Source organism: Bradyrhizobium sp. CCGUVB4N (assembly GCF_024199945.1).
Taxonomy (GTDB): Bacteria; Pseudomonadota; Alphaproteobacteria; order Rhizobiales; family Xanthobacteraceae; genus Bradyrhizobium.
Window position 1 is genome coordinate 3309025 of the sequence record NZ_JANADP010000001.1, and the last position, 57671, is coordinate 3366695.

Annotated in this window: 48 protein-coding genes (1 of these 48 running past the window's edge); 22 read left to right on the top strand and 26 right to left on the bottom strand. The window is 64.6% G+C overall.

From position 1 onward, the window contains the following. From NLM31_RS14935 to NLM31_RS14950, 4 genes are all read left to right on the top strand, one after another. A protein-coding gene (locus NLM31_RS14935; protein WP_254192715.1) for an ethanolamine ammonia-lyase subunit EutB crosses the window boundary here: on the top strand, positions 1–1262 show its 3' portion. It extends 121 nt beyond the left edge of the window; only the last 1262 of its 1383 coding nucleotides appear in the window; its start codon lies beyond the left edge, outside the window; the stop codon is at positions 1260–1262. Between the two features lie 171 nt (positions 1263–1433). Next, entirely contained in the window at positions 1434–3020 is a 1587-nt protein-coding gene (locus tag NLM31_RS14940) for a B12-binding domain-containing radical SAM protein (protein WP_254130095.1), read from the top strand. Then, a complete protein-coding gene (eutC, locus tag NLM31_RS14945) occupies positions 3017–3802 on the top strand; it encodes an ethanolamine ammonia-lyase subunit EutC (RefSeq protein ID WP_254192716.1) in 786 nt (261 codons plus the stop codon). Before NLM31_RS14940 ends, eutC begins: the two co-directional genes overlap by 4 nt. A 205-nt stretch (positions 3803–4007) precedes the next feature. After that, positions 4008–6374: an RND family transporter gene (locus NLM31_RS14950; protein WP_254130097.1), complete on the top strand. Its 2367-nt coding sequence runs from the start codon at positions 4008–4010 to the stop codon at positions 6372–6374. A 26-nt stretch (positions 6375–6400) separates the two neighbouring features. Here the strand turns inward: NLM31_RS14950 and NLM31_RS14955 are convergent, their stop codons facing one another. Together NLM31_RS14955 and NLM31_RS14960 are read right to left on the bottom strand one after the other, a co-directional pair. Continuing rightward, the gene (locus tag NLM31_RS14955; RefSeq protein ID WP_375167486.1) at positions 6401–7258 is read right to left on the bottom strand and encodes a hypothetical protein; all 858 of its coding nucleotides are present in this window, start codon (positions 7256–7258) and stop codon (positions 6401–6403) included. Positions 7259–7322: 64 nt separating this feature from the next. Continuing rightward, entirely contained in the window at positions 7323–7820 is a 498-nt protein-coding gene (locus NLM31_RS14960; protein ID WP_254135329.1) for a hypothetical protein, read from the bottom strand. A 478-nt stretch (positions 7821–8298) separates the two neighbouring features. Between NLM31_RS14960 and NLM31_RS14965 the strand changes: the two genes are divergently transcribed. From NLM31_RS14965 to NLM31_RS14990, 6 genes are all read left to right on the top strand, one after another. After that, positions 8299–8532, top strand: a complete 234-nt coding sequence (locus NLM31_RS14965; protein WP_188101991.1) for a hypothetical protein — start codon at positions 8299–8301, stop codon at positions 8530–8532. Positions 8533–8723: 191 nt separating this feature from the next. Next, positions 8724–9608 carry a squalene synthase HpnC gene (hpnC, locus tag NLM31_RS14970; protein WP_254192718.1) on the top strand — a complete coding sequence of 295 codons (885 nt, stop codon included), beginning with the start codon at positions 8724–8726 and terminating at the stop codon, positions 9606–9608. Next, a complete protein-coding gene (gene hpnD / locus NLM31_RS14975) occupies positions 9598–10437 on the top strand; it encodes a presqualene diphosphate synthase HpnD (protein ID WP_254192719.1) in 840 nt (279 codons plus the stop codon). Before hpnC ends, hpnD begins: the two co-directional genes overlap by 11 nt. After that, positions 10437–11693 (top strand): hydroxysqualene dehydroxylase HpnE, encoded by a 1257-nt coding sequence (hpnE, locus tag NLM31_RS14980; protein WP_254192720.1) that lies wholly within the window; start codon positions 10437–10439, stop codon positions 11691–11693. The genes hpnD and hpnE overlap by 1 nt, the downstream gene beginning before the upstream one ends. 50 nt (positions 11694–11743) lie before the next feature. After that, positions 11744–13696: a squalene--hopene cyclase gene (gene shc, locus NLM31_RS14985; RefSeq protein WP_254192721.1), complete on the top strand. Its 1953-nt coding sequence runs from the start codon at positions 11744–11746 to the stop codon at positions 13694–13696. Continuing rightward, complete coding sequence (locus tag NLM31_RS14990; RefSeq protein ID WP_254130103.1) at positions 13693–14442, top strand: phosphorylase; 750 nt, start codon at positions 13693–13695, stop codon at positions 14440–14442. The genes shc and NLM31_RS14990 overlap by 4 nt, the downstream gene beginning before the upstream one ends. Positions 14443–14520: 78 nt before the next feature. On the opposite strand, the gene hpnH is transcribed toward NLM31_RS14990, so the two are convergent. Continuing rightward, complete coding sequence (gene hpnH / locus NLM31_RS14995; protein WP_254192722.1) at positions 14521–15681, bottom strand: adenosyl-hopene transferase HpnH; 1161 nt, start codon at positions 15679–15681, stop codon at positions 14521–14523. A 35-nt stretch (positions 15682–15716) separates the two neighbouring features. After that, entirely contained in the window at positions 15717–16643 is a 927-nt protein-coding gene (gene ispH / locus NLM31_RS15000; RefSeq protein ID WP_254135330.1) for a 4-hydroxy-3-methylbut-2-enyl diphosphate reductase, read from the bottom strand. Between the two features lie 459 nt (positions 16644–17102). On the opposite strand from ispH, the gene NLM31_RS15005 reads away from it, so the two are divergent. Continuing rightward, positions 17103–19691: an MMPL family transporter gene (locus NLM31_RS15005; RefSeq protein ID WP_254192723.1), complete on the top strand. Its 2589-nt coding sequence runs from the start codon at positions 17103–17105 to the stop codon at positions 19689–19691. Here NLM31_RS15005 and NLM31_RS15010 read toward each other — a convergent pair. Continuing rightward, positions 19659–20303 (bottom strand): DUF2147 domain-containing protein, encoded by a 645-nt coding sequence (locus NLM31_RS15010; RefSeq protein ID WP_254192724.1) that lies wholly within the window; start codon positions 20301–20303, stop codon positions 19659–19661. The genes NLM31_RS15005 and NLM31_RS15010 overlap by 33 nt on opposite strands. Positions 20304–20445: 142 nt before the next feature. Between NLM31_RS15010 and hpnO the strand changes: the two genes are divergently transcribed. Together hpnO and NLM31_RS15020 are read left to right on the top strand one after the other, a co-directional pair. After that, positions 20446–21837, top strand: coding sequence for an aminobacteriohopanetriol synthase HpnO (gene hpnO, locus NLM31_RS15015; RefSeq protein ID WP_254130107.1), 1392 nt, complete (start codon positions 20446–20448; stop codon positions 21835–21837). A gap of 172 nt (positions 21838–22009) precedes the next feature. Next, the gene (locus tag NLM31_RS15020; protein WP_254196187.1) at positions 22010–22354 is read left to right on the top strand and encodes a GFA family protein; all 345 of its coding nucleotides are present in this window, start codon (positions 22010–22012) and stop codon (positions 22352–22354) included. Positions 22355–22380: 26 nt separating this feature from the next. Here the strand turns inward: NLM31_RS15020 and NLM31_RS15025 are convergent, their stop codons facing one another. The 7 genes from NLM31_RS15025 to NLM31_RS15055 form a co-directional block, all read right to left on the bottom strand. Continuing rightward, positions 22381–22560, bottom strand: coding sequence for a hypothetical protein (locus tag NLM31_RS15025; RefSeq protein ID WP_254130108.1), 180 nt, complete (start codon positions 22558–22560; stop codon positions 22381–22383). Positions 22561–22659: 99 nt separating this feature from the next. Beyond that, complete coding sequence (locus tag NLM31_RS15030; RefSeq protein ID WP_254130109.1) at positions 22660–23424, bottom strand: anti-sigma factor; 765 nt, start codon at positions 23422–23424, stop codon at positions 22660–22662. Next, positions 23421–23969, bottom strand: a complete 549-nt coding sequence (locus NLM31_RS15035; RefSeq protein WP_187437320.1) for a sigma-70 family RNA polymerase sigma factor — start codon at positions 23967–23969, stop codon at positions 23421–23423. Before NLM31_RS15035 ends, NLM31_RS15030 begins: the two co-directional genes overlap by 4 nt. A 136-nt stretch (positions 23970–24105) precedes the next feature. Further along, positions 24106–24435, bottom strand: a complete 330-nt coding sequence (locus tag NLM31_RS15040; protein ID WP_254130110.1) for a cupredoxin family copper-binding protein — start codon at positions 24433–24435, stop codon at positions 24106–24108. A 24-nt stretch (positions 24436–24459) separates the two neighbouring features. Beyond that, positions 24460–25401: a metallophosphoesterase gene (locus tag NLM31_RS15045; protein ID WP_254192725.1), complete on the bottom strand. Its 942-nt coding sequence runs from the start codon at positions 25399–25401 to the stop codon at positions 24460–24462. Positions 25402–25573: 172 nt separating this feature from the next. Then, complete coding sequence (locus NLM31_RS15050; protein WP_254192726.1) at positions 25574–26458, bottom strand: alpha/beta fold hydrolase; 885 nt, start codon at positions 26456–26458, stop codon at positions 25574–25576. Positions 26459–26470: 12 nt separating this feature from the next. After that, complete coding sequence (locus NLM31_RS15055) at positions 26471–28090, bottom strand: GMC family oxidoreductase (protein ID WP_254192727.1); 1620 nt, start codon at positions 28088–28090, stop codon at positions 26471–26473. 185 nt (positions 28091–28275) lie between these two features. Between NLM31_RS15055 and NLM31_RS15060 the strand changes: the two genes are divergently transcribed. Continuing rightward, entirely contained in the window at positions 28276–29448 is a 1173-nt protein-coding gene (locus NLM31_RS15060; RefSeq protein WP_254130114.1) for a M20 aminoacylase family protein, read from the top strand. Positions 29449–29521: 73 nt separating this feature from the next. On the opposite strand, the gene NLM31_RS15065 is transcribed toward NLM31_RS15060, so the two are convergent. The 3 genes from NLM31_RS15065 to NLM31_RS15075 all read right to left on the bottom strand — a co-directional run bounded on the left by NLM31_RS15065 (position 29522) and on the right by NLM31_RS15075 (position 33946). Continuing rightward, positions 29522–31144: an inorganic phosphate transporter gene (locus NLM31_RS15065; RefSeq protein WP_254192728.1), complete on the bottom strand. Its 1623-nt coding sequence runs from the start codon at positions 31142–31144 to the stop codon at positions 29522–29524. Between the two features lie 124 nt (positions 31145–31268). Beyond that, positions 31269–32711: a UdgX family uracil-DNA binding protein gene (locus NLM31_RS15070; RefSeq protein ID WP_254192729.1), complete on the bottom strand. Its 1443-nt coding sequence runs from the start codon at positions 32709–32711 to the stop codon at positions 31269–31271. After that, positions 32711–33946 carry a putative DNA modification/repair radical SAM protein gene (locus tag NLM31_RS15075; protein WP_254192730.1) on the bottom strand — a complete coding sequence of 412 codons (1236 nt, stop codon included), beginning with the start codon at positions 33944–33946 and terminating at the stop codon, positions 32711–32713. The genes NLM31_RS15070 and NLM31_RS15075 overlap by 1 nt, the downstream gene beginning before the upstream one ends. A 163-nt stretch (positions 33947–34109) precedes the next feature. Here NLM31_RS15075 and NLM31_RS15080 point away from each other — a divergent pair, with 163 nt between their 5' ends. From NLM31_RS15080 to NLM31_RS15095, 4 genes are all read left to right on the top strand, one after another. Beyond that, positions 34110–34910 carry an ImuA family protein gene (locus NLM31_RS15080; protein ID WP_254130118.1) on the top strand — a complete coding sequence of 267 codons (801 nt, stop codon included), beginning with the start codon at positions 34110–34112 and terminating at the stop codon, positions 34908–34910. Then, positions 34813–36399, top strand: coding sequence for a DNA polymerase Y family protein (locus tag NLM31_RS15085; protein ID WP_254130119.1), 1587 nt, complete (start codon positions 34813–34815; stop codon positions 36397–36399). The genes NLM31_RS15080 and NLM31_RS15085 overlap by 98 nt, the downstream gene beginning before the upstream one ends. Continuing rightward, positions 36396–39770 carry an error-prone DNA polymerase gene (locus NLM31_RS15090; RefSeq protein ID WP_254192731.1) on the top strand — a complete coding sequence of 1125 codons (3375 nt, stop codon included), beginning with the start codon at positions 36396–36398 and terminating at the stop codon, positions 39768–39770. Before NLM31_RS15085 ends, NLM31_RS15090 begins: the two co-directional genes overlap by 4 nt. A gap of 136 nt (positions 39771–39906) precedes the next feature. Beyond that, positions 39907–40611 carry a hypothetical protein gene (locus tag NLM31_RS15095; RefSeq protein ID WP_254192732.1) on the top strand — a complete coding sequence of 235 codons (705 nt, stop codon included), beginning with the start codon at positions 39907–39909 and terminating at the stop codon, positions 40609–40611. A gap of 68 nt (positions 40612–40679) precedes the next feature. Here the strand turns inward: NLM31_RS15095 and NLM31_RS15100 are convergent, their stop codons facing one another. The 3 genes from NLM31_RS15100 to NLM31_RS15110 form a co-directional block, all read right to left on the bottom strand. Beyond that, positions 40680–41450 (bottom strand): SDR family NAD(P)-dependent oxidoreductase, encoded by a 771-nt coding sequence (locus tag NLM31_RS15100; protein ID WP_254192733.1) that lies wholly within the window; start codon positions 41448–41450, stop codon positions 40680–40682. Positions 41451–41516: 66 nt separating this feature from the next. Continuing rightward, positions 41517–41804, bottom strand: coding sequence for a hypothetical protein (locus NLM31_RS15105; RefSeq protein ID WP_254192734.1), 288 nt, complete (start codon positions 41802–41804; stop codon positions 41517–41519). 91 nt (positions 41805–41895) lie between these two features. Then, on the bottom strand, positions 41896–43236 hold the full coding sequence (locus NLM31_RS15110) for an IS1182 family transposase (protein ID WP_254191428.1): 1341 nt from the start codon (positions 43234–43236) through the stop codon (positions 41896–41898). Between the two features lie 76 nt (positions 43237–43312). On the opposite strand from NLM31_RS15110, the gene NLM31_RS15115 reads away from it, so the two are divergent. The 3 genes from NLM31_RS15115 (at position 43313) to NLM31_RS15125 (ending at position 49254) form a co-directional block, all read left to right on the top strand. Then, complete coding sequence (locus tag NLM31_RS15115) at positions 43313–44707, top strand: CoA transferase (RefSeq protein WP_254192735.1); 1395 nt, start codon at positions 43313–43315, stop codon at positions 44705–44707. Between the two features lie 151 nt (positions 44708–44858). Beyond that, positions 44859–46103 (top strand): efflux RND transporter periplasmic adaptor subunit, encoded by a 1245-nt coding sequence (locus NLM31_RS15120; protein WP_254130125.1) that lies wholly within the window; start codon positions 44859–44861, stop codon positions 46101–46103. A gap of 34 nt (positions 46104–46137) precedes the next feature. Continuing rightward, positions 46138–49254 (top strand): efflux RND transporter permease subunit, encoded by a 3117-nt coding sequence (locus NLM31_RS15125; protein ID WP_254130126.1) that lies wholly within the window; start codon positions 46138–46140, stop codon positions 49252–49254. An 8-nt stretch (positions 49255–49262) separates the two neighbouring features. Here NLM31_RS15125 and NLM31_RS15130 read toward each other — a convergent pair whose 3' ends face one another. From NLM31_RS15130 to NLM31_RS15155, 6 genes are all read right to left on the bottom strand, one after another. Then, positions 49263–49892 carry a LysE family translocator gene (locus NLM31_RS15130; RefSeq protein WP_254130127.1) on the bottom strand — a complete coding sequence of 210 codons (630 nt, stop codon included), beginning with the start codon at positions 49890–49892 and terminating at the stop codon, positions 49263–49265. 201 nt (positions 49893–50093) lie between these two features. Further along, positions 50094–51005 carry an amidohydrolase family protein gene (locus NLM31_RS15135; protein WP_254192736.1) on the bottom strand — a complete coding sequence of 304 codons (912 nt, stop codon included), beginning with the start codon at positions 51003–51005 and terminating at the stop codon, positions 50094–50096. Positions 51006–51046: 41 nt separating this feature from the next. After that, a complete protein-coding gene (locus NLM31_RS15140; protein WP_254192737.1) occupies positions 51047–51604 on the bottom strand; it encodes a hypothetical protein in 558 nt (185 codons plus the stop codon). 28 nt (positions 51605–51632) lie between these two features. Continuing rightward, positions 51633–51986 carry an addiction module antidote protein gene (locus NLM31_RS15145; protein ID WP_254192738.1) on the bottom strand — a complete coding sequence of 118 codons (354 nt, stop codon included), beginning with the start codon at positions 51984–51986 and terminating at the stop codon, positions 51633–51635. After that, positions 51986–52276: a type II toxin-antitoxin system RelE/ParE family toxin gene (locus tag NLM31_RS15150; RefSeq protein WP_254192739.1), complete on the bottom strand. Its 291-nt coding sequence runs from the start codon at positions 52274–52276 to the stop codon at positions 51986–51988. Before NLM31_RS15150 ends, NLM31_RS15145 begins: the two co-directional genes overlap by 1 nt. Before the next feature lie 108 nt (positions 52277–52384). Next, on the bottom strand, positions 52385–53815 hold the full coding sequence (locus NLM31_RS15155) for a TolC family outer membrane protein (RefSeq protein WP_375167487.1): 1431 nt from the start codon (positions 53813–53815) through the stop codon (positions 52385–52387). 226 nt (positions 53816–54041) lie between these two features. Here NLM31_RS15155 and NLM31_RS15160 point away from each other — a divergent pair, with 226 nt between their 5' ends. Then, positions 54042–55901, top strand: coding sequence for an acetyl-CoA hydrolase/transferase C-terminal domain-containing protein (locus NLM31_RS15160; protein ID WP_254196188.1), 1860 nt, complete (start codon positions 54042–54044; stop codon positions 55899–55901). A 3-nt stretch (positions 55902–55904) separates the two neighbouring features. On the opposite strand, the gene NLM31_RS15165 is transcribed toward NLM31_RS15160, so the two are convergent. After that, positions 55905–56684, bottom strand: coding sequence for an enoyl-CoA hydratase (locus NLM31_RS15165; protein WP_254192741.1), 780 nt, complete (start codon positions 56682–56684; stop codon positions 55905–55907). A gap of 121 nt (positions 56685–56805) precedes the next feature. Continuing rightward, the gene (locus NLM31_RS15170; protein ID WP_254192742.1) at positions 56806–57477 is read right to left on the bottom strand and encodes a hypothetical protein; all 672 of its coding nucleotides are present in this window, start codon (positions 57475–57477) and stop codon (positions 56806–56808) included. Between the last annotated feature and the right edge of the window lie 194 nt (positions 57478–57671).

The following is a 57671-nucleotide window of genomic DNA, read 5'->3' on the forward strand; positions in this document are numbered from 1 at the left end:
CCGAGCAGATGATTGCCGCGCGGATGGCGCTGGCGGACGTTCCCTTAAGTCAATTCCTCAACGAGGCCGTCATCCCCTACGAGGCCGACGAGGTCACCCGCCTCGTCATCGACAGCCATGACGCCAGGGCGTTTGCCCCCGTGGCCTCGCTGACGGTCGGCGCCTTCCGCGACTGGCTGCTGTCTGACGCCGCCACGCCGGAGGTCCTGCGCAAGCTCGCGCCCGGCATCACGCCGGAGATGGCGGCCGCGGTCTCGAAACTGATGCGCAACCAGGACCTGATCCTGGCGGCGCGGAAATGCGAGGTCGTTACCGCCTTCCGCAACACCATCGGCCTGAAGGGCCGGATGAGCACGCGGCTGCAGCCCAACCATCCCTTCGACGATGCCAGGGGGATCACCGCCTCGATCCTCGACGGGCTGCTGCTCGGGGCCGGCGATGCCTGCATCGGCATCAATCCGGCGAGCGACGATCCGGCCGTCATCGCGCAATTGCTGCGGCTCCTGGACGAGATCATCGCGCGGCTGAAGATCCCGACCCAAAGCTGCGTGCTGACCCATGTCACCACGACGCTTTCGCTGATCGGGCAGGGCGTGCCGGTCGACCTCGTCTTCCAGTCGGTCGCCGGCACCGAGGCCGCCAACCGCAGCTTCGGCATCGACCTCGCATTGCTGAAGGAGGCGCACGAGGCCGGGCTGTCGCAAAAGCGCGGCACAGTCGGCGAGAACGTGATGTATTTCGAGACCGGGCAGGGCTCGGCGCTGTCGGCCAATGCCCACCACGGCGTCGACCAGCAGACCTGCGAGGCGCGCGCCTATGCGGTCGCCCGTGCCTATGCGCCGTTGCTGGTCAACAGCGTGGTCGGCTTCATCGGCCCGGAATATCTCTATGACGGCAAGGAGATCATCCGGGCGGGACTGGAGGATCATTTCTGCGGCAAGCTGCTCGGCCTGCCGCTCGGCATCGACATCTGCTACACCAACCATGCCGAGGCGGACCAGGACGACATGGACAACCTCCTGACGCTGCTCGCGGCTGCCGGCGTCACCTTCATCATGGGGGTGCCCGGCGCCGACGACGTCATGCTGAACTACCAGTCCACCTCCTTCCACGATGCGCTCTATGTCCGCGATGTCTTCGGCGCGGCCCGTGCGCCCGAGTTCGACGACTGGCTGGTCCAGACCGGGATCGCGGGTCCCGACTTCCGGCTTGCCCGCGACGCAGGCCTGTTGCCCGATTTCGCCTCCCGGTTGATCGCATGACCAAAAATCGCGCGAAAAACTTCCATCTGCCGCCGTGAACCGGGGAAACCATTGGTGCGTCTCACGAATTAGTTCGATGCCACAATATTGAGGAATTCCGGTTGCAGCGTTACGCTATGTGTCTGGAGACCTCGTCAGTACCGTTCGTGGAACGTGGTTGGGGGAAGTTCGATGCGCGCTGAAAGCAACGGAACGAGCCGGCATATTCTCTGCGTCTTCCCGCGTTACACCTCATCTTTCGGCACCTTCGAGCATTCCTATCCGCTGACCGACGGCGTCCGCGCTTTCATGCCGCCGCAGGGCCTGCTGCTGCTCGCGGCCTATCTGCCGAAGGAGTGGCAGGTCAAATTCGTCGACGAGAATCTTCGCCGCGCGACGAAGGAAGAGTTCGAATGGGCGGAGGCCGTCTTCGTCAGTGGCATGCACATCCAGCGCCAGCAGATGAACGACATCTGCCGCCGCGCCCATGAGTTCGACCTGCCGGTTGCGCTCGGCGGTCCGTCGGTCAGCGCGTGCCCGGATTATTACCCGTCGTTCGACTATCTCCATGTCGGCGAGCTCGGCGACGCCACCAATCAGCTGTTCGAGATTTTGGCGCGCGATACGTCGCGCCCCGAGAGCCAAGTCGTGCTGACGACCAAGGACCGCGTGCCGATGACGGAGTTTCCGATCCCGGCCTATGAGCTCGCCGATGTGAAACGCTATTTCCTCGGCAGCATCCAGTATTCCAGCGGCTGTCCCTATGAATGCGAGTTCTGCGACATCCCGGGCCTTTACGGTCGCAATCCGCGCATCAAGTCGCCTGAGCAGATCATCGCCGAGCTCGATCGCTTGCGCGAATGCGGCATGACCGACACTGTCTACTTCGTCGATGACAATTTCATCGGCAACCGCAAGGCAGCGTTGGATCTCTTACCGCACCTCATCGAATGGCAGAAGAAGACCGGTTACGTCGTGCGGCTTGCCTGCGAGGCGACGCTCAACATCGCCAAGCGTCCCGAGATCCTCAAGAAGATGCGTGAGGCCTATTTCATCACCATCTTCTGCGGCATCGAGACGCCGGACCCCGACGCGCTGAAGGCGATGCACAAGGACCACAACATGATGGTCCCGATCCTGGAGGGCGTGCGCACCATCAACTCCTACGGGATGGAGGTGGTGTCCGGCATCATCATGGGGCTCGACACCGACAAGCCGAACACGTCGGAGGCTCTGCTCGCCTTCGTCGAGGAGTCCCGGATTCCGTTGCTCACGATCAACCTGCTTCAGGCGCTGCCGAAGACGCCGCTATGGGACCGATTGGAGAAGGAAGGACGACTGGTCGATGACGAGGGGCGCGATTCCAACGTCAACTTCCTGCTGCCTTATGACGATGTCGTCGCATCCTGGAAGCACGCCATGAGCGTCGCTTACGAGCCCGAGAAGGTCTATGCGCGCTTCCAGTATCAATGCGACGAGGTTTATCCCCATCGCCTCAAGATGCCGGTGCCGGACGAGATGAAGACCTGGCCGAACATCAGGCGCGGGCTCGTCATGCTGCGCAATATCTTCTGGAAGGTCGGCGTGCTCGGCGACTACCGGCGGGTGTTCTGGAAGTTCGCGCTGGGGCGGATCCGCCGCGGTGACATCGAAGGCCTGATCGGCTGCACCTTGATCGCGCATCACCTCATCACCTTTGCGCGCGCGGCATCGAGCGGCAAGCAGAACGCGTCGAACTATTCGATCCGGCTGCGCGAAGCGTCCGTTCCCGCCGAATGAGCGACAAGCCCGTCCCGGCGCGCCCGACCGTCGACCTGCGATCGTTCACGCCCGCGCGCGTCGCGCTCGGGCGCAGTGGCGCGAGCCTGCCGACCAAACCGCTGCTCGACTTCACGCTGGCCCATGCCCGTGCCCGCGATGCCGTGCACGCCGCCTTCGACGCGCCGGGTCTGGTCGCCGGGGTGAGGGCGCTCGGCCTTGGTGTCACCGAGGTCACGAGCCGGGCGGCCGATCGCGGGGACTATCTGCGCCGGCCGGATCTCGGACGGCAGCTCGATGCCGGCTCCGCCGCGGCGCTGGCGGATGGCGCCATCGCGCCGTGCCAGCTTGCGATTGTCATCGGCGACGGACTGTCTGCGGCGGCGGTCCATGCCCATGCAGTCGCGCTGCTGCAAAGCCTGCTGCCGCTGCTCGGCGAAGGCGACGCTGTCGCGATCGGCCATGTCGTCGTCGCCTTAGGCGCGCGGGTTGCGCTCGGCGACGAGATCGGGGCCATTCTCGGGGCGCGCATGGTTTTGATGCTGATCGGCGAGCGGCCGGGCCTGTCCGCGCCCGACAGCCTTGGTGCCTATCTGACCTTCGCGCCGAAGCCCGGACTGACCGATGCGGAGCGCAACTGCGTGTCGAACATCCACAAGGCTGGGTTGAGCCATCATGAGGCCGCGCTCAAGATCGCCTGGCTGGTCCGCGAGGGACTGGCGCGGGAGGTCACGGGCGTGGCGCTCAAGGACGAGAGCGGGGACCGCGCGCCGCGTCGAATCGGCACGGCTTTGCCCGAATGACGGGCAATTCGGCAAAATCGCCGCATCTTGATCGATTTGGAGACCCTTGGCGTGCTTGCGAGTCGGGCTCATCACCTGCTAAACCGCTGCCGGCGATTTTCCGCGCATTTTCAACGGGCAAGCCTCCCATTGGTATGGCGTTTTCAAGCCGTTCGCGGGGCGCAATAAGCTCACTGACCGAACCGATTTAGGAACTGGACAAGGCATGCTCGAAAAGCACCGCGAGAATGAGGTTCATGTCGACAAGGTCGAGCAGGGGCCTACGTCCTCCATCGCCTTCGGGCTGGAGCGCATCGGGCTGATTGCAGTCCGCGCGCCGATCGTCTCCTGCATCATCCTGCTCGCGCTGATCGTTGCCGCGGTGTTCGGCATCTATCGGATCAAGATCGACGATTCGCTGTCGCAGCTGTTCCGCTCCAACACACCGGAATTCCGCCAGTATGAAGCGGTGACCAAGAAGTTCCCGGCAGAGGAATTCGACGTCCTCGTCGTGGTCGAAGGCCAGAAACTCCTGGCACGGAAGAACCTCGAGAAGCTGCGCGACTTCGTCACCGACATGCAGCTGGTCGAAGGCACCCGCGGCCTGGTCTCGCTGTTCTCGGCGCGCCAGGCGCCGGCGCCGGGCAAGTTGCCGGCCGCGTTGTTCCCGGCCGAGCTGCCCGAAGGCGCGGCCTATGACCAGTTCATCGAGACCGTCAAAAACAACGAGATCATCCGCGGCAAGCTCTTGTCCGAGGACGGTACGCTCGCGCTGATCGTGCTGTCGCTCGATCCGGCAGTGGTCGCCTCCAACAAGCTCACCAAGACCGTTGGCGACATCCGCGCATTGATGAAGGAGGATCTCGGCGACACCGGGCTCAGCGTGCAGCTCTCCGGCGTGCCGGTGATGCAGCTCGAGATCCGCAACGCGGTCGAGCGCGACGGCCTCACCTACAACATCCTCGGCATTCTCGCCGGCTGCGTCATCGCCATCATCTTCTTCCGCAAGATCTCGTTCATGGTGGTGGCGGCGTTCCCCCCGATGATCGCGATCCTGATTGCACTCGGCGCGCTCGGCTGGGCGAATTTCAATCTCAACATGTTCCTGAACGTGATGACGCCGCTCATCATGGTGATCTCGTTCTCGGACTCGATGCAGCTCACCTTTGCCGCGCGTGACCGGCTGATCGCGGGCCAGGACAAGTTCACCGCGTTCAAGAATGCGGTGCTGGTGGTGGGCCCGGCCTGCGTGCTGACGCATGGCACCGCCGGCATTTCCTTCATCGCGCTCCAGTTCTCCGATTCCGACCTGATCCGCAAATTCGGTGAAGCAGGCCTCGCCGCGACCATCATCGCGCTGGTTACGGTGCTGTCGCTGGTGCCGGTGTTCGGCGTGCTGTTCGTACGCAACGAGAAGCTCTTTGCGGTCAAGTTCCAGAGCGCGGATGCCGGCGTGCAGGCGCTGCGCAATTTCTGCTACTGGATCGCGGTGCGCATGGTCGGCCGGCCCGGCCTGTTCAGCCTGATCGCGCTGGTGTTCGTCGCTGGCCTCGGCGTCGTCTACGCCAATCTTCAGCCGCGCTACCGGCTCGCCGACCAGGTGCCCGACAAGCGCCAGGCGGTCGCCGCCAGCAACCGGCTCGACGCCAAGCTCACCGGCGCGAATCCGGTCAACGTCCTGATCCAGCTTCCCAAGGGCGAAACGCTCTACTCGCCGGAAACGCTGCAAACCATCGCCGACGTGCATGCGACCGTGGAGAAGGCGGCCGGCGTGGGCAATGTCTGGTCGCTGGAGACGCTGCGCCGCTGGCTGGCGGAAAAGGCCGGCAGCGACGATGTCGCAACTCTCAAGGAATATGTGAACGTCATTCCCGAGCATCTGGTGCGACGCTTCATCGATGCCGAGCAGGATGCGGTGGTCGTGGCCGGCCGCGTGCCGGACAAGGATTCCAGCCAGCTCCTGCCGATCGTCGACAAGCTCGACTCCGAGCTCGACGCCGTCCGCAAGAAGCACCCCGGCTACGAGGTTGCCGTCACCGGTCTCGCCGCCATCGCCGCACGCAATTCGGCCGGCATGATCGAGAAGCTGAACCGCGGCCTCACCGTCGAATTCGCGTTGGTCGCGATCTTCATTGGCCTCGCCTTCCGTTCCTGGGTGGTGATGTTTGCCTGCATCCTGCCGGGCATCTTCCCGGTGGTGATGTCGGGAACGGTGCTGTGGGCGATGGGCGAGGGGTTGCAATTCGCCAGCGTCGTCGCGCTCACCGTCTCGTTCGGCTTGGGCCTGAGCGCCACCATCCACTTCCTCAATCGCCTGCGATTGGAGAGCAAGCCGGGCGTCGGTTCGGCGCTGGCGGTCGAACGGGCGACCGTGCTGGTCGGCCCGGCGCTGATCCTGACCACGGTGGTCCTGGCCAGTGGCCTCGTCGTCACCGTGTTCTCGGACCTGCCATCGCTTCGGCTGTTCGGCTGGCTCAGCGCCTTCTCGATGGTGGCGGCGCTGGTGGCCGACCTCTTCATCCTGCGGCCGACCGCGATGTGGCTGATCAACCTGCACGCCAAGCTTCACGGCCCCGACAAGCCGGCGATCTGAGCGGGGCGGCAGACGCCGCCTCACGCTCACGCGTCGATGCGAACGATCCCGTACGGGTTGAACTTGAAATCGTCCTGGGCGTAATCCTGTTCTCGTGAGAGCGTGAGCTTGCGATCGCGCAGCGTCGCGTCGATGCCACGTTCAGCCATCGCGTCGGCGATCTCGTCCATGAGCTTCACCGCGTCGCGATCGCTGCCGCGCGCTTTCGGCACATAGATCTCCGGCAGCCCGACGAGATGGAAGCCAACGCTTTCGTTGTAGGCCGCGCCTCCGAGCGGGCGCTTGGCGAAGGCGAGGCGACAGGTCCGCCCCATCGCGGCCGTGAGGGCGAGGCCCTGGTTCGTCTTCGCCGCCGCCTTGCACTCGCCGGCCAACTGCATCCACCGCTTGATCCCGTGGGCGACGCCCGCGCTCTCCCCCTTCACGGCGGTGGCTCCGGCCTCGATCAGCTCTTCGACGATACGCAAGGCCGCGGCCGAATAGGCGACCGCCTTCTGCTGCTCCATCGGCGGGCTCAGCACGTAGAGCACGGATTTGTGGTTGGCGACGGCGGCCTCGTCGGCGGCGGACCACGCATTGGGAAAGACGCGGTCCCAGCAGACCCCGAACGATCGCGTCATATGCGGATCGGACTGCGCCTGCGAATAGGTGCGGTCGATCTCGAAACCGAAATCGGTGATCGTCTTTGCGACCGCTTTCGGCGGATGCAGCAGGCTTTCATCCTTGCCGAGGAAACAAAGCACGTGACGCGGTTTCACTGACGAAGCCGACATATCCGCTCCTCCCTGGGGTGGCGGTTGATCGTTGGCCCGGGCACGGTGAGTTGCGAGGAGCCCAACTCCCCAACCAAGTCCCCAAAGCAGCTGTCTGCGAAATCGGTCCATGTCAGTAAAAAGCCCCCGGCTCGCGAAAACCGGGGGCGTGTTCTCTTGAAAGCGGGAAGGGCGATCAGCCCTTCGTCATCGTGATGTTGACGCCGCGGATCTCACCCTTCGACGAGATCTGCACGGTCTGTTTGGAGCCGTTGGTGCGCAGCGACAGATTGGCGGCGAAACCATTGGCCTCGACGAACACGTCGATCTGACCGCCGCCGGCGGTGCCCTGCAAATTGCCGAATATGTTGCGGTTGGACTCGCTCCAGTTGCCGGAGATCCGCTCGCCCTGGCTCGTCACGTCGCTGGTGAGGTCGAACTTGTAGCTGTCGGACGCGCAGTGCAGCGCCTGCTTGAGGTTGAGGCCCGTGCCGGCAACCTTGTAATCCGCCTTGCATCGGATGCGCTCGGTCGAGCCGTCCGACAGATTCACGGTGCCGGTCCCGGTCCACGCCCCGTCGAAGCCGGCGAACGGCCCGGACGACTGAGCGTGGCTTGCCGCAACTGAGAAGAGCAGCGCCGCACCAATGCCGGCCGCCTTGATTGCCAGTTCAGATCGCCCAAAGAATTTCATCATCAATATCCCGTTTTGGAACCACGTCCGTTCATGACAGGACGTCTCGCCACATCGAAAGTTTAGTGTTGTGAGCCCGTGTCAGGTTCAAGAGCCTGCGTCGGGTTCAAGGCCTGGCCGCCCACAATGTCGGGCTCGCGGAGCGGTCTTGCCACGAGCTGTCCCCGGATTTCCTCTGTTTCCATGTATTTCTGGCCGAAATGGCCGCTCGGACAGATGCAGCTCTGCAACAGGTATGCAGTAAAACGCCGCTTGCCCGAATTATGACGTAGTATCAAACCCTTACATCTGCCAATGAAGACCGAGGGAAGACCTGATTTGGTAGGCGCGGCGCCAATTTGGCCGCATTTACCAGCGCTTGTGCCTTCTCCGGTGCCGCTCTTTCCGCGGCAACTTGCCATCAGAACAATCCGTTCCCGTCGTCCGCCCTGTGCTGTCCGGGATTGGTGAGATTCTGCCGTCAGAATGAAGGAATACAATGCGTAAGCTTCTCGTCGCCCTCACCGTGCTGTCGGCAACCCTGTCCACGGCTGCGTTCGCCCAGCAGGGGCGTGGCACGGACGCCGAGCAGAAGGCCTGCACGCGCGACGTGCAGAAGTTCTGCCGTCCGGTCATCGACCAGGGCGATTTCACCATCCTGGCCTGCCTCAAGGAGAACCGGGCCAAGATCTCGCAGGCCTGCGACCAGGTCCTGAAGAACCACAACCAGTAAGCTCGGCCACTGGCCCACAAAGGCGGCCGTGGGGCCGCCTTTTTCAGGCCGGATCCGCAGGGCTGCCATCGAGAGACAGGATTGGTTTTGCGGCCGTATTCCCCTATATGGGGGCCGCGGCGGCGTCGCTGGCATGAGCCCGCGCGAGCGCAAAAGCCCTTCCTGTCCAAACGATTGTTGATCAGCCCTCGATGACCTCTGCGAGCGAATTGCGATCCGGCAAGGGTGACCGCGACGAGAATTTTCCCGTCGCGTCCTGGATCATTCATCCGCGTCATCGCGCGCTGATTCTGGCGTATTACAATTTCGTCCGCACGGCCGACGACATCGCCGACCACGCAACCTTGCCGGCGGACGAAAAGCTTCGCTATCTCGACCTGCTCGAGGCGGAACTGCTCGGCAAGGGCGACACCCAGGCTGAAGCCGTTGCGCTGCGGCGTGCGCTCGCCGAACGTGGCATGGCGCCCCGCCACGCGCTCGACGTGCTCATCGCGTTCCGCATGGACGTGACGAAACTGCGCTACGAGAACTGGGACGAGGTCATCCACTATTGCCGCTATTCGGCGATGCCGGTCGGCCGATTCATGCTCGACGTCCATGGCGAGAGCACCTCGACCTGGGCCGCGTCGGATGCGCTCTGCGCGGGCCTTCAGATCAACAACCACCTCCAGGATTGCGGTAAGGATTTCCGCGAGCTCAATCGCGTCTATCTGCCGCGCGATGCCCTGGCCGCAAGCGGCGCCTCGGTCGAGCAGCTCGGACTTGCGCAGTCGCCGCCGGCGATGCTGGCCTGCCTCCAGGGGCTCGCCGTGCGCAACGAAGCGCTGCTGGGCGAGGGCAGGTCGTTAGCTGCGGAGATCCGGGATGTCCGCCTCGGCGTCGACGTTGCGGTGATCCAGGCCTATGCCGACCGCATCGTGCGCCTGCTCAAGGTGCGCGATCCCTTGCGCGAGCGCGTGCATCTGAACAAGTTTGAACTGCTCACCTTCAGCCTCGCCGGCATGATCGGCGAAGTCGGCCGCCGTGCGATCGGCCGCAAGGCCATCTCTAGTCCGGGGACTGCCCATGACGCTTGAGGCGACCGCGCCCAGCGCCAATTATGGATCGTCCGCATCGAACAGCTCCTTCTACGCTGCGATGCGCATCCTGCCGCGCGACCAGCGCGAGGCGATGTTCCAGATCTACAGCTTCTGCCGCCAGGTCGACGACATCGCCGATTCCGACGGCCCGCGCGACGAGCGGCTCGCCGCGCTCCAGGAATGGCGCAACGACATCGACGCGCTCTACCAGGGCAATCCGCCGCCGCGGTTGAAGGACTACGTCACCTCGGTGAAGACCTTCGGGCTGAAGCGCGAGGATTTTCTCGCCATCGTCGACGGCATGGAGATGGACGTGCCGCAGGACATCCGCGCACCCGACATGGCGACGCTGGATCTCTATTGCGATCGCGTTGCCAGCGCCGTCGGACGGCTGTCGGTGCGGGTGTTCGGCCTGCCGGAAGAGGACGGCATCCAGCTCGCTTATCACCTGGGGCGCGCGCTGCAGCTCACCAACATCCTGCGCGACATCGACGAAGATGCCACGCTCGGCCGGCTCTATCTGCCGCGCGAGGCGCTGCTGCATGCCGGCATCACCTCCAACGATCCGAACCGCGTGATCGCCGAGCGCGGGCTGCCGAAAGTCTGCCTGCCGCTGACGCAGCGCGCCAAGGCACATTTCGAGAAGTCGGACGAGATCATGAATCGCAACAGGCGCCGCGCGGTGCGCGCGCCGCGGATCATGTCGAAGTACTATCACGCCATCCTGGACCTCCTGATCGCGCGCGGCTTCAACGCGCCGCGCGAGCCGGTGCGTGTGTCGAAGGTCACACGCTTCGCGATCCTGTTCCGCTACGCTTTCATCTGATGCAAAACACAGCTCACATCATCGGCGCTGGAATTTCCGGCCTCTCCGCCGCTGTGCGGCTCGCCAATGCCGGCTTCAAGATCGCCGTGCACGAGGCGACGCACCAGGCCGGCGGCCGCTGCCGCTCTTATTTCGACGGCGCCACCAATCTCACCATCGACAACGGCAACCATCTGCTGCTGTCGGGCAACAGCCACGCGCGCGCCTATGCGCGGTCGATCGGCACCGAGGCGGGGCTGGTCGGTCCTGAAAGCGCGCAGTTTCCATTCGTCGACATCAAGACCGGGCAGCGCTGGCAGATCGATCTTGGTTCGGGCCGGCTACCGACCTGGGTGCTCGACGAGAGCCGCCGCGTGCCCGATACCGGACTCACCGATTATCTCAAGCTGGCTCCGCTGATCTGGGCGTCGGAACAGACGCTGGTCGGCAAGTCCATTCCTACCGAGGGCACGCTCTATCATCGCCTGGTGCAGCCGCTGCTGCTCGCCGCACTCAATGTCGATCCGCCCGAAGGTTCGGCCGGGCTGGCCGGTGCCATCGTGCGTGAGACGCTGCTTGCGGGCGGGCAGGCCTGCCGCCCGCTGATCGCGCGCGACGGCCTCAGCGCCGTGCTGATCGAGCCTGCCGTGAAATTCTTGGACGAGCGCGGCCACACCGTTCAGCTCGGCCATGAGCTGCGGTCCTTCATCACCAGCGACGGCAAGGTCAGCGCGCTGAATTTCGGCGGCGAGGATGTGGTCCAGCTTGCTGCGGGCGACGTGATCGTGATGGCGGTGCCGCCACGCGCGGCGACGAGCCTGCTGCCGGGCCTGACGGCGCCGACCGAATTCCGCGCCATTGTGAATGCGCATTTCCGCTTCGAGCCGCCGCCGGGCGCGGCGCCGATCCTGGGCGTCATCGGCGGCGTCGTCGAATGGCTGTTTGCGTTCCCGAACCGGCTCTCCGTCACCATCAGCAACGGCGACCGCCTCGTCGACATGCCGCGCGAGGAGCTCGCGCAGACGATCTGGAACGACGTCTGCGCGGCCGGCGGTGTCTCCGGCGAATTGCCGCCGTGGCAGATCGTGCGCGAGCGCCGTGCCACATTTGCGGCAACGCCGGCGCAGAATGCCCTGCGTCCGGGGCCGGTCACCGCGCTGAAAAACCTGTTCCTTGCCGGCGACTGGACTGCTACGGGATTGCCGGCAACGATCGAGGGATCGGTCCGGTCCGGTGATCGCGCCGCCGATCTGGTTTTGGCCGCAAAGCGGCCCTGACGGGCAATGTCCCCGTCACTTTCAATCGACACTCGGAGCAATCGAGCGACATGGATTCCGTGACCGCGACCAACCGCGAAGCTTTGGAATCGAGCATTGCGTCGGCCACGCAAGGCGTGCTCGGCCTTCAGCAATCCGACGGCCATTGGGTCTTCGAGCTCGAGGCCGACTGCACGATCCCGGCCGAATACGTCCTGCTGCGCCATTACCTCGCGGAGCCGGTCGACATCGCGCTCGAGGCCAAGATCGGCAACTATCTGCGTCGCATCCAGGGCGCCCATGGTGGCTGGCCGCTGGTGCATGACGGCGAGTTCGACATGAGCGCCAGCGTGAAGGCTTACTTCGCGCTGAAGATGATCGGCGATTCCGTGGACGCGCCACACATGGTGCGCGCGCGCGAGGCGATCCATTCCCGCGGTGGCGCCATCAACAGCAACGTCTTCACGCGCTTTCTGCTTGCGACGTTCGGCGTGGTGACCTGGCGCGCGGTGCCGGTGTTGCCGATCGAGATCGTGCTGCTGCCGTTCTGGTCGCCGTTCCACCTCAACAAGATCTCCTACTGGGCGCGCACCACCATGGTGCCGCTGATGGTCATCGCCGCGCTCAAGCCGCTGGCGCGGAATCCGAAGGGCGTCGGCATCGACGAATTGTTCCTGCAGGATCCGCGCTCGATCGGCATGACCGCCAAGGCGCCGCATCAGAGCATGGCCTGGTTCCTGCTGTTTCGTTCGCTCGATGCGATCCTGCGCGTCATCGAGCCGATGTTTCCGAAGAGCCTGCGCAAGCGCGCGATCGATGCCGCGCTCGCGTTCACCGAAGAGCGGCTCAATGGCGAGGACGGTATGGGCGCGATCTATCCGCCCATGGCCAACATCGTCATGATGTATGACGCGCTCGGCAAGGACGAGAACTTCCCGCCGCGCGCGATCACGCGGCGCGGCATCGACAAGCTGCTCGTGATCAAGGGCGACGAGGCCTACTGTCAGCCCTGCGTCTCGCCGGTGTGGGACACGACGCTCACCGCACATGCACTGCTCGAGGCCGGCGGTGACAAGGCGGTGCCTGCGGCGAAGCAGGGGCTCGACTGGCTGATCCCGAAGCAGGAACTCGAGGTGAAGGGCGACTGGGCGGTAAAGCGGCCCGACGTGCGTCCGGGCGGCTGGGCGTTCCAGTACAACAATGCCCATTACCCCGATCTCGACGACACCGCCGTCGTGGTGATGTCGATGGACCGCATGCGCCGCGAGCACGGAGCGACCGGCTATGACGCCGCGATCGACCGCGGCCGGGAGTGGATCGAGGGCATGCAGAGCGACGATGGCGGCTGGGCCGCCTTCGACGTCAACAACCTCGAATATTACCTGAACAACATCCCGTTCTCGGACCATGGCGCGCTGCTCGATCCGCCGACCGAGGACGTCACGGCGCGCTGCATCTCGATGCTGGCCCAGCTTGGCGAGACCGAGAAGACCAGCAAGCACGTCGCCGATGGTGTCGCCTATCTGCGCAAGACCCAGCACCCGGAAGGCTCCTGGTATGGCCGCTGGGGCATGAACTTCATCTATGGAACCTGGTCGGTGCTCTGCGCCCTCAACATGGCTGGAGTTCCCCGCAACGATCCCATGATGCGTAAGGCGTCCGACTGGCTGGCCTCGATCCAGAACGAGGACGGCGGCTGGGGCGAGGACGCCGTCAGCTACCGGCTGGACTACAAGGGTTGGGAACCCGCCCCGTCGACCGCCTCGCAAACGGCATGGGCCTTGCTTGCCCTGATGGCTGCTGGCGAGGTTGATCACCCGGCCGTCGCCCGCGGGGTGGAGTACTTGATTGCAACACAGAACGAAAAAGGACTGTGGGACGAGCAGCGGTACACCGCCACAGGCTTTCCCCGCGTGTTCTATCTGCGGTATCATGGTTACCCGAAGTTCTTCCCACTATGGGCGCTGGCGCGGTATCGGAACTTGCGGAACACCAACAGCAGGGTGGTAGGGGTCGGGATGTGACTTTGGGGACGGGGGACTATATTACCGCGGGTAATGCCATTGATCCGCGGCCGATTCTGATCGTGACCGGATTGGTTCAGGAGGCCCGCATTGCTGCCGGGCCCGGAATGGCGGTTATTTGCTCGTCGAGCAGCCCGACCCAGTTGCGTGCGCTGCTGACGGTGGTGGATCCCCAGACGATTCGTGGCGTGATCTCGTTCGGGGTGGCCGGTGGGCTCGACCCGACGCTGCGTTCCGGTGACGTCGTGGTGGCGACCGAGGTGCTCTCGGGCGACGCCCGCTGGGGTGCCGGCCTGTCGCTCAGCGACGACCTCATCGACAAGCTGACCTCCGGCCGCCGCCGGGTCGTGCGCGGTTCCCTGGCCGGTGCCGAGGAAGTGGTCACCGGGAGCTCCTGCAAGGCCGCGCTGCATTCGGAAACCGGTGCCTCCGCCGTCGACATGGAAAGCCACATAGCGGCCGCCTATGCCGCCGAAGCCGGCCTGCCGTTCGCCGCGGTCCGCGTCATCAGCGATCCCGCCCACCGCGCGCTGCCGGCACTGGCCCGCGCCGCCATCAAGCCGAACGGCCAGATCGACCTCGCGGCCGTCCTGCGCGGCATCGTCCGCAACCCGGCAACGCTCCACGCCCTGGTCTCGACCGGCATCGACTTCAATCGCGCGCTGCGCTCGCTTCGTGGCTGCCGCGACTTCCTGATCGGGACGGAGCTCGTGGAGAGCGAGGCCGCGGTTTCCGAGGCGGCCTGAGCGGTGTCTTCAAGCTGACAAAAGAAAAGGCCCGGTCGCACGACCGGGCCTTTTTGTTGTTCGTGCTGACTCGCCCGCTTACGCAGCAGTCGAAGCCTTCCGTGCGGCCTTGGCCTGAGCTGCCTCGGCTTCGTCCTTGCGGATCTCGGAGAGCTTCTTCTGGACCTGTTCCGAGAAGATGTACTGCGCCGGGCGCTGCTTCGACATGTCGATCTCCGGCACCATCGGGCCAGTGGTCTTGATGCCGCGCAGCGACACCCACATCGCCTTGATCGGGTTGTTGAGGGCTGCGGTCGCGGCCGTCGGCTCGTAGCCGCAATGGGCCATACAGTCGGCGCACTTCTCGTACTTGCCGGTGCCGTAGGTTTCCCAGTCGGTGGTGTCCATCAGCTCCTTGAAGGTTTTGGCGTAGCCTTCACCGAGGAGATAGCAGGGTTTCTGCCAACCGAAGATGTTGCGCGCGGGCATGCCCCACGGCGTGCACTCGTATTCCTGGTTGCCGGCGAGGAAGTCCAGGAACAGGCCGGAATGCATGAAATTCCACTTCTTGCCCTTGCCCATCGCAAAGACGTCGCGGAACAGCTTCTTGGTCTTGGTGCGGTTGAGGAAGTGCTCCTGGTCCGGCGCGCGCTCATAGGCGTAGCCGGGCGACATCGAGACGCCGACACCGAGCTCGACGGTGAGGTCGAGGAACTTTGCGATCTCCTCGGCCGGGTGGCCGTCGAAGATGGTGGCGTTGACGTTGACGGTGAAGCCGCGGGCCTTCGCCGCCTTGATCGCGGAGACGGCGCGGTCGAACACGCCCTTCTGCGACACCGCCTTGTCGTGATGGTCCTTCAGGCCGTCGAGATGCACGGAGAAGAACAGGTACGGGGAGGGCTCGAACAGGTCGAGCTTCTTCTCGAGCAGCAGCGCGTTGGTGCAGAGCGAGACGAACTTCTTGCGCGCGACCAGGCCGCGCACGATCTCGCCGATCTCCTTGTGGATCAGCGGCTCGCCGCCGGGGATCGCCACCATCGGCGCGCCGCACTCGTCGGCCGCGTCCCAGCACTCCTGTGCGGTCATGCGACGGTTGAGGATCGCATCCGGATAATCGATCTTGCCGCAGCCGACGCAGGCGAGGTTGCAGCGGAACAGCGGCTCCAGCATCAGCACGAGCGGATAGCGTTTGCGGCCAAGCAGTTTCTGCTTGAGCAAATAGCCGCCGATACGCATTTCCTTGAAGAAGGGGATTGCCATTACACGTTTCTTTCTGGGCTTGAAATTCGGGTAGGTCAGCTTGCAGCCAGTTGGGCCGGAAGCCTGAATTCGATGTTTTCCTCGCGGCCGGGGAGCACCGAGACCGTCACCGGTCCGATCCGCCGCAGCGCTTCGATCACGTCATCCACCAGCACCTCAGGCGCCGAGGCGCCGGCCGTGAGGCCGACGGTCCTGGCACCATTCAACCACTCCGGATTGAGCTCGCGGCCATCAGCGATCAGATAACTCGCGACGCCGGCTTCAGTGCCGATTTCGCGGAGCCGGTTCGAGTTCGAGCTATTGGCAGCACCCACCACCAAAATCACGTCAACCAGCTTGCTCAAGTCCCTTACCGCAGATTGGCGGTTCTGTGTCGCATAGCAGATATCCCGGATGTCTGGGCCTTGAATATCTGTAAATTTAGCTTGAAGGGCCTCGATAATGCCCTTGGTGTCGTCGACCGACAGCGTGGTCTGGGTGATGTAGGCCACTGGCGTATCCGCCGGCAGCGCCAGGGCCTTGGCCTCCTCGACGCTCTGGACCAGCAAAACGGGCCCGGGAACCTGGCCCATCGTGCCCTCGACCTCGGGGTGGCCGGCATGGCCGATCAGGACCAGGGTACGGCCCTTGGTGATGTAACGCTTCCCCTGATTGTGAACTTTCGTGACCAGGGGGCAGGTGGCGTTCAGCACCGGAAGGTCGCGGGCGGCGGCTTCTTCCTCGACGCTGCGGGCGACGCCATGGGCACTGAAAACGGTGACAGCCTTCGGTGGAACTTCGGACAGTTCCTCGACGAAGATCGCGCCCTTGTTCTTCAGGCTCTCGACGACGTATTTGTTGTGCACGATCTCATGGCGCACGTAGACCGGCGGCCCGTACTTCTGCAGGGCCTTTTCCACGATCTCGATCGCGCGCACCACGCCTGCGCAAAAGCCGCGCGGCTGCGCTAGATAAACTTCCATTGGACGCCCATCACGCAATTTGCACCAATCCGCTCAATTGTCCCGGCGGCACCCCGATAGGGCCAATGTTGCAATATCCGCACCATTGGTATCGCGACCGCGGTAACCGCCCACCCCATCTGGGCCCAGGCGCATGCAGGCACAGCACTTTGTGTCAAAAAATCGGCGGCAAGGAAAGGTGGAACAAGTCCAGCGGTTCCCGGCGACAACGATCTGAGGCATTATAATACCTCATTTCGACTGAGCAAGATGGCGACATTTGTGCTCACCCCTTCGTCACTTTACCGCCTCATCTCCCCGGCTATACCGGCGCTCCCGCATGATTTTGCCACGGTCTCCCGGCGTTTACTTCGAACCTTGTTCCCGCGAGAGCTACCCAAAACAGCAATAGGTTTCGCCCGGGAACTCCGTTAAACAGCGGGCGTTTTCGGCAGGCTGTTAACACTAGAAAGAAAATACGTGCTGCAAAGCGTAGTCGTTGCCATCGTCAGGGCCTGTACCCGGTTTGCTACCCTTGTCGTCGTTCTCGGGCTCCTGCTGGCGGTGGGGGCGGGCTATTACACGTCCCAACACTTCGCCATCAACACCGACATCAATTCTCTGATTGCCCAGAATCTGGACTGGCGCCAACGCGACCAGCAGTTTGACCGCGCCTTCGACCGCGACGCGACGATCCTCGCGGTCGTCGAGGCCAGGACGCCGGAGATGGCGACCGCAGCCGCGGACGCGCTGTTTGCCAAGCTGAAGGACAACAAGACCGACTTCCAGTCGATGCAGCAGCTCGGCACCGGTGAGTTCTTCGAGAAGAACGGCCTGCTGTTTCTGCCGACCGAGGAAGTCGGCAAGATCACCAGCCAGTTCGAATCCGCAGCGCCCCTGATCGAGATCATGGCCGGCGATCCGTCGATCCGCGGTCTGACCGGTGCGCTGGAGACCGGGCTCGCCGGCGTCAAGCGAGGGCAGGTCAAGCTCGACAGCACCGCGCGGCCGTTCAACCAGATCGCGGGGACGGTCGAGACCGTGCTCAACAAGGGCAATGCGAGCTTCTCCTGGCGCGAACTCGTCAGCGACCAGCCGCTGTCGGATTCCGACAAGCGCGCCTTCATCGAGTTCAAGCCGATCCTCGACTACAACGCGCTCGAGCCCGGCAAGGGCGCCACCGACGCGATCCGCAAGGCCGCGGCTGATCTCGATTTTGCGACCAAATATCAGGCGCGGGTACGCCTGACAGGTCCGGTCCCGATCGCCAACGAGGAATATGCCACCGTCCAGGAAGGTGCTGTCGTCAACGGCGTCGGCACGGTGCTCGTCGTGCTCCTGATCCTGTGGCTTGCGCTGCACTCCTCGAAGATCATCTTCGCGGTGTTCGTCAATCTGTTCGTCGGCCTTGCGCTGACGACCGCCGCCGGCCTGATGATGGTCGGCTCGTTCAACCTGCTGTCGATCGCGTTCGCCGTGCTGTTCGTCGGACTGGGCGTCGATTTCGGCATCCAGTACAGCGTTCGCTACCGCTCGGAGCGCTACAAGCACGACGATCTCACCGCCGCGCTGGTGCGTGCCGCGAAGCGCTCCGCGGTGCCGCTGTCGCTGGCGGCCATGGCGACGGCCGCCGGCTTCCTCTGTTTCCTGCCGACCGATTACAAGGGCATCTCCGAGCTCGGCCAGATTGCCGGCGTCGGCATGCTGGTGGCGTTCCTCTCCAGCATCACGATATTGCCCGCGATGCTGAAGCTGCTGAACCCGCCGGGCGAAAAGGAGCCGGTGGGCTATGCCTTCCTGGCGCCGCTCGATTACTTCCTGGAGAAGCACCGCGTCCTAGTCGTGGGCGGCACGTTGCTGCTGGCGCTCGCGGGCCTGCCGCTGCTCTACTTCCTGAAGTTCGACTTCAACCCGATGAACCTGCGCAACCCGAAGGCCGAGTCGATCGCCACTTTCCTCGACTTGCGCAAGGATCCCAACACCGGCGCCAACGCCATCAACGTGATGGTCACCACGGAAGAGCAGGCCAAGCAGGTCGAGGCGAAGCTGGAGAAGGTGCCGGAAGTGTTGCGCGTGATGTCGCTCAACAGCTTCGTGCCGGAAGACCAGCAGCCGAAGCTGAAGCTGCTCGCGCAGGGCGCCAAGGTGTTGGGCCCCGCGCTCAACCCCGACCAGGTCGACGCGGCGCCGACCGACCAGGAGAATGTCGAGTCGCTGAAATCCTCGGTCGAAAATCTGCGCCGGACCGCCGGTGACGCCAAGGGCCCGGGCGCGATCGCCTCGCGGCGGCTCGCGGACGCGCTGGAGAAGCTCGCCAATTCGGATGAGGCGACCCGCAACAAGGCACAGGACGTGTTCGTCACGCCGCTGAAGATCGTGTTCGACCAGCTCAGGAACGCGCTGCAGGCCGAGCCGGTCACCCTGAAGTCACTGCCGCCCGATCTCGTGAACGCCTGGAAGAGCAAGGACGGAATCATCCGCGTCGAAGCTCAGCCGAAGGGCGATCCCAACGACAACGACACGCTGCGCAAGTTTGCGGCAGCCGTGCTCGAGGCCGAGCCGACCGCGATCGGCGGGCCGGTCTCGATCTTGAAATCCGGCGACACCGTGGTGAACGCCTTCATCCATGCCGGCATCTATGCGTTGCTGGTGATCGGTCTGCTGTTGTGGATCACGCTGCGCCGTGTCGTCGACGTGCTGATGACGCTGGTGCCGCTTCTGGTTGCGGGCGCGGTGACGCTCGAGATCTGCGTGTTGATCGGCCTGCCGCTCAACTTCGCCAATATCGTCGCGTTCCCGCTGCTGCTCGGCGTGGGTGTCGCGTTCAAGATCTATTATGTCGTGGCGTGGCGGTCCGGCAGGACAAACCTGCTTCAGACCAGCCTGACGCGCGCGATCTTCTTCAGCGCACTGACGACGGCGACCGCGTTCGGCAGCCTGTGGCTGTCGAGCCATCCGGGCACGTCCAGCATGGGCAAGCTGCTCGCACTTTCTCTGGTGACGACGCTTGCCGCAGTGCTGCTGTTTCAGCCGGCCCTAATGGGCAAGCCCCGCAATCTCAGGGAGTAAGCAGATGTCGCCGACGGGATCGGCGGTTGCGCTCTTCTGACCAGGCTTGGCGGCGACGGCAGCGTTCTTCGGTGCCGTGGCCGCAGGTGCTGGCGCAGGCGCTGCAGCAGGTGGCGTGGTTGCGGCCTTTGGCGCCGCTCCGGTGGTTTTCGGTGCACCCTTGGCCATCGCATTGGAAGAGCTCGAAGGAATGGGTGGACCGACCCGGGTCCAGGTCTCGCCGCCGCACAGGAAGCCCAGCACGCAGCCCTTGATCTCGAGCTGGTCGGTGCCGACAGGCGTGATGGTCGCGCTGTACATCTGACCATCTTTCGCGTTGTAGACCTGACCCTCCCACTGCTCGGCGCCGGCCGCCTTCTTCATGTTGATCAGGGTCGCCATGCCCAGTGTCGGTCTGTTCTTTTTTGAGACATCGGGGTTGTTCTCATCGCGGCCTCCGGGCTGCTTTTCCCAGGAAACCGCGCCCCACATGCTGCCGTTGCATTGGGCGACGCGGATATTGGCAACGCCGTCGGCGACCCGCCAGTCGCCGGTGGGATCGGCGGCAAGCGCCGGTGTCAGGCCGACGTAACCGCCCGCCAGTATTATTCCGGTGTAAATGGCCAAACGCATGAGTGTTCCTTGGCAGTGCAACATGGTTTAAAGCTGTGCTTGCGAAGATGGTCCGAAAAAGGGCAAAAGGCCGCACAGACCCTTTTCCGTTTGCTGACCGTTTTCAGTTGACGAAGCGGCCCTCAACCGAAGTATGTAGCGGATGAACAGTCCAAATCCAGACATGTCCCAGTTGTTCGCGGACCGTCAGGCCCAGCGCAGCACCCTGCATAATCGGTACCTGAACGAGCAGTTCGTCCGGGTTCTCAAGACCATCGGCTACGATGTCGGCTTCCAGAAGGGGCAGGGGCAGTACCTCTACGATCGCGAGGGTGCGCGCTATCTCGACCTCCTGTCCGGCTTTGGCGTGTTCGCAATCGGTCGCAACCATCCGGTGATGCGCGACGCGCTGAAGAGCGTGCTCGACGCCGATCTGCCCAATCTCGTCCAGTTCGACGTCTCGGTGCTGGCCGGCGTGCTCGCCGAGCGGCTGTTGAAATACGTTCCCTATCTCGACAAGGCGTTCTTTGCCAATTCCGGCGCCGAATGCGTCGAGGCGGCCATCAAGTTCGCCCGCGGCGCCACCGGCCGCCCCGGCATCGTCTACTGCGCCCACGGCTATCACGGCCTGACCTATGGCGCGCTGTCGCTGACAGGTGATTCGAACTTCCGCACCGGCTTCGAGCCGTTGCTGCCGGGGTGCACCTCGGTTCCGTTCAACGATCTCGCCGCGCTCGAGAAGGCGCTGGCCTCGCGCGAGGTCGCGGCCTTCGTGGTCGAGCCGATCCAGGGCAAGGGCGTCAACATGCCCTCCGACGAGTTCCTGCCGGGTGCCGCCGCGCTCTGCAAGAAGTACGGCACGCTGTTCGTCGCCGACGAGATCCAGACCGGCATGGGCCGCACCGGCCGCTTCCTCGCGGTCGAGCACTGGAATGTCGAGCCCGACATGGTGCTGCTGTCGAAGTCGCTCTCGGGCGGCCACGTGCCGGTCGGCGCCGTGCTGACGCGCAAGAACATCTTCGACAAGATCTTCAACCAGATGGACCGCGCGGTGGTGCACGGTTCGACCTTCTCCAAGAACGATCTCGCGATGGCCGCCGGCATCGCCACGCTCGACGTGATGGAATCGGAGAAGCTGATCGAGTCCGCCGCCAAGCGCGGCGCCGAGCTTCGCCTCGCGCTCACCCGCATGGTGCCCGGCTACGAGCTGATGAAGGAAGTGCGCGGCAAGGGCCTGATGATCGGCATCGAGTTCGGGCCGCCGAAATCGCTGCGGCTGCGGGCATCCTGGAACGTGCTGGAGGCCGCCAACAAGGGCCTGTTCTGCCAGCTCATCACCGTGCCGCTGTTCAAGGATCACAAGATCCTGACGCAGGTCGCCGGCCACGGCAGCCACACCATCAAGCTGCTGCCGCCGCTCACCATCACCGAAGAAGACTGCAACTGGATCGAGCGCGCCTTCGACGACGTCATCGCCGGCAGCCACAAGGTCCCCGGCGCGATCTGGTCGCTCGGCAAGACGCTGGTCGACAACGCGGTGCGGCGGTCGGCGTAGGACCCCGCGGCGTGGTGTCGCGACGTGCGACCTGCTGAAGCAGGACGCCTCCCAAAACGCCAACTCGGCACTTACTTTCCCGGCACTGATCTGGCCGGGAGAGGAGTGAGCCGTGCCTGTAACTGGTGGCTGCCATTGCGGCGCGATCCGCTATGAAGTGAACGGCGACACGATGGTGCACGCGCTCTGTCATTGCGTGGATTGCCGTCGCCATTCCGGGGCACCGATGGTTGGCTGGGCGATGTATTCGCGCGAAGCGGTCAAGCTCGTGCGCGGCCAGCCCAGCATCTATCACTCCTCTGAGCATGGACGACGTCACTTCTGTGCCGATTGCGGCACGGGGCTATTCTATATCAATGAAAGCCTGATGCCTGGCATCATCGACATCCAGAGCGGCACCTACGATCACCCCGATGCCGTTCCGGCCATGATGCACATCCAGGTCGCCGAGCGGATTGGCTGGATGGAGAGGGCACACGAACTGCCGGTGTTCGAACGATTTCCTCCGCTCGAATAGCGGCGGGACCGGCTCGTTCGCCAGGACTACACGGGGTAGTTCCAGGCGCGGAGGATGCCCAGGGTCAGTATTCCGCCGACGCCTGCGAGCACGGCGAGAGCTGCAAACCATATCCACTGCTTGCGGTCTTTCAACGCCAGCACCGCGGCACAGCCGGCAGCGAACATCGACGGCAGGGTGGTCGAGACAATCAGTAACGGAATCATTTTTGTCCTCCTTGATGACGGCTGCAATCTGCCGCGTTGCGCCTGGGAGGACCGTGAGACCCGTCACGTTGAACGTTCGCGGGGGCGGCGGTGAGGCCGCTATCCCTCCACGTTCGCCTTCATGGCCGTCTCGAACTTGTCGACGAACTCGGTAAGCTCGTCGCCGCCGATATCGCTGACGGCCCAGAAATTCAGGCCGCGCTCGCCCCAGCGGCGGCAGTTGAAGCCCTGCATGGTCTGCGTCTTCGGCGGCCGATGCTCGGTGCTCGCGGTCTGCGACACGAACAGGTTGATGATGTGCTGCCGGCGCTTGTAAACGACGGCGCCGATGGCGCGCGCATCGACATAGTCGAGCCGGCCGCCGACCAGCGTGAAGCCCTGCGCGGTGAGATCGATCACGGGCGGGGCGACGTCGAGCTTGCCGTTGAACCAGGGTTTGACCGTGTGCTGGTCGGTCGAGACGACGTCGATGAGATGGCCGGCCTGCAGCGAGCGCAGATGGGCGGAGACGACTTCCGAGAGGATGCGCTGCTGGTCGTCCTGGCGCAGCACGACGGCGACGACGCCGGAGGCGGCAAGCGCCGAGACTGCCGAACCCATCGCGAAACCGCGCAACACGGAGCGACGGCTCGGCTGCGGCCGCGCCTGCGGCATCGATGCCTCGATGCGGGCGCGCAGGCTAGCCGGCGCGCTGTAGCGCAGCTTGGTGTCGGCCAGCACGCGCTTCATCTCGCGCTGGGCCGTCAACTCGGCCGTGCAGGCGGGACAGCCGGCGATATGGGCTTCGACCTCGCGCGCATGGCCGGCATCGAGCTCGTTGTCGAGCAGCGCGTGAAGCAGGATTTGTGCTTCGTCGCAGGTCATTTCGAATGCTCCTCTTCCGCCGTCCAGGCCGCGCGCAGCATGGCGCGGGCGCGGGCGAGGCGGGACATCACGGTGCCGACGGGGGCACCGACGGCTTCTGCAATTTCACGATAGGACAGGTTGTTGATCTCCCGCAGCACGAAGGTTTCCTTGAACGGCTCGGCGAGCGCGTCGATCATCTTGCGAATGGCGCCGGCGTCGCGGCTGCGCAAGACCTCGGTCTCCGGGCTCGCCTCGTTCTCCTGCCACATCGGCGTCTGGTCGGCGGCGCCGGGCGTATCCTCGATCGCGGCGTGCGAGTGCGCGCGCCTGGCATATTCGGCGTTGCAGACGTTGCGCAGGATCGCGAACAGCCACGGCTTCATCGCCGGGCCGCGATAGCTGTCGAAGTGCTTCAGCGCACGCAAATAGCATTCCTGCACCGCGTCCTCCGCGTCGGAGGCGTCGCGCAGCAGATATCGTGCGAGCGTGTAGACGTCGTCGAGATAGGGGAGCGCCGCCTCGCGGAAGCGCTGCGCCTTCTGGAAATCGTCGCTGACGGGCATCGCCTCTCGCTTTGCCTCTTGCTGCGTTTCGTCCGTCGTTGCGTGCGCGTCGTTGTTGGGCCTGACCGAAGGCACGCGAGCCCGGCCGGCGTGGGACCACCGGCCGGGCAAGACAGAGATGCCTTGGTTGGAGACGTTACTCAACCTTGATCATCCCGGTCATGTGCGGGTGCAACGAACAAAAATACTTGTAGTCGCCCGCATTGGTGAAGGTGAACGTGAACTTGTCGTCGGTATCCAGGGTCTTGGACCGGAACTTGCCGGCCGACACCACCGTGTGGGGGATGTCGTCCCGGTTGGTCCAGGTGATGGTCGTGCCGACCTTGATCTTGAGTTCCGGAGGCTGGAAAACGAAATTGTCGATATGCACCTCCATGTTGCTGTCGTCGGCACGGGCGGTTGTGACGGGGATCAGGATGGCCGCGGCCACGGCGACCCCGAAGTCGCGGCGATTGAGTGTCTTCATTGTCAGCTTCCGTTCGGCCCTGGATCAACCCTGCAGCGGCGTGTCGATGATCGCGAGCCGCTGCTCGTTCTGCTTGAAGTTGATGCTGGCGACCCCGAGCATCGAACGGAGCTTGGCGTCCTCGACCTTCATCGGTCCGGGCGACGCGGCGGTGCCCGGCGCCGGCTGCGGGAAGGCGGTCGAGCGCGCGGTGTGGAAGGTGACGTTGCCCTCGACCTTCTGCATCACCTGGTGAATGTGGCCGTTCAGCACGGTGACCGAGCCGAAACCCTTGACGTATTCGAGCGCGCGGCCGCCGTCCTCGGTGCCCCAGCCCCATTCCGGATAGACGGTCCAGAGCGGGATGTGGGCGAATAGCACGATCGGGGTCGACTTGGACTTGCCGCGGAGATCGTCCTCGAGCCAGGCCAGCTGCTCGGCGCCGAGGTTGCCGAGGCCGCCGCCCTTGAGGTCGACGACATTGACGAGGCCGACGAAGTGCACGCCGCCGGCGTCGAAGGAGTACCAGCCCGCACCCTTGGTGCCGCGGCCGTAGCGCTCGCGATAGAACTTCACCTCTTCGTCGAGGAAGTCATGCTCGCCGGGGACGTAATGCACGTCCAGCTTGGACTGCGAGATGATGCGGTCGGCGTTGTCGAACTCGGAGGCCTTGGACAGATGGGTGATGTCGCCGGTGTGGATCATGAACGACGGCTTGACCGGCATCGCATTGATCTTGTTGACGGCTTCCTCCAGCGTGCCGAGCGCGTTGGGATTGGCCGGCTTGTCGAAGCCGACATGGCTGTCGCTGATCTGGAGGAAGGTCATGCCGGGCGCTGCGGCGGTCGCGGCCTCGGCGGAATCGATGATGCCGAGCGAGCGCGGCACGCCGCCCGTAATGGTCCAGAGCACACCGGTGCCGGCCCATGTCATGCATTCCAGCACCTTGCGGCGGCTGACGCCGTCCCCGTGATCGTGTCCGCTCATCGCACGTCTCCTTGGGCCCGGAATTGGGCTTCGGGGAGGTGATCGGGGGAGGGGGCGGTTTATTCGCGGGGGCCGATGACGTTTTCGTGAGGTGGGGTCACACACGCCGGGCGCGGCCCGGCGGCGCGCCATTTGCTGCGCTGGTCCCGGGACTTGGAAGATGAACGGGGATCTACGCCGAAAATTCCCGGACCGCCCGCAGAACGAGGGCGGGAGCTTCCTGCGCCACGCAATGGCCGGCACCTTCGAAGGCGAGGGCGCGGGTGTGCGGGATCAGCGCCACGGCGCGCGCCGCCATCTCCCTGTAGATCGGCCCCGACATCTCGGCGGTGGTCACCGTCACAGGGCACGTGATCTCGCCGAACCAGGCGAACGGATTGCCGCGCGCGTCGCCGGTGTAAACCTGCTCCATCGCCTCGTAGATCGGGCGCAGCATCGCCGACTCGATCTCGGGCGTGCAGCAAAGCCGCACCCGGCCATCGCCGAGCGGCGTAAAGCCGTGCCGCACATAGGCCCAGAGCGAAGCCTCGCTCCAATCCGCAAAGGCGGGCGCGGCACGGTAGCGGTTGAAGACGGCCTCGTGACTGTCGAACTCCGCCTGCCGGCGCAGCGCGCCCTGCACGCGGGACAGCGATTGTTCGCTCAATCCCACGGACGGATCGCGCGCCGCGTGCGGGTTCATCACGGTCGGCTCCATCACGAACAGCCCCGTGAAGCATCCCGGCAGCAGCTTGGCTGCCAGCAACAGATCGGTGGCGCCCGCGCTGTGGCCGATGCCGTAGACGTCGTGCAAGCCCAGCGCGCCGATCACCCTGCAGATATCGTCGGCATAGTCCGCAAAATGATAGACGCTGGGCTTGTGGCTCGCGCCATGGCCGCGGCGATCGAGCCCATAGACGGTGTAGGTCGCTGCGAGGTCGCGCGCGACCTCGTCCCAGACGTCGGCGACGAAGCCGGTGCCATGCACGAGCAGAGCTGGCGGTTTGCCGCTCTCGCCCCATTGCAGCATGGCGATCTCTGCGCCGGCGGGGCCGATGGAAAAGCGCTGAGGGATCATGGAGACGAGATGCTACTTCGCATCCTCCAGGATCATCGCAGCACCCTTCTCGGCGATCATCGCGGTCGGCGTGTTGGTATTGCCCGAGGTGATCGTCGGCATGATCGAGGCGTCGACGATACGAAGACCGCTGAGGCCATAGAACCGCAGGCGCTCGTCGACCACCGCCATCGGATCGCTCACCGCGCCCATCTTCGCCGTACCGACGGGATGGAAAATCGTGGTGCCGATATCGCCCGCGGCTTTGGCAAGCGAGGCGTCGTCGTCGCCGACGGTGGGGCCGGGCAGATATTCGCTCGGGCGATATTTCGCCAGCGCCTTCTGCTGCATCAGCCGACGCGTGGTGCGGATGGCATCGGCGCCGACCTGGCGGTCGTCGTCGGTCGACAGGTAGTTCGGCGCGATGATCGGCTTTTCGTCCGGCGTCGCCGAGCGCAGCCGCACGGTGCCGCGCGAGGTCGGCTGGAGATTGCAGGCGCTCACCGTAATCGCAGGGAAGCGGTGCAGGGGATCGCCGAACTTGTCGAGCGACAGCGGCTGCACGTGAAACTGGATATTGGCGCGCGCACGTGTCGCATCGGAGCGCGTGAAGATGCCGAGCTGCGATGGCGCCATGGTCAGCGGACCGCGGCGGCGGAAGGCGTAGTCGAGGCCCATCAGGCCGCGCCGGAACAGGTTGTAATAGGTCTCGTTCAGCGTCCGCACGCCCTCGACCTTGTAGATCGCGCGCTGCTGCAGATGGTCCTGCAGATTGCGGCCGACGCCGGGCTTGTCCATCACGATGTCGATGCCGAGCGGCGACAGCCAATCAGCGGGCCCGATACCGGAGCGATGCAGCACCTGCACCGAGCCGATCGAGCCTGCCGAGAGGACCACCTCGCGCTTGGCACGCGCCTCGATGATCTCGCCGTTCTGGATGAAGCGCACGCCGACGGCGCGGCCCTGCTCGATGATGAGACGGTCGACCAGCACGTTCTTCTCGAGCCGCAGGTTCGGCCGGCTCAGCGCCGGCTTGAGGAAGCCGCGCGCCGACGACCAGCGCCGGCCGCGCTTCTGGTTGACGTGGAAATAGCTCGTGCCTTCGTTGTCGCCGGTGTTGAAATCCGGGATGCGCTTGATGCCCATTTCCTCGGCGGCATCGCCGACCGCATCGAGAACGTCCCAGGACAGCCGCGGCGCCTCGATGCGCCAGCCGCCGCCGGTGCCGTGATGCTCGCTGGCGCCCAGGAAGTGATCCTCCAGCCGCCTGAACAGCGGCAGCACGTCATCATAGCCCCAGCCGGTCATGCCGAGCTGGCGCCAGTGATCGTAATCGGCGGCCTGTCCGCGCATCGAGATCATGGCGTTGATCGCCGAAGAGCCGCCGATCACCTTGCCGCGGGGATAGGCGAGCGCGCGGCCGTTCAGGCCCGGCTCGGCCTCGGTCTTGAACATCCAGTCCGAGCGCGGATTGCCGATCGCGAAGAGATAGCCGACCGGAATGTGGAACCAGATCCAGTTGTCGTCCCCGCCGGCCTCGAGGATGAGGACGCGGTTGTTGGGCTCGGCCGACAGCCGGTTGGCGAGGATGCAGCCGGCCGTGCCGGCACCCACGACAATGTAGTCAAATTCACCTTCGAGCCGTCTTGGCATTCTGCTTCCACCCGGATGGTCTCTCGACGTTCAATCCTAATAGGCAGACGGAGAGGACGGGGACAAGTCCGGCCATGCCGCATGGACAGGGCTAGACCCTATCCCTTGGCATCCCTTGGCAGTTGGGTGGACTGGTGCTTGCATGGTAGACAGGGCTGCATTTTCAACAAAGTTCGAGACCCTCCATGCCCATCGTGAATCGCGTCGCCGACCTTCAACCCGACATCCAGGCCTGGCGGCGGGACATCCACCAGCACCCCGAGCTGCTGTATGATGTCCACCGCACCGCAGCATTCGTCGCGGATCGCCTGCGCGAGTTCGGCTGCGACGAGGTCGTGACCGGCATCGGTCAGACCGGCGTGGTGGGCGTGATCAAGGGCAACAAGCCGGCCGGCGAGGGGCTCAAGGTGATCGGCATGCGGGCCGACATGGACGCGCTGCCTGTCGATGAGCAGACCAACCTGCCTTACGCCTCCAAGACTCCGGGCAAGATGCACGCCTGCGGCCATGACGGCCACACCGCGATGCTGCTCGGCGCCGCGCGCTATCTCGCCGAGACCCGCAACTTCGCCGGCGACGCCGTCGTGATCTTCCAGCCGGCCGAGGAAGGCGGCGCCGGTGGCGCGGCCATGGTCAAGGACGGCATGATGGAGCGCTTCGGCATCGAGCAGGTCTACGGCATGCACAACGGCCCCGGCATTCCGATCGGCTCGTTCGCGATCCGGCCGGGCCCGATCATGGCGGCGACCGACGAGGTCGACCTGATGATCGAGGGCCTCGGCGGCCACGCCGCGCGTCCGCACAAATGTATCGATTCCGTTCTGGTCGGCGCACAGCTGATCACCGCGTTGCAGTCGATCGTCGCGCGGAGCGTCGATCCTCTTGAATCGGCCGTGATCTCGATCTGCGAATTCCACGCCGGCAACGCCCGCAACGTCATCCCGCAAACCGCGACGCTGAGGGGGACGATCCGCACGCTGACGCCGGAGGTGCGCAAGCTGGTCGAGAAGCGGGTGCGCGAAGTCGTGGCGGGCGTCGCCCAGATCACAGGTGCGAAGATCGATCTGCACTACAAGCGCAACTATCCCGTGGTGAACAACCACGCCGCGGAGACCGAGGTGGCGTCGCGCATCGCCAGGCAGGTCGCAGGCGATGCCAATGTGCTCGAGATGTCGCCGCTGATGGGCGGCGAGGATTTCGCCTACATGCTGGAAGCGCGTCCCGGCGCGTTCATCTTCTGCGGCAACGGCGACAGCGCGGGCCTGCATCACCCCGCCTACAATTTCAACGACGAGGCGATCGTGTTCGGCACGTCGTACTGGGTCAAGCTGGTCGAGGAACAGCTCGCGGCGTCGTAAGCCAAGACGCAGGCAGACATGAAAAAGGGCCCGTGCATCGCACGGGCCCTTTGATGTGAGTGGCGGTGCTCTCTCAGAAGAGGTGAGAGAACAGATAGTACAGCGTGCCCGAGATGATCATCGCGGCCGGCAGGGTCAGCACCCAGGCCATGGCGATGTTGCGGATCGTGGACCATTGCAGGCCGGAGCCGTTGGCGGCCATGGTGCCGGCGATGCCGGACGACAGCACGTGGGTGGTCGACACCGGCAGGCCATAGATGTCGGCAGCGGCAATGGTGGCAGCCGCCGTGATCTCGGCGCAGGCGCCCTGCGCGTAGGTCAGGTGCGTCTTGCCGATCTTCTCGCCGACCGTGACGACGATACGCTTCCAGCCGACCATGGTGCCGAGGCCAAGCGCGATGGCGACCGCGATCTTCACCCAGCCGGGGATGAACTTCGTGGCGCTGTCGAGCGAGCCCTTGTAGGCGTTGAGCACGGCGACGTCGTTGGCGCTGAGCTCGGCTTCCTTGTCCTTCATCAGGAAGCGGAGTGCTTCCGAGACGAGGTACATGTCGTTGCGGGTGTTGCCGACGAGGTCGGCCGGCACCTTGGCGAGCGAGCCGTAGGTGGTCACCTGCTTGGCGATGTCGCGCACGAGCACGGCGAGCGACGGGAACGTGCCGCCGTTGACTTCGTGCTGCGCGACATAGTTGGTCACGGCGGGGCGCGGATTGCCGATCACGCTGTAGCCGGCGGCCTTGCCTTCGATGATCTTGCTGGCGGCGTCCGAGTTCTGGATGAACGCGGCGATCTGGCCTTCCGGGAGCGCGCGGTTGAGCGCGTACGCAGTCGGCACCGTGCCGATCAGGATCAGCATGATCAAGCCCATGCCCTTCTGACCGTCATTGGAGCCGTGGAAGAAGCTCACCAGCGTGCAGGTGAGGATCAGGATGCCGCGGATCCACCACGGCGGCGGCTGGTCGCCCTTCGGCTCGCCGAACAGGGCCGGTGTGGCGCGCAGCAGCGCGGTGCGCAGGATCAGCAGCAGGCCGGCGGCGAGCGCGAAGCCGAACAGCGGCGACAGCAGCAGCGCCTTGCCGATGTTGGTGGCCTGGGACCAGTCGACGCCCGAGGTGCCGCTGCGGCCGTGCAGGACCGCGTTCATGATGCCGACGCCCATGATCGAGCCGATCAGGGTGTGCGAGCTCGAGGCCGGCAGGCCGAAATACCAGGTGCCGACGTTCCAGATGATGGCGGAGATCAACAATGCGAACACCATCGCGAAGCCTGCACTGGAGCCGACCTGGAGGATCAGCTCGACCGGCAGCAGCGAGACGATGCCGAAAGCGACCGCGCCCGAGGACAGCAGCACGCCGAACAGGTTGAACATGCCGGACCACACCACGGCGACGTGGGCGGGCAGCGAGCGGGTGTAGATCACGGTCGCGACCGCGTTGGCGGTGTCGTGGAAGCCGTTCACGAACTCGAAGCCGAGTGCGATCAGAAGCGCGACGAAGAGCAGGAGGAAGGGGGCGATGGTCTTGACCTGCGCGCCGGCTGCATCGACGTCGACCCAGATGCTGTAGGCGACGAAAAGCAGAGCGGCGGCGATCACCCCCATGTAGATCACGCCGGTCAGCGGGTGAAATCCGCGATTGAGGTCTGGCCCCTTACTCAAGGCCGGCTCGATGGAGCCTGGCAAAGCAACGTCACTCATTGGAAATTCTCCTGTCCCAAGGCCCCGATTTTGCGCGCGGCATGTGACAGGCGGTTGAAATGGCGGGCACGCGGTTGAAATGATGGAACTTATCCACGTTCTGTTGCTGTGCGTGACAGCCGGCTCAGGCGGCGTGAGCGGACTTCTTCTGCAAGCGGGCTGCGATCGTCAGGTCCTCGACAAAGCGCTGATATTCCAGCACCTTCGCTTGGGGATCGGGGAGCCGCAGCAGATAGGACGGATGCACCGTCACCAGAGCCTTGCGTCCGTCGGGGAGGTCTATGAGCCGGCCGCGGGTCTTGCCGATCGGCGTGATCTTGCCGAACACGGTCTGCGCGGCGGTGGCGCCCATCGCCACGATGAGCTCGGGCTGGATTGCCGAAACTTCCCGCTCATACCATTGCCGGCAGGCCTTGATCTCCGGCGTCGCCGGCTTCTGGTGCAGGCGGATCTTTCCGCGCGGCACGAATTTGAAGTGCTTCACGGCGTTGGTGACGTAGACCTTCCGGCGATCGACGCCGGCTTCCGCGAGCGCGCGGTCGAGCATCTGGCCGGCGGGCCCGACGAAGGGATGGCCGGCGAGGTCTTCCTTGTCGCCGGGCTGCTCGCCGACCAGCATGATGGTGGCGTCCTTCGGGCCTTCGCCGAATACGGTCTGCGTCGCGTCCTTGTAGAGCGGGCAGGCACGGCAATGCGCGGCCTCCTCGCGGAGCGCTTCGAGATCGTTGGCAACGGTCTTGCGTATCATCGGAGCCTCCGGCCGCTTCTGAGGCTTGTGGGGATCGGTTGCGGCATTGGCGATCATGGCGCCGGTCATGCGCTCGGCATCCTCGATCAAGGGTTTAATGATCGAGGCCTCGGGCAGGTTCCTCCAGTATTTCTTCGGCATCTCCGTCTGCATCGCCTTCACCTTCAACCGCGCCGGGTTGAAGATGCTGGCGTAGTAACGCCGCCAGGTTTCTTCCAGCCGGTCTTCGCCCGGCGCCTCGCTCTTGCTCACGCCCGGCGTGAACGACAACGCGTGGCCGTCCCAATGCGCGCAGAGATCGGGCGTCAGGATCGACCAAGGCATGTCCGCAAAGCGCTTGGCGAAGAAGGGGCTTGCGAGCTCGACGATGTAATGCTCCGGCTCGAACCAGGCGACATAATGCGCCGCGCGTTCGCGACCGATCTCGCGAAAGCGCACGAAGGCGTGCATCTTGTGCTCGTCGCGATGAACCGCTCTCGCCATCGCCGTGACCAGCGCGATGTCAGCATCGGTTGCGACCTCGATGAGATCGTGATTGTCCCTCAATCGCCAGAGCAGGCGATAGAGGATCGCAAAGCGCTCGGGATCGCGATGCAGGATGGCGGCCTGGGCGAGGTCGACAAATTTTGCGGACACGCTGAAGGTGCCGTCGTTCACCTCGAGGATCGGAGACGGCGCGGACGGTGCGAACAAGTCCGCTTCGCCGCCCTGCACGGCCCAGGTGACATCGGTGGGCTTCACATGATGAAGCACGAGCGTGCGCGCGGCTTTGCGCCAGCCGTCGAAATCGGTTTCGGTGTCGAGGATGATGTACTGCATCAGAAGCCAAACCCCAGTTGCGTTGCCTTCGGCTTGAATCGTTCGATCAGGCGCGCCTCGTCGAGACGATGCGGCGCGGGCCGGTGATCGCTGAGCACGATGAACGGCAGTGCCTTGTTGCGGGGCACGTGCAGCCGCGCCAGATCGGAGAGGCGGATCGTGGTGGTGCGCCGCGTGGCGATGATGCGCTCGACCGCCTTGGTGCCGAAGCCCGGCACGCGCAACAGCTCCTCGCGGCTGGCACGGTTGACGTCGAGCGGGAAACGGTCGCGGTGGCGCAGCGCCCAGGCGAGCTTTGGATCGATGTCGAGCGGCAGCATCGCGCTGTCCTCGACGATCTCTGCAACGTCGAAACCATAGAACCGCATCAGCCAGTCGGCCTGGTAGAGCCGGTGCTCGCGCAGCAAGGGCGGCTGGACCAGAGGCAGGGCGCGGCTGGCATCGGGGATCGGGCTGAAGGCGGAGTAATAGACGCGCCGCAGCCGGTATGAACCGTAGAGATTTGAACTTGTGTGAAGAATGGTGTGATCGGAGGCCGCGTCAGCGCCGACGATCATCTGCGTGCTCTGGCCTGCGGGCGCAAAACGCTGCGGCTTTGCTTTCGTCTTTGTGCTGCTGATATCCTCGGCCTCGTCGAGCTTCAGCCGCAGCCGGCCCATGGTGCGGCGGATCGCGCGCACGTCCTTCTCCGGCGCGAATTGCTGCAGGCTCGTTTCTTCAGGCATCTCGATGTTGATGGAGAGACGATCGGCATATTTGCCGGCCTCCGTGATCAGCGCGTCGTCGGCTTCCGGAATGGTCTTGAGATGGATGTAGCCGCGGAAGTGATGCTCCTCGCGCAGTTTTCGCGCGACGCTGACGACCTGCTCCATGGTGTAGTCGGGACTGCGGATGATGCCGGAGGAGAGAAACAGGCCTTCGATGTAATTGCGCCGGTAGAAGTCGAGCGTCAGCTTGACCACCTCGTCGATGGTGAAGCGGGCGCGCGGCACGTTGGAGGAGGCGCGGTTGACGCAATAGAGGCAATCGTAATTGCAGGCGTTGGTGAGCAGCACCTTGAGCAGCGAGATGCAGCGCCCATCCGGCGCGTAGGAATGGCAGATGCCCATGCCGGGCGCGGTCGAGCCCATGCCCTTGCCGTCGCTGGAATCCCGCTTTTCGGTGCCGCTGGAGGCACAGGAGGCGTCGTACTTGGCGGCATCCGCCAGGATCTCCAGCTTGCGTTGCACGTCCATCCCGGAATCCCTTTGATTCAGCTCATGAATTCGATCAAGCGCAATTCGATTGACTCTTCGCGCGCCGTTAGCTTTATATTAGAACATATCATGAACAAATGAGCCAGCTGCTGGTTCTTATTTTTGAGAGCCCTCGGCAATCACCTCTGAAGGAGCGGCGAGCATGAGCGGCGCACGCATGAGCGCGCTTGCGACCTTGCGCAGCCAGATCGAACGGATCGAGACGGCGGAAGTCGTGCATCATCGCGACCGCGTTGCGCTCGGCCATGGTGAGGTCGACCGCGCTTTGAAAGGCGGGCTCGCACGCGCGGCGATCCACGAGGTGTTTTGCGAGGGGCGTCAGGGCGCGGCCGCGACCGGTTTCGTCACCGGCCTTGCGGGCCGCGTCACGACGCAACGGCCGTTGTTGTGGGTGCGGCAGGATTTTTCGGAACTTGAAACCGGTGCGTTGTCGATGAGCGGCCTCGCCGAACTCGGCCTCGATCCGCGCCGCGTGGTGATGGTGCGTGCGGCTGACGTCGAGAGCGCGCTGCGCACCTCGGCCGATGCGCTCGCCTGCGATGCGCTCGGTGCTGTCGTGCTCGAGCTCTGGGGTGAGACGCGCCAGTTCGATCTGGTGGCGAGCCGCAAGCTGACGCTGGCCGCGCAATCCTCCGGCGTCACCGGCCTCTTGTTGCGGATGGCGGCGCAGCCGCTGCCCTCGACCGCGGAGACGCGATGGATGCTGCGTGCGGCGCATTCGCCGCCGGGGTCAGCTTCAATGCCTGCGGCGCCTTGGAGTGCCTGGGGCGCACCGCGCTTCGATGTCGAGCTGTTGCGTAATCGTCATGGCCCGTGTGGCCGGTGGATCATGGAATGGAAATGTGATGAGTGCCAGTTCTCTGAACCGTCGGCGTATCCTCAGCCTGTGGCTGCCGCGCCTGCCCATCGACCGGATCCAGCGGTTCTTCGGCGCGCTGGGTAATGGCAACGAGCCCAGCATTGTCGTCATCAAGGAGAACAATGCGCTGGTGATCCATGCGCTGGATGAAGCTGCTGAGCGGCTCGGCCTGCACATCGGCCAGCCGCTCGCGAACGCGCGGGCGATGTGCCCGGATTTAAAAGTGTTCGACGCCGATGTCGTGGCCGATGCGAAGACGCTCAGCGACATCGCCGACTGGTGCGACCGCTTCACGCCGCTGGTGGCGCTCGATCCGCCGCACGGGCTGTTTTTGGACATCACCGGCTGCGCGCATCTGTTCGGCGGCGAGGCTGCGTTGTTGCAGACGCTGGTTCGCGCGCTGGCGCGACAAGGTTTTGCCGTCAGCGCGGCGATCGCCGGGACCTCGGTCTGCGCGCGCACGCTGACGCGGCAGACGCCTGGCGTTATCGTTGCCGATGGCGGCGAGGCCGCGGCGATCGACCGGTTTCCGGTGTCCGCGCTCGGTGCGGACGAGATGATCACCACCGGCCTGCGGCGCGCCGGGCTGAAGACGATCGGCGATGTTGCCTCGCGCGCGCCGAGTGAAATCACGGCGCGGTTCGGCGCGCGGTTCTCCACGCTGCTCGCGCATGCGCTGGGGCAGGGCGATGCGCCGATCAGCCCGCGAAAACCGCTGCCCGACTACATCGTGGAAAAGCGCTTTGCCGAGCCGATCGCGACCGACACCATGATCGCGATGACGCTGTCGCGGCTGGCCGATACGCTGATCGCCTCCATGGAAAAACAAGGCAAGGGCGCGCGACGCCTGGAGGCCGCGTTCTTCCGCACCGACGGCGTGGTGCGCGCGATCATGGTCGAGACCGGGCGTCCCGTGACGCGAAGCAAAGTGATCGACCGGCTGTTCCGCGAGCGTCTCGATGCGCTTGCCGATCCCCTCGATCCCGGCTTCGGCTTCGACATGGTGCGGTTGTCGGCGAGCCGCACCGAGATCGTGGTGCAGGAGCAGCGCGATCTCGACGCCCATGTCCACGACAATGACGAATTGGCCGCGCTGATCGACCGCATCGCCGCGCGTATCGGCGGAAAACGCGTCGTCGTGCATCTGCCGCAGGATACCCATATCCCCGAGCAGGCGGTGCTGGCCGCGCCAGCGCAGCATCATCTCGCCGCCGCCATGCAGGCCGAATGGCCGGCGCGCGCCGAGAGCGAGCCGCCACTGCGTCCGCTGCGGCTGTTCGACAAGCCGGAGCCGGTCACAGTGCCGTTCGCGACCGTGCCTGACGGCCCGCCGCATCAATTCACCTGGCGGCGTGCAAAACATGCCGTGGTGCGGGTGGAAGGACCTGAACGCATCGCGATGGAATGGTGGCGGCAGGACGGCAAACAGCTGACGCGGGATTATTTTCGCATCGAGGATGCCGAGGGTCTGCGCTTCTGGATCTTTCGCGATGGTCTTTACGAGGGGGAGGTGTTCGACGCCGACGGCAAGCCCGCTTCTCCCGGCTGGTACGTGCACGGTCTCTTCGCATGACCAGCCCCGCTTATGCCGAGATCGGCATCACCACCAACTTCTCGTTCCTGCGCGGCGGCTCGGATCCGCGCGCTTATGTGCATCAGGCCAGCAAGCTCGGCATTCCCGTGATCGGCATTGCCGATCACAACACGCTGGCCGGCGTGGTGCGCGCCTGGAAGGAACTCGACAATGACAAGGTGCTGCACAAGCCAAAGCTCCTGATCGGCACGCGCATCGTCTTCATCGACGGCACGCCCGACATTTTCGTCTATCCGCGCGATCGCGCCGCCTATGGTCGGCTGTGCCAGCTTCTGACCCGGGGCAAACGCGGCGACGACATCACGCGGATCGAGAAGGGCGAATGCCGTCTCAGCTTCACCGATCTGCTGGAATTTTCGGAAGGCCAGCTCCTGGTCCTGGCGTTGCCGCATCGGTTTGATGATGCGCAAACGCTGGATGTGCTCTCAAAACTCAAAGAGAGCCGCGCCGAGGGCGTGTGGCTGGCCGCGAGCCTGGTCTATCGCGGCGACGACCGTCGTCGCCTGGCGCGGCTCGACGATCTCTCAGCCAAAGCAGGCGTGCCGCTGCTTGCGACCAACGAGGTGCTCTATCACGATCCCGGCCGTCGTCCGCTTCAGGACGTGCTGACCTGCATCCGGGAAAAGACCACGATCGAGGCGGTCGGACGCAAGCTGGAAGCCAATGCCGAGCGCTTCCTGAAGACGCCCCGCGAGATGGCGCGCCTGTTTCGCGATTTCCCCGAGGCGATCGCGGAGACCATGCGCTTTGCCGACAAGATCGACTTCTCGCTCGATCAGCTTAGATATCAATACCCGGACGAGCCGGTGCCGCCGGGCAAGACCGCGCAGGGGCATCTGGAAGATCTGACATGGGCGGGCGTCGACACATATTTCGGCGGCAAGATCGACGACAAGTTGCGCGCGACGCTGAAGAAGGAACTCGCGCTGATATCAGAGCTGAAATACGCGCATTACTTCCTCACCGTGCATGACATCGTCCACTATGCGCGCAGCCAGAACATTCTGTGCCAGGGGCGGGGATCGGCAGCGAATTCGGCCGTGTGCTACGTGCTCGGCATCACCTCGGTCGATCCGACCAAGGTCGATCTGCTGTTCGAACGCTTCATCTCCAAGGAGCGGCTGGAGCCGCCCGACATCGACGTCGATTTCGAGCATTCGCGGCGCGAGGAGGTGATGCAATATGTCTATCGCCGCTACGGCCGCCACCGTGCCGCGATCATCGCCACCATCATCCATTATCGTCCGCGCAGCGCCATCCGCGACGTCGGCAAGGCGCTGGGCCTGACCGAGGACGTCACCGCCGCGCTCGCCGACACCGTCTGGGGCAGCTGGGGCAAGGGCCTCAACGACATGCAGGTCAGGCAGGCCGGGCTCGATCCCCAAAATCCCATGATCAATCTCGCTGTCGAGCTCGCAACCGAGCTGATCGAATTCCCGCGCCATCTCTCCCAGCATGTCGGCGGCTATGTGCTGACCCAGGACCGGCTCGACACCTATGTGCCGATCGGCAACGCCGCGATGGACGACCGCACTTTCATCGAATGGGACAAGGACGATGTCGATGCGCTCAATATGATGAAGGTCGACGTGCTCGCGCTGGGCATGCTGACCTGCATCCGGAAATGTTTTGACCTGATCGACCAGCACAAGGGAAAACGCTGGGTTCTGGCGAGCGTCCCGCAGGACGATCCCAAGGTTTACGACATGCTGTGCGCCGGTGAATCGCTCGGCGTCTTCCAGGTCGAGAGCCGCGCGCAGATGAACATGCTACCGCGGCTGAAGCCGCGGACCTTCTACGATCTCGTCATCGAGGTCGCGATCGTACGGCCGGGCCCGATCCAGGGCGACATGGTGCATCCTTACTTGCGGCGGCGGAACGGTATCGAGAAGGTGACCTATCCCTCGCCAGCGCCCGAGCATGGTCCCGCGGACGAGCTCTACAAGGTGCTGCACAAGACCAAGGGCGTGCCGCTGTTCCAGGAGCAGGCGATGCGCATCGCGATCGAGGCGGCGAAATTCACCTCCGAGGAAGCCAACGGCCTGCGCCGCTCGATGGCGACCTTTCGCAATGTCGGCACCATCGGCCAATACGAGGAGAAGCTGATCGGCAACATGGTCGCGCGCGGCTACGATGCCAATTTCGCCAGAAGTTGTTTCGACCAGATCAAGGGCTTTGGTTCCTACGGTTTCCCGGAGAGCCATGCCGCGAGCTTTGCCCAGCTCGTCTACATCTCCTCATGGCTGAAATATCATCACCCCGATGCCTTCTGCTGCGGCCTCTTGAACTCGCAGCCGATGGGTTTTTACGCGCCGGCGCAGATCGTCGGCGACGCCCGCAAGAACGGCGTCGAGGTACGCGAGATCGATGTCTCCCACAGCTTTGCGCAGAACACGCTGGAGAACACCGACGACAGATATTGCGCCGTTCGCCTGGGTTTTCGTCAGATCGACGGCTTTCACTGGCTCGATCCCGATGAGGAGTTCCTCAAAGCGGAGCAAGCGAAGCGGCAGGGCAAGGTCCATGTCACTCAGGAAGACTGGGCTGACCGCATCATCAAGGCTCGCGACCGCCAGCCCTTCACCTCGCTCGAAGATTTTGCCCGCGACACCGGCCTGCCCAAGCGCGCGCTGATCCTGCTCGCGGATGCCGACGCGTTCCGCTCGCTCGGGCTCGATCGCCGCGAGGCGCTGTGGCAGGTGCGGCGGCTGCCCGACGATGTGGCGCTGCCGCTGTTCGAGGCGGCCACCGCGCGCGAGCAGCCCGACGAGCAGGCTAAGCCACTCCCCGTGATGCCGCGTCCCGAACAGGTCGTCGCCGACTACCAGACCATCCGCTTGTCGCTCAAGGGCCATCCGATGGAATTCCTGCGCGAGATGCTTTCGCGCGAGCGGATCGTCGCCTGCAAGGAGATCAGCCATGAGAACGAGCGGCGCCGCGTCCGCTGCGCTGGCGTGGTGCTGGTGCGGCAGCGGCCGGGCAGCGCCAGCGGCGTCGTGTTCATGACGCTGGAGGACGAGACCGGCATCGCCAATGTCGTGGTGTGGCCCAAGGTCATGGAGCAGTACCGGAAGGAAGTGATGGGCGCGCGCCTCATCGAGGTCCAGGGCTATATCCAGAGCAGCCCCGAGAAGGTGACGCATCTGATCGCCCAGCGCATGATCGACCGCTCGCACGATCTGGTCGGCCTCGCCAACGACGCCCTGAGCCGCAAGCCTCCGGTGCCGGCAGGCGCCACCGTGATCGAGCCCCTCAACGAAGACCCCCGCGCCCTCGCGGATATGCCCGCGCAAAAAATCCGCCACCCCCGCAACGTCCGCATCCTGCCGCCATCGCGGGATTTTCATTGAGGGGTATGAACAAGTCGCGGGCATCGGCTGGTCCCGTTCAACGATCCATACGATTTGACTCAAGTCTCTAAGCGTCCTGAAAGCGAGATGCGCCAATATCCTTCGTGGTGTCCGATTTGGACATGAGGGGTGATATTTGCAGCAACTGGAAACGCCGCAACGATCGCGCGGCCTAGCCGTCGCAGTAAAGCCGGATCGAAGCCCATCCCACATCGATAAGCTGGCTCTCTGGTTCTCCAAAGGCAGCACAATCGATGGACTTTGGGTCGGGACATCCGAAAGCAAGCCCCACCCGGCGTTGCGCCGCGTGGAGGAGGCTCTCCAGCTCATCAAGCGCCACGACGCGCTTGGCTATGCCCGGATCACGCGCGATCTCGACCGGATATGGGTACATCTGCTCCCCAGCGCCCAAGCACACTATGATCGATCGATGAACGCTTGCGTGCTCGATGAGCGATACATCCTAAGCGACACGATGACACTCGAGCAGATCGCGTCGACCTTCATCCATGAAGCGACCCACGCACGCCTTGAGGGCTGGGGAATCTCCTATGTCGAGGCGATGCGTCCCCGGATCGAAGCCATCTGTCTTCGCCGGGAGCTGAGCTTCCTCTGCAAATTGCCGAACACCGAGGCGTTGCGGGACGAGATCGCGCGTACGTTGGAGTGGTGTGTTGCGAACGATAATGACTACTTTGCCGATGCGAGCTTTCATGAGCGCAAAGAGGACGGCCAAATCGAAACGTTACGCCATATAAACGCCCCGGGCTGGATCATCAGATGGGCGACCTGGCTGATCCGCAGAAGGCGCAAACGCGCGTCTGCGTCGCAAGGGTCTTAGCCGTTGCCGTGGATGGCCGGGACTAGCCCGGCCATGACGGCGGAGAGAGGTTCGCAAACTACGCCATTCTAGAAATTCACCCGGTTCGAGATCGCGCCGTCCACGATCAGATTGGCGCCGGTCGTGAACGACGAGGCCGGGCTTGCCAGAAACACCGCGGCGTTCGCGATTTCCTGTGGCGTCGCCATGCGCCCGGTCGGATTACGCTTCATCGCGTCGTTGTAACGCTCGGGCATGTTCTGCTCGATCATATTCCAGACGCCGCCCTTGAAGTAGACGGTGCCGGGCGACACGACATTCACGCGGATCTTCTTCTTGGCGTATTGCCGCGCCAGTCCCTTGGCCATGTGGATCAGCGCCGCCTTGATCGGGCCGTAGGAGCTGGCGAGATCGGCCTGCGCCGCCGAGATCGAGGAGATGATGACGAAGGCGGCATCGCCGCGCGTCTCGCCGCTTGTCTCGAGGAACGGCCGCGCGGCGTCGAACGCATGCACGGCGCCGAGCACGTCGAGCCGGAAATTCTGCTCCCATGACGCGGGATCGTGACCTTGCGCCATCGCGCCGGCATTGGCGAACAGCAGGTCGATGCCGCCGAGCTCCTTTGCCGCGCCCTCGACCCACGCCTTCAGCGCCGCGCCGTCGGTGACATCGACCGTGCCGCCGGTGGCGCGGATGCCGCTGGCTTTCAGCTCGGCCACGGCGGCGGCGACTTGCTCCGCATTGCGCGCGCACACGGCAACATTGCTGCCTTCACCAGCCAGCGTCGCCGCAATTGCCCGACCGATGCCGCGCGTGCCGCCGAGCACGATGGCGTTTTTTCCTTTGAGACCGAGATCCATTGTTTGGGTCTTCCCTTTTTGTTGGTCGTCACGAGTGTAGCCGCGGAGGCGGAGAAAGTCCTCCCCTCACTCCGGCGCAGCCCCCACCGGCGGGCCGCCGGGCGGACGATGCAGGAAGGTCAGCGAGGCGTAAGCGCCGGCCCAGGAGCCGATCGCCGCGAAAGCGACATAGAACGCGTTTTCGGTGTAGCTGATCACGGCATAGGAGGAGAGCAGATACCAGACTGCGCTCCAGTTCGCCGCCGGCACGCGCTTGCGCGCAATCACGGCCGAGGTGAACATCACATAGACTGCGTCGGTGGCCGCGGTTGCGACGAACACGGCGCCTGCGGTGAGGGGATCGATGGCGGCCATTGCATTCCCTTATGTGCTAGTGAATGGTCATCGAAAACTAGGAGCCCGTCCAGATATCTTTCTGGTTGGCGCATTTTGACACGAATCCCGCTCATGCGGCCCTTGCGAGGTTAGCGAGCTTCACGAGGTTGTGGGCGGTGCAGATCATCGCCCATTCGGCACGCACGTTGGCCAGGCCCCGCAACAGGAACTGGCGGAAGCCGCGTGCCTGCTTGATCTGTCCGAACACCGCCTCCACGATCTGCTTTCTTAGCCGGTAGGGGGTGTCGAAGCCGCCATCGGCAATCTTTTTTCTCATCGCCTGTGTCAGCGGTCCGCCGACCTTGCCGTTGTCGGCGGTGGGGCGCTTGGCGCGTCCGGTGGCGATGTAGCCGTCGATCCCGCGCTGCTCGAGGCTCGCAAGATTGGCCTCGCTCAGATAGCCGCTGTCGGCGGAAGCTTGTTGTGGCTTGTGGCCGAGATTGGCTTCGATGCCATCGACCAGCGGCACCAGTTGGCCATGGTCGCTCGTGCTCGGCGTCAGCCCGTGTGCAACGATGATCTGCGCTTTGCCATCGACGGCCGCCTGCGCGTTATAACCCTGGATGAAGCCGTCCTTGGTTTTGAGAATGCGGCTTTCAGGATCGGTGAAGTTGCGCTGTGCCTTTGCGGCAGGCTCGTCGGATGGCGGCGCGGCGGGCTTGCCGGTCTTCTTGCGACCCTCAGCCTCGCGGCTCTTCTGCTTCTCGGCCTCGATGCGACGCTCCTCGTCGGCCGCGGCCTTGGCCTCCGCCTCCAGCTCAGCCTTGGCCGCAGCGATCCTGGCGATCCGCTTCTGCTTGTCGGCGACCCAGTCGGGCAGTTCGTCGCCACGTTTGGTGCCGTGCAGCTTGTCGTCTTCGGCATCCGCGGCCTCGGCGGCGGCCAGCCAGCGATCGACCTCGGCCTGCAGTTCGGCTTGGCGCTTCTTCATGTGTCCATAGCTCATCGCCTTGTGTTTGGACGCATTCGCCCTGATCTTGGTGCCATCGAGCGCGACATGCCCAAGCCGTACCAGCCCAGCCTTCTCGGCGAGCTTCAACACCTGCACGAATAGCCCGGCCAGCTGGTTGAGGTGCCGCTTGCGGAACTCGGAGATGGTGCGGAAGTCCGGCGCATCGAGGGCTGCGATCATCATGAAGTCAGCGCGCTCGATGCACGCCTTGGCGATGCGCCGGGAGGAGTAGATGCCGCTCGCATAGCCGTTGAGCAGCAGCCCCACCATCAGGCGCGGATCGAACGGCGGCTGGCCGAGCGCACTCGTGTAGCTGCCGCTAATCTCGGTGAGGTCGAGGCTCTCCCGCACCAGTTCCACGATGAACCGTGACAAGTGGTCCCTTGGTACGAAATCCTGCACGCTGGGCGGCAGAAGCTGCGGCTGATCAATCTTCCAGAGGCGAAAATACTTGCTCATCGCCGCCAATAGAATCAGAAACCCACCCAATTGAACAGGGACTACTCGGACAGGCTCCTAGGGGAGAGAAGAGGCCATGCAAAGCCCTGCCGACATTCTCAGGGATATCTGGACCTCTGCCGGAGGCGATGTCGCGGCCCTTGAGCGCGTGCGCCTGGCCGGCGACGAGCCGCAGATACCGTCCTCGTTCCGTGTCGCCGTCGCCGGACAAACGACGATCGCCGCTGCCGGCCTTGCCGCCGCCGAGATCTGGCGGCAACGCAGCGGCGAGGCGCAGGATGTGACCGTCGACATGCGTCACGCCGTCGTCGAATGCCGTTCCGAGCGCTATCTGCGCCTCGACGACAAGCCGCCGCCTCCGGCCTGGGACGCCATCGCCGGCGTCTACAAGACCGGCGACAACCGTTTCGTGCGCTGCCACACCAATTTTCCGCATCATCGCGACGCCGTCTGCAAAGTGCTTGGCTGTGTGCCCGAGCGCGAGAAGGTGCAGGCCGCGCTGATGCAATGGAAGGGCGAGGATTTCGAGACGGCCGCCTATGCCGCCGGCGGCGTCGTCGCGCTGATGCGCTCCTACGACGAATGGTCGGCGCTGCCGCAGGCGCGCGCGCTGGCCGAGCTGCCGCTGATCTCGATCGAGAAGATCGGCGATGCTCCGCCCAAGCTTTGGTCCAAAGGCGATCGCCCGCTCGCAGGCCTGCGTGTGCTCGATCTCTCCCGCGTCATCGCCGGTCCCGTCGCCGGCCGCACGCTCGCTGCGCACGGCGCCGATGTGCTGCTGGTCTCGGGGCCGGACCTGCCCGCGATTCCCTGGCTCACCATCGACACCGGCCGCGGCAAGCTCACCACCTTCATCGCGCTGAAGAGCGAGGCGGGCCAGGCGCAGATGCGCGCGCTGTTGCAGGACGCCGACATCGTCTCGCAAGGCTATCGCCCGCGCGCGCTCGCCGCTCTTGGCTTCTCGCCGGAGCAGGCCGCGGAGATCAATCCCGGCATCGTCTACGTCACGCTGTCGGCTTACGGCCATGCCGGCCCCTGGGCCGAGCGGCGCGGCTTCGATTCGCTGGTGCAGACGACGACCGGCTTCAACGATGCGGAAGGCAAGGCCGCCGGCATCGACGGTCCGAAGGAATTGCCGGCGCAGATGCTCGATCACGCGACCGGCTATCTGATGGCGTTCGGCGCGATGATGGCCAAGGCGCGCCAGGCCCGTGAAGGCGGCAGCTGGCACGTGCGCGTGTCGCTGGCGCAGACCGGACGCTGGCTGTGGAATCTCGGTCGGCTCGAAGGCGGTCTCGATACCCCGGATCTTACGGGTGAGGCCGTACATGCTGCGTTCATGGAAACGGTGTCATCTGGCTTCGGCACGTTGAAGGCGGTGCGCCATTCGGCTGTGCTGTCGCGGACGCCGGCGCAATGGAGCCGTCCGGCGATGCCGCTCGGCAGCCATCCGCCGCAATGGCCGGGCTGAAGCTGACGTGAAGCTGACGTGTCGCAAAATTTTAACGCAAACCGAAGGACGGCCAGCGTTTTTTAGGTTGTTTGCAATCCCAATTCGGCACTATTAGCGCGACCGATGAGGCAGCCGTCTGCCGAGATCGTCGCAGACAAGACCGGGCCCCATGGTAGTTGAAAATACCAAGCGTTTGCAGGTGCTTACAAAACAACGGATGATCGTATCCGTAGTTTTACTGGCGCTTGCCGGGGCCGGCGCCTACGGGTTTCTCTATGCGGGCGTCAAGGACAAGAACCACTCCGAAGTCTCCAGCCAGTCGCGCAGGAACGCCCAGAATTTCACGCCGACGCCGTCCGAATGGGCGACGCTGACGATCGAGCCGGTCAATGCCAAGGCCTTCCGCGCCGAGTACGTCACCGAAGGCAAGGTCGCGGTCGATGAAGACCGCTCGACACCGGTGTTCTCGCCTTATGCGGGCCGGGTGACCAAGCTGCTCGCCAAGCCGGGCGAGAGCGTGACCCAAGGTCAACCGCTGTTCACAATCGAGGCCGCCGACACCGTGCAGGCCCAGAACGATTTCATCGCGGCGATGACGTCGCAGAACAAGGCGAAGTCGGCGCTCGAGCTTGCCGACATCCAGTACCGGCGCGCCAAGGATCTCTACGAAGGCCGCGCCATTCCGCTCAAGGATTATCAGCAGGCGGAGGCCACCCAGGTCCAGGCGCAGAACGACATGCGCTCCGCGGTGACGGCGCTCGAGGCCGCAAACAACAAGCTGCGCATCCTCGGCTTCACCGACGAGACGATCAAGGCGTTCCAGACCAAGAGCACCATCAATCCGGAGATCACGATCTATGCGCCGATCGCGGGCACGGTCGTGCAGCGCAAGATCGGCCCCGGGCAATATGTCAGCGCCGGCGCCAGCGACCCGGTTTTCGTGATCGGTGATCTCTCCACCGTCTGGCTCACCGCCTTCGTGCGCGAGAGCGACGCTGCTCAGGTCAGCATCGGGCAGGACATCAACGTCAACGTCATGGCGCTGCCGGGCCGTCCGCTGACCGCCAAGATCAACTATGTCGCCGCCGCGATCGATCCCAATACCCGCCGCCTGCTGGTCCGCGCCACCATCGATAACAAGGATGGCCTGCTCAAGCCGGAAATGTTCGCCAATGTCACGATCTATTCGGCCGGCGACCGCGCGGCGCCTGCGGTGCCGAAGCAGGCGCTGATCTACGAAGGCGACCAGGTGCGCATCTGGGTCGCGCGTGACGACAAATCGGTCGAGCTCCGCCAGATCAAGATCGGCCTCATCAATGGCAACCTCGTCGAGGTGACCAGCAACCTGAAGCCCGGCGAACGGATCGTCGTCAAAGGCAGTCTGTTCATCGACCGCGCGGCGTCCGGTAGCTGATCGACGAGCCCCACGAAACTGCGAAAAAAACTGAATGGATCGTCTCGTCGCCCTAGCCGTCCACCGGCGCTTCCTGATGGTCGGCATGTTCGTCGCCGTGTTCATCGGCGGCCTGATTGCGTTCAACCAGCTCAACATCGAGGCCTATCCCGATCCGACCCCGCCGATGGTCGACATCGTCACGCAGAGCCCGGGCCTGTCGGCGGAAGAGATCGAGCGCTACATCACGATCCCGATCGAGACGCAGGTCGCGGGCCTGAAGAACCTCACGACCATCCGCACCATCTCGCTCTACGGCCTCTCCGACGTCAAACTGCAGTTCTCGTTCGCCTACACCTATGACGAGGCGTTGCAGCAGGTCCTGAACCGCCTGGCGCAACTCGCGCCGCTGCCGGGCAACGTGCAGCCGCAGATCTCGCCGCTGAGCCCGATCGGCGAAATCTTCCGCTATCGGCTGGTCGGCCCGCCGAACTACAGCGTGCTCGACCTCAAGACCATCCAGGACTGGATCCTGCAGCGCCGCTTCCGTTCCGTGCCCGGCGTGATCGACGTGACCGGGTGGGGTGGCAAGAGCAAGACCTATGAGCTCCAGGTCGACAACAACAAGCTGGTCGCCAACGGCCTGACGCTGCCGCAACTGCTCCAGGCGGTCAGCAATTCCAACGTCAATGTCGGCGGCAACACCGTCAATATCGGCCAGCAATCGGCCGTGGTGCGCGGCGTCGGCCTGATCAAGTCGATCGACGACCTTGCCAACACCATGATCGCCCAGACCAACGGCAATCCGGTGCTGGTCAAGGACGTCGCCACCGTCACGATCGGCCAGAAGCCGCGTCTTGGCATCGCCGGCATCGACGATTCCGACGATATCGTGCAAGGCATCGTCCTGATGCGCCGCGGCGAGCAGAGCTCGCCGACCATCAAGCGCGTCCACCAGCTCGTTCAAACCATCAACGAGTCGAGCATCTTGCCGCCCGGTGTGCGCATCGAGCGCATCTATGACCGCGGCGACCTGATCGAGCTCACCACCCACACCGTGCTGCACAACATGGTGGTCGGCATCCTCCTGATCGTGCTGCTGCAGTGGATCTTCCTCGGCGATCTGCGCAGCGCGCTGATCGTCGGCGCCACGATTCCGTTCGCGCTGTTCTTTGCCGTGATCATTCTGGTGCTGCGCGGGGAATCGGCAAACCTGCTGTCGGTCGGTGCCATCGATTTCGGCCTGATCGTGGATGCCACCGTCATCATGGTGGAGGCGATCTTCCGCCGCCTGACGCAAACCACGCCGCCGACGGAATCCGAGCAGATGTCGCCCGAGACGCTGTTCGGCATGAAGAGCCACGCCATCCTCAGCGCCGCGGCCGACGTCTCGCGCTCGATCTTCTTTGCCGCCGCGATCATCATCGCGGCGTTCCTGCCGCTGTTCACGCTGTCGGGTGTCGAAGGTAACATTTTCGGACCGATGGCGCGTACCTATGCCTACGCGCTCGCCGGCGGCCTGCTCGCGACCTTCACCGTGACGCCGGCGCTCTCCGCGATCATCCTGCCGGCCCATGTCGAGGAGACCGAGACCAGGGTGATGCAGATCCTGCATCGGATCTACATGCCGGTTCTGAATTGGGCTGTCGCCAACCGCGCCATCATGCTCGGCGCCTCGGTCGGCCTCGTGCTGATGACGGTCGCGCTCGGCCGGCTGCTCGGCCTCGAATTCCTGCCCAAGCTGGAAGAGGGCAATCTCTGGATTCGCGCCACGCTGCCGCCGACCATCTCGCTCCAGGAGGGCAACTCCTACGTCAACGAGATGCGCAAGCTGATCCGCGCCCGGCCCGAGGTCGAATCCGTGGTGTCGCAGCACGGCCGTCCCGACGACGGCACCGACGCCGCCGGCTTCTTCAACGCCGAGTTCTTCGCGCCGCTGAAGCCCGCGAGCCAGTGGCCCGGCACGCATGACAAGGAGGAGCTGACCGCGGAGCTGCTCAAGCAGCTCGACGACCGTTTCCCCGGCGTCGAGTTCAACTTCTCGCAATATCTCCAGGACAACGTCTCCGAAGCCGTCTCCGGTGTAAAGGGCGAGAACTCGATCAAGCTGTTCGGCAGCGATCTCCAGGCGCTGACCGACACCGCCAACAAGATCAAGTCGGTGCTCGCGACCGTGCAGGGCGTGACCGACCTCGCGGTCTTCACCTCGCTCGGGCAGCCGACGGTGCAGATCGACATCGACCGCGCCAAGGCCGCGCGCTACGGGCTCGCCCCCGGCGACATCAACGCCACCATCAAGGTCGCGATCGGCGGCGACTCCGCGGGCGACATCTACGAGCCCGGCTCCGACCGCCACTTCCCGATCATCGTTCGCCTTGCGCCGGAATATCGCCGCAGCGCCGAGGCGATCCAGAACATTCGGATCGGTGCGCCCGGGCCGAACGGCTCCGTCACCCAGATTCCGCTCAGCGAAGTTGCCTCGATCAGCCTCGTTTCCGGCGCAGCGTACATCTACCGCGAGCAGCAGGAACGCTATCTGCCGATCAAGTTCTCGGTCCGCGAGCGCGATCTCGGCAGTGCCATCCGCGAGGCCCAGCAGAAGATCGCCGACCAGGTGCAGCTGCCGCCCGGCTCGCACATGGAATGGGTCGGCGAGTTCGGCAATCTCCAGGACGCGATCCGGCGGCTGTCGATCGTGGTGCCGATCTCGCTGGCGCTGATCGGCATCCTGCTCTGGTTCAATTTCGGCTCGATGACCGACACCCTGCTCGCCATGAGCGTGATCCCGATGGCGATCTTCGGTGGCGTGCTCGGCCTGCTGATCACCGGCACCGCCTTCAGCGTCTCGGCCGCGATCGGGTTCATCGCCCTGTTCGGTATCGCGGTGATGGACGGCATCATCATCCTGTCGCAGTTCAATCAGCTGATCGACGAAGGCATGGACCGCGTGAGCGCGGTGATCCGCACCGGCGAATTGCAGCTTCGCCCCGTGCTGATGACATGCGTCGTCGCCGGCGTCGGTCTGCTGCCGGCCGCGCTGTCGGCGGGCATCGGCTCGCAGGTGCAGAAGCCGCTCGCGGTCGTCGTCGTCACCGGCATGCTGCTGGCGCCGATCGTGATCCTGGTGACGTTGCCGGTGCTGATCTCCTTCTTCTCCCGCCGCGCGCGCTGACGCGCGAGCTAGCCCAACGCGCGCTGCGCGATCCGCAGCAGCATCGTGGTGCCGAGCCCGAGCAGCATCAGGCTCGCGAATCGGCTGCTCAATGACAGCATCCGCGGCGTCAGCCGCGAGCGCGCGGTGGCGACGATCGTGCTGAGGATCATCCACCACACCGCAGAGCCGACGAACACGCCCGCGATCATCGGTGCAGCTGCGGCCTGCGTGGAGAACGCGTGCAGCGCTGCGAGAAACAGGATGACCGTCAACGGATTGGTCAGCCCGAGCGCGATGGCGCTGAGATAGGCGCGGGCGAGGCGCACGCGGTCGATCTCACCTTCGTCCTGCAGCACGATGGAGCACCGGTGGGTGCGAAGCGCGAACCACAGCAGCGTCAGCGCCGAGACGACGCCGAAGATAACGGCATTCGCCTCGACCCAGGGCTGCGCAAGCGCGCCCAATCCCAGGACCGCGAAGGCGCTGTAGGTGAGATGCACGGTCGCCGCGCCGAAGCCGGTGGCGAGGCCTGTGGCCATGCCCGACGCCAATGTGCGCTGAATGCACAGCATGCCCATGGGCCCAATCGGAGCCGCGACGGTGAAACCAATTCCGATGCCGGAAAAAAGCGCGGCAAGAAAATGCGATAAGGGCATGCATCCGCACGATCAAATGAAATCTGTGCGTGTGCGTAGCCGCGAAATTGAATCGTCGCCTCAACCGGAAGGCTGAAAAGCAGACGAGAGCGCAAACACGAACGTGTGAGTCAGCGCCGTTGTGCTCGCGTGACAACAGTTCCATCACCCGACATGGAACAGCGTCGCATTTTGTTTGAACCTTATTGAAGATGCCGCGACTCAGAAGCCGTAGAGTCGCGCCGGATTGTCGACCAGGATTTTCCTGCGTACATCGGCATCCGGCGCCCAGAGCGGAAGCTGGTTGAGCAGCCGGCCATCGTCGATGGCGTGGAAGGGTGCGATGTCAGTGGCCTTGCGACCATCGACTTGCGCCGAATCCGGATGCGGCCAGTCGGTGCCCCAGACGATGCGGTCCGGGTTCGCGGCGATCAGTGCGCGCGCATAGGGCAGCATGTCCTGATAATCGGGCGCGAGGTTCGACGAGCGATAGGCGCCTGAAATCTTCACATAGGCTTTTCCGGATTTGACCAAAGCGACGAGGTCGGCAAAGCCCGGCTGCTCCAGTCCGAGCGAGGCCTCGAGCCCGCCAAAATGGTCGAACACCGCAGGCACCGGTGAGGCCAGCACGAGATCCCGGATCGCGGAGATCATCGACGGCGTGGTGTAGAGCTGCACATGCCAGCCGCGCGCCGTCATGCGCCCGACGGCGGCGGTGAAGCGGGCGCGGCCGACATCGGGATTGTTGACGCCGTCAGTCGCCAGATTGATGCGGATGCCGCGGAAGCCGGCCGCATGCATCGCGTCGAGCTCGGCTTCCGTGGTCTTGTCATCGATCACGGCTACCCCGCGCGCAGTAGCGCCGCGGGCCTTCATTCCGAACAGGCTGGAGGAATTGTCGGTGCCGTAGACGCTCGGCGTGACGATCACGACGCGCTCGATATGCAGCGCCTTGTGCAGCGCCGCCATTTCCTCGGGGCTTGCCGGTCCCGGCGTGTAAACGCGCCCCGTGAAGAACGGAAATGTCGCGACATCGCCATGGATATGGGTGTGACAGTCGCAGGCATGGGCCGGCACGTCGAAATTGATCGGCGTCGCGGGTTGCGCTGCGCGCGCGTAAACTGTGTCGGTCATGGCTGCTCCGGCGGCGGGGAAGGCGCGCGCACGATATCACATCAGCCGGGCAGTCCCGCCAATTCGCTGCATAGCTGCTCGACCAGTTCCGCAAGCGGACGTGCGCCGTCGAGGCGAACGACCGGGCAGGGCAGATCCGCGAGCCACGTCTCATCTTTTGCGAGACTGCGGCCGTCGCGATCACCGGCTTCGTAGTGCGAGGCCCAGTCGACGAACGCCTCCATCTCCGCGTGACGCCAGCCTCCGGGCGCGACAGCATCGGCACCGAAATGAGCAGCTTCGCGCGCACGCAGTCGCCGCAGGCGAAGCTCGCTCGGCGTTGACACGAAGATGACGACATCGAAGAACGGGACGAGCTCGTTGCCCCAGCCGGTGACGGTTCCGCTCAGCACCCAATCGAGCCGCGGCAGAAACATCTCGCGCATCAGGCGCAGCCGATCGGCGGCAGGGCGTGTCGTCTGGTAGGGTGGAGCAGTCGGCAGCCAGAAATAATCGTCACTGTCGTGATGCGGCAGCGCCAGCCGGCCCGCAAGCGCGCGGCCGAGCGTCGTCACGCCGGAGCCCGAAGCTCCCATCAGATGGATGCGGCGGCTCTTCATGTTCATATTCCGGAATGCCAGACGAGCTCTAGGCGACCCGGCGGCGCTTCGCGGGCCGGCCGCTCGTCGCGGGCTGTGCGGACAAGGTCAGGCCCAACGCCCCGACAATGCGCATGACGGTCCCGAACTCGGGATTTCCCGCCTCTCCGAGCGCCTTGTACAGGCTTTCGCGGTTCAAGCCGGCTTTCTTCGCGATCTCGCTCATGCCGCGCGCCCGTGCAACGAGGCCAAGCGCGTCACGCACGAAATCCGCATCGCCGGTTTCCAAGGCAGCTGCAATATAAGCGGCCTGACGCTCCTCGGTGTTGAGGTAGTCGGCGGCATCGAAGCGCGTTGTCTTGGTGGTCGTCTTGGCTGCGGCTTTGGGCGTCGCCTTGGGCATCACACTGTCTCCGCCAGCTTCTGGGCTTGCTCGATGTCCTGCCGTTGTGTGCGTTTGTCCCCACCACACAACAGGATCACGACCTGCGTTCCGCGCTGTACATAGTAAACCCGGTAGCCCGGACCATGGTCGATGCGCATTTCCCGGACATTGCGGCCGACGCTCTTGCTGTCACCGGGGTTGCCCATCTCCATGCGGCGAATGCGGGCAGCGATGCGAGCAACCGCATTGGCATCTTTGAGACGGTTCAGCCACGCTGAAAAGCGCTCCGTTTGTCTCACCTCGATCATGGTGGGACCACTGTAGCCCATGGGCTACAAAATGTCAAAAGGATCGGCGTGGCGCGCCGAGACGACCCAAGGCCGAGGTGGGTCTGAACCCGATCGGCTCGCGAGCGACTATTGCCCCGACGGCGTGCGCAGGCCGTGCCAGGCGTCGCGGACCTGCTGGTAGTGCACCTCGGGCAGATAGTCCGGGGTGTTCAGGCTCAGCGTCTTGACGTCGAGATGACCGACGGCGCTGAGCAGCGTGTAGGAGGCGATGACGCGGTCGCGCAGCGCGCCGATCAGTCGGGCCCTGGCCTGGATCAGATCGGCCTGCGAGTTCAGCACGTCGACGGTGGTGCGCTGTCCGCCGGCGGCCTCGCGCTGCACGCCCTGGAGCGCGACGGTTGCGGCTTTCACTTCGGATTCCGAGGCCGAGACTGCGATCTTGGCGCCTTCATTGGCGACCCAGGCGCTGACCGCTGCGGTGCGCGCCTGGTTGCGTACCTGGTCGAGCACGAGCCGGCTCTGCGCCGTGACTTCCTTGGCCTGCCGGGTCTGCGAGGCGGCCTGGCCGCCGTCATAGATCGGTGCGGTGACGTTGGCGACGATCGAGGCCTGGTCGGTGGCGAAGGTGCCGAGCGTCTGGTCGGCGTCGCGGCTGCGGCTGACGCTGCCCTGGAGGCTGGCGCTCGGCAACAGCGCACCTTCGGCGACGCGGATATTTGTGGACGCGACGTCGACGTCGAAGCTTGCGGCCATCACCGCCGGGTGCTCGCGGATCGACATAGCGATCGAATCTTCGCGGGTCTTCGGCAGATAACGATCGACCACCTCGGCAGGGCGGAGCGCCGAGGGCGCATTGCCGATCACCTGGGAATAGGTCGCCTGGCTCACCGCAAGCGCGACTTCCGCGGCATTGAGGTCGGCAAGGCCGCGGTTGAGGCGCGCCTCGGCCTGGGCGCTGTCGGTCGGGGTGACGTCGCCGGCATTGAGTCGGCGCTGGGTGATGGCGAGCGTCTCGCGCAGGAAGGCGACGTTGGAGCGTTGCGCCTCGACCAGCGACTGGTTGGCCAGCACGTTGGTGTAGGCGGTGACGGCGTCGAGCAGCACGCCCTGGCCGACATTGCGCAGCGCCTCGCGGCCGGACTGCACCTGGAGTTCCGCGACCCGCACGTTGTTGGCGGTGCGGAAGCCGTTGAACAGGGTCTGCGACACCGTGACCCCGATGGTCCAGGGCTTCAGCGTCGCGGTCTGGATGGTGTTGTCCGGAAGCAGGTTGCGCACCGCCTGCAGGCCGGCGCTGAGGCTCGCCACGATCTGCGGCCGGTAGCCAGCCAGCGCCTGCGGCACGTTCTCGTCGGTGGCGCGCTGCCTTGCGCGCTCGGCATTGAGTTGGGGGTTGGTCTGGTAGGCCTTGACCAGCGCCTCCGGCAGGGCCTCCGCGCAGGCCGCGGCGGGTAGGGCGCAACACAACGCGACCGTGGTCCATGCCGCCAGGACAGGACCCACGCCCGATCGACGCCGCGTCATCACGCGGCCAGCTCTGGCGGCACGCCCAATCATGTAATCCCGCAAAACCCCGGCTGTCCGCCCCCGCCGACGGCGGCTCTCTTAACTGTTTACCCAGCGCCGGTCCCGCAGGCAAACTGCCGCGGAGGAAACCCCCATGAAATCCGTGCTTGTTGCAGGTGCGTCACACAGCGATTCCGCCTCGAATGCGCTATAGGGGACCCATGGCGCCTTCCAATTCCGTCGGGCGCCTTTGCCATGCGGTCCGGACCCACGGATGATGCCGAAATTCTTCTCCGATCCCGATGCGCTCGCGGAGGAGATCATTCGCGAGGTTGGAACCGATCTGGTGGTCGGTCTGCCGCTCGGCCTCGGCAAGGCCAATCACGTGGTCAATGCCCTTTACGCGCGGGCCTGCGCCGATCCTTACATCAAGCTGACATTGCTGTCGGCGCTGACGCTGGAGAAGCCGAAGCCGAAGGCCCTGATCGAAAGCCGCTTCATCACGCCTGTCATCGACCGCCTGTTTGGAGGGTATCCCGACCTGGCCTATGCCGATGCGCTGCGCGCGAATCGGCTGCCGCCCAATATCAGCGTGGTCGAGTTCTTCTTTCTTGCCGGACGCTGGCTGCATGTGCCGGCCGCACAGCAGAATTACATCTCGGCCAACTATACCCACGCGGCGAGCTATCTGCTGGCGCGCGGGATGAACGTGGTGACGCAGCTGGTCGCCAAACGCGTCGTCGATGGCGTGCCGCGCTACAGCCTGTCCTGCAACACCGACACGACGCTGGACGTGCTGCGCGAGCGTCGCGCCGGACGCGCGTCGTTCAAGCTGATCGCACAGGTGAATTCCGAGCTGCCGTTCATGCCGGGCGAGGGCGATCTTCCGGCCGAGGAGGTTTGCGCCGTGCTGGACAGCGCGGCGACCGACTTTCCCCTGTTCGCGCCGCCGTCGGCGCCGATCTCCGATACCAAATACGCGATCGGCCTGAATGCGGCCGCTCTCGTGCGCGACGGCGGCACGCTGCAAATCGGCATCGGACAGGTCGGCGATGCGCTGGCGCAGGGCCTGATCCTGCGCCATCGCGACAGTGCGGCCTTTCATCATGTCGTCACACGGCTGTCTCCGGCGCGACCAGCCGTCGCGCAGGAGGCCGGTGCCTTCGAGGCGGGCCTTTACGGCGTCAGCGAGATGGTCACCGAGGCGTTCATCGGCCTGATCGACGCCGGCATTCTCAAGCGCGCCGTCGACGGCGTGGTGCTGCACGGTGCCTTCTTCCTCGGTCCAAAGTCGTTCTATCGCGCGCTGCGCGAGATGCCGCCGGAGTTGATCGCACGCGTCCAGATGATGCCGGTGTCGTTCACGAACGAACTCTACGGCGATGAGGACCAGAAGCGTCGCGCCCGCATCGACGCACGCTTCATCAACGTCACGATGATGGCGACGCTTCTGGGCGCAGCCGTGTCCGACGGCCTCGACGACGGCCAGGTCGTGAGCGGCGTCGGCGGACAGTACAATTTCGTGGCGCAGGCTTTTGCCCTGAACGCAGCGCGATCGGTCCTGACGCTCGAGGCCACGCGGCAGACCGGCGGCGCGCTGAAATCCAACATCCTTTGGCACTACGGGCACGAGACCATCCCGCGTCATCTGCGCGATGTCTTCGTCACCGAATACGGTGTTGCCGATCTCAGGGGAAAGTCGGACGCCGATGTGATCGCGGCCATGCTCGAGATTGCTGACTCGCGCTTCCAGGAAGAGCTGGTGCGGGTGGCGAAGGAGGCCGGCAAACTGCCGCGGGGCTACGATATCCCGGCGGTCCATCGTGAAAACCATCCGGAGCGGATCGCGGCAGCACTCAAGCCCGCGCGCGAGGCCGGGCTGTTGCCGTCGTTTCCGTTCGGCTGCGATTTCACCGAGGTCGAGCAGCGCCTCATTCCGGCGCTGGAAATCCTGCAGGGCGCGCAGCATTCATCGCGCGCACTGGCGGGCCTGTTGTGGCAAGGCTTGACGCAGAAACCTGATGCGGCGGATCAGGCGTGTCTCGCACGCCTCGGCCTCGATCGCCCAAAAACCTGGGCCGAGCGCTTCTACCGCGCGCTCGTCGGCGCGGCCCTGGTGCAGAGCCGCGCCAGCTAGCTCTTACCGGTTCTTGTTCACCGGCTTGCGCTTCTCGATGAACGCGGCCATGCCTTCGGAGCGGTCTTCGAGTGCGAAGGTCGAGTGAAACAGATTGCGTTCGACGCTCATGCCTTCGGCGAGCGTGGTCTCGAAAGCGCGGTTGACTGCTTCCTTGGCCATCGCAACGGCAGGACGTGACATGGAGGCGATCTTCTCCGCGGCCGCCATGGTCTCCTCGATCAACTTGTCGGCCGGCACGATGCGGCTGACGAGGCCGCTGCGTTCGGCTTCCGCCGCATCCATCATGCGGCCGGTGAGGCAGAGATCCATCGCCTTGGACTTACCGATCGCGCGCGTGAGGCGCTGGGTGCCGCCGATGCCGGGGATGGTGCCGAGCGTGATCTCGGGCTGGCCGAATTTGGCGGTGTCGGCAGCAATGATGAAGTCGCACATCATGGCGAGTTCGCAGCCGCCGCCGAGGGCATAGCCGGCGACAGCCGCAATGGTCGGCTTGCGGCAGCGCGCGACGCGGTCGCCGCCGATCGCGGCAAAGTCCTCGGAGAACATGTCGATGAAGCCTTTCGGCTGCATCTCCTTGATGTCGGCGCCGGCGGCAAAGGCCTTCTCGCTGCCGGTCACGACGATGCAGCCGATGGCGTCATCGGCTTCGAGATCGTCGACGGCGGCAGCAATCTCGCGAAACACGCCGAAGGAGAGCGCGTTGAGCATCTTCGGCCGGTTCAGCTTGATGATGCCGACCGCGCCTTTGCTTTCGACGATGATGTGTTCGAACGTGCTCATGGTCCACCCACGCGTTTGATTGGGCGGGCAATGTGCCCGCTGGCGGGGTGGGCTTCAAGGGGTCCAAAAGCGGCCGGGACGCGCGCGCAGCGCGCCCCGAGACGGGGCGTTAGGCCAAGACCTAAGCCATGAACATGCGGGCGGCGGAGGCCAGTGTCAGCAGCGTGCCGACGCCGATGAAGATCTTGCCGATCAGCGAGCTCTGGTCCCAGGCCGAGCTCGGCTGGCTGCTCGCCATCATCGGCGCAGGACGCGGCTGCGCGTCGGTTGCGGCGACCACCGCCTTCTGCACGGGCGGGTTGTCCTGTGGCAGGGCGCGATCGAGATCGTTGAGCTGGTCGGGCGCGACCACCTGGTTCTCGGCATTGGGGGCAGCGTTCGTGTCGGTCGCTGCTTGCACATTGTCGTTGGCGCGGCCCGTCATCGCCGAGGCTGCGGCCGCAGTCGGCGTGTCCGCGGCGGCGAGCTGCGCGTTCGCATTGGCGACTTCCGGCGGCATCTGGCTCGAGGCCGGGACGTCGGTCGCGGCCTTGCTGCTGACCTTGGTCCCGTCGGCCTGCGGCGTGGCATCCGCCTTGTCAGTCTTGTCGTCGGATTTCTGCGTCGTCTTGCTGTCGGTGTGGCGGCGCGACGAATGGCGTCGCTGCTTGCTCGGCTTGACCACATCGGCCTGTTTGCTTGCGCCGTCCGGATTCGTGCTCGCAGCGCTCGGTGCGGCCTGCACTGAGGCTCCAAACAGCAGAAATAGTCCGGTCAGAGCGACCAATGCCGCGTGTCCGCTGGCTTTCATCATGTTGATGATCTCCCCAATTCGCCCGTCCCGGGGCGAACAGAGACCCCGGCCCATGACGACAACGGGGCAAAATATGGGAATCTTCGGGCCACACCGGGCAAAACCGGGGCAAACCTTGTCCGGTGCATAGGCCCGCCGGGTGCGGCACGGACCGATCGGTGTTATGAGCCCTGCGAGAGCTTTCTGCGGCTGCT

Bases quoted from the DNA above. Each gene is read 5' to 3' on its own strand.
- NLM31_RS14940 (WP_254130095.1), top strand. From the start codon at position 1,434: ATGCGCGCTGAAAGCAACGGAACGAGCCGGCATATTCTCTGCGTCTTC.
- eutC (WP_254192716.1), top strand. From the start codon at position 3,017: ATGAGCGACAAGCCCGTCCCGGCGCGCCCGACCGTCGACCTGCGATCG.
- NLM31_RS14950 (WP_254130097.1), top strand. From the start codon at position 4,008: ATGCTCGAAAAGCACCGCGAGAATGAGGTTCATGTCGACAAGGTCGAG.
- NLM31_RS14955 (WP_375167486.1), bottom strand. From the start codon at position 7,258: ATGGACCGATTTCGCAGACAGCTGCTTTGGGGACTTGGTTGGGGAGTT.
- NLM31_RS14960 (WP_254135329.1), bottom strand. From the start codon at position 7,820: ATGAAATTCTTTGGGCGATCTGAACTGGCAATCAAGGCGGCCGGCATT.
- NLM31_RS14965 (WP_188101991.1), top strand. From the start codon at position 8,299: ATGCGTAAGCTTCTCGTCGCCCTCACCGTGCTGTCGGCAACCCTGTCC.
- hpnC (WP_254192718.1), top strand. From the start codon at position 8,724: ATGACCTCTGCGAGCGAATTGCGATCCGGCAAGGGTGACCGCGACGAG.
- hpnD (WP_254192719.1), top strand. From the start codon at position 9,598: ATGACGCTTGAGGCGACCGCGCCCAGCGCCAATTATGGATCGTCCGCA.
- hpnE (WP_254192720.1), top strand. From the start codon at position 10,437: ATGCAAAACACAGCTCACATCATCGGCGCTGGAATTTCCGGCCTCTCC.
- shc (WP_254192721.1), top strand. From the start codon at position 11,744: ATGGATTCCGTGACCGCGACCAACCGCGAAGCTTTGGAATCGAGCATT.
- hpnH (WP_254192722.1), bottom strand. From the start codon at position 15,681: ATGGCAATCCCCTTCTTCAAGGAAATGCGTATCGGCGGCTATTTGCTC.
- ispH (WP_254135330.1), bottom strand. From the start codon at position 16,643: ATGGAAGTTTATCTAGCGCAGCCGCGCGGCTTTTGCGCAGGCGTGGTG.
- NLM31_RS15010 (WP_254192724.1), bottom strand. From the start codon at position 20,303: ATGCGTTTGGCCATTTACACCGGAATAATACTGGCGGGCGGTTACGTC.
- hpnO (WP_254130107.1), top strand. From the start codon at position 20,446: ATGAACAGTCCAAATCCAGACATGTCCCAGTTGTTCGCGGACCGTCAG.
- NLM31_RS15020 (WP_254196187.1), top strand. From the start codon at position 22,010: ATGGTGCACGCGCTCTGTCATTGCGTGGATTGCCGTCGCCATTCCGGG.
- NLM31_RS15025 (WP_254130108.1), bottom strand. From the start codon at position 22,560: ATGATTCCGTTACTGATTGTCTCGACCACCCTGCCGTCGATGTTCGCT.
- NLM31_RS15030 (WP_254130109.1), bottom strand. From the start codon at position 23,424: ATGACCTGCGACGAAGCACAAATCCTGCTTCACGCGCTGCTCGACAAC.
- NLM31_RS15035 (WP_187437320.1), bottom strand. From the start codon at position 23,969: ATGCCCGTCAGCGACGATTTCCAGAAGGCGCAGCGCTTCCGCGAGGCG.
- NLM31_RS15040 (WP_254130110.1), bottom strand. From the start codon at position 24,435: ATGAAGACACTCAATCGCCGCGACTTCGGGGTCGCCGTGGCCGCGGCC.
- NLM31_RS15045 (WP_254192725.1), bottom strand. From the start codon at position 25,401: ATGAGCGGACACGATCACGGGGACGGCGTCAGCCGCCGCAAGGTGCTG.
- NLM31_RS15050 (WP_254192726.1), bottom strand. From the start codon at position 26,458: ATGATCCCTCAGCGCTTTTCCATCGGCCCCGCCGGCGCAGAGATCGCC.
- NLM31_RS15055 (WP_254192727.1), bottom strand. From the start codon at position 28,090: ATGCCAAGACGGCTCGAAGGTGAATTTGACTACATTGTCGTGGGTGCC.
- NLM31_RS15060 (WP_254130114.1), top strand. From the start codon at position 28,276: ATGCCCATCGTGAATCGCGTCGCCGACCTTCAACCCGACATCCAGGCC.
- NLM31_RS15065 (WP_254192728.1), bottom strand. From the start codon at position 31,144: ATGAGTGACGTTGCTTTGCCAGGCTCCATCGAGCCGGCCTTGAGTAAG.
- NLM31_RS15070 (WP_254192729.1), bottom strand. From the start codon at position 32,711: ATGCAGTACATCATCCTCGACACCGAAACCGATTTCGACGGCTGGCGC.
- NLM31_RS15075 (WP_254192730.1), bottom strand. From the start codon at position 33,946: ATGGACGTGCAACGCAAGCTGGAGATCCTGGCGGATGCCGCCAAGTAC.
- NLM31_RS15080 (WP_254130118.1), top strand. From the start codon at position 34,110: ATGAGCGGCGCACGCATGAGCGCGCTTGCGACCTTGCGCAGCCAGATC.
- NLM31_RS15085 (WP_254130119.1), top strand. From the start codon at position 34,813: ATGAGTGCCAGTTCTCTGAACCGTCGGCGTATCCTCAGCCTGTGGCTG.
- NLM31_RS15090 (WP_254192731.1), top strand. From the start codon at position 36,396: ATGACCAGCCCCGCTTATGCCGAGATCGGCATCACCACCAACTTCTCG.
- NLM31_RS15100 (WP_254192733.1), bottom strand. From the start codon at position 41,450: ATGGATCTCGGTCTCAAAGGAAAAAACGCCATCGTGCTCGGCGGCACG.
- NLM31_RS15105 (WP_254192734.1), bottom strand. From the start codon at position 41,804: ATGGCCGCCATCGATCCCCTCACCGCAGGCGCCGTGTTCGTCGCAACC.
- NLM31_RS15110 (WP_254191428.1), bottom strand. From the start codon at position 43,236: ATGAGCAAGTATTTTCGCCTCTGGAAGATTGATCAGCCGCAGCTTCTG.
- NLM31_RS15115 (WP_254192735.1), top strand. From the start codon at position 43,313: ATGCAAAGCCCTGCCGACATTCTCAGGGATATCTGGACCTCTGCCGGA.
- NLM31_RS15120 (WP_254130125.1), top strand. From the start codon at position 44,859: ATGGTAGTTGAAAATACCAAGCGTTTGCAGGTGCTTACAAAACAACGG.
- NLM31_RS15125 (WP_254130126.1), top strand. From the start codon at position 46,138: ATGGATCGTCTCGTCGCCCTAGCCGTCCACCGGCGCTTCCTGATGGTC.
- NLM31_RS15130 (WP_254130127.1), bottom strand. From the start codon at position 49,892: ATGCCCTTATCGCATTTTCTTGCCGCGCTTTTTTCCGGCATCGGAATT.
- NLM31_RS15135 (WP_254192736.1), bottom strand. From the start codon at position 51,005: ATGACCGACACAGTTTACGCGCGCGCAGCGCAACCCGCGACGCCGATC.
- NLM31_RS15140 (WP_254192737.1), bottom strand. From the start codon at position 51,604: ATGAAGAGCCGCCGCATCCATCTGATGGGAGCTTCGGGCTCCGGCGTG.
- NLM31_RS15145 (WP_254192738.1), bottom strand. From the start codon at position 51,986: ATGCCCAAGGCGACGCCCAAAGCCGCAGCCAAGACGACCACCAAGACA.
- NLM31_RS15150 (WP_254192739.1), bottom strand. From the start codon at position 52,276: ATGATCGAGGTGAGACAAACGGAGCGCTTTTCAGCGTGGCTGAACCGT.
- NLM31_RS15155 (WP_375167487.1), bottom strand. From the start codon at position 53,815: ATGATTGGGCGTGCCGCCAGAGCTGGCCGCGTGATGACGCGGCGTCGA.
- NLM31_RS15160 (WP_254196188.1), top strand. From the start codon at position 54,042: ATGCCGAAATTCTTCTCCGATCCCGATGCGCTCGCGGAGGAGATCATT.
- NLM31_RS15165 (WP_254192741.1), bottom strand. From the start codon at position 56,684: ATGAGCACGTTCGAACACATCATCGTCGAAAGCAAAGGCGCGGTCGGC.
- NLM31_RS15170 (WP_254192742.1), bottom strand. From the start codon at position 57,477: ATGATGAAAGCCAGCGGACACGCGGCATTGGTCGCTCTGACCGGACTA.